Here is a 57,196-nt window from a genome sequence, read left to right on the forward strand (position 1 = left end):
GGCCAAATGGCGACGCGCTTCGACATCGCGCGCCAGATCGGCGGCGTATCTGTCGGCTGGAACAGCCGCGCCGCGCCGCCGCCGATCTGGCGCGCGATGTCGAAGCGCGTCGCCATTTGGCCCGGTGCCGACCAGGCGGCGCTCGACAGGTCGTATCCGTCGGGCGTCTCGTGATCGTACAGCCCTTCGCCCATCTGCCGGATCCAGCCGACCACCGGCTGCGGGTTGGTGACCATCCGGTCGCCATAGGCGAGCCGTACCGCGGACAGCGTATAGCCGACCGGGTCCTTGAACCCGCTGCCCAGCTTGCCTGAAAATTCGCGCGAGCGGATCATGGTCTTCAGCACTTCGGCGATGTCGCCATGGCTGCGGCGGAAGGTCGCGGTCATCCGGTCGACCAGAGCGGACGGCGGATTATCGCCCATGAAATAGGTCGCCAGTTTCAGCGAGACGCGATGCGCCGTCGCCGGACTCTCCGCGATCAGGTCCAGCGCCTGCTCGACCTCATGGAAGCCCGATCCCTGGATGGTGTGCCCCAGGAAGTGCTTGGTGCCGAAATCGTGGCGCGCCGGGTTGAACTCGAACAGCCCGGCGCGAAGATAGAGCGGCTGAAGCTCGGGCTTCAGCTTCGGCGCGTCGGGTTTCTGGTCGACGCCCACCCCGGTCAGGATGCGCGCCAGTTCCTGCACGTCCTGCTGGCTATAGCCCGAGCCGACGCCCATGGAGTGCAGCTCCATGATCTCGCGGGCGTAATTCTCGTTGATCTTGCCCTTGGCGTTCTGGTCATTGTCCAGATAGCGCAGCATCGCCGGGTGGCGCAGCGTCGCCTCCAGCAGGTCGCGGAACCGGCCCAGCGCATGGGCGCGGATCGTCTCTTCATAATCGCCGACCATCGCGCGGATGTCGCGCTTGTTCGCCTGGACGTTGAAATGGTTGAACCAGAACCAGGTCATCCGCTCGCGCAGTTGGTCGGGCGAATAGAGCGCGCGCAGGACGAAGCGCTGCCGTGCCTCGTCCGCCAGGCCGTTGAGCGTCTTCTGATAGGCTTCGCGCGCGACCTTGCGCTGGTCGAGGTTGGGGATCGCCTTCAGGTCGCGCTGCATCGCGTCGGTCTCGACGACCAGCGCGGCGACCGGCTCCTTGGAAATGCGCATCGCATCGATCTGCGCCTGCACCGCCGGGGGCAGGGGATCGGGCTGGTCGTCCAGCTGATGCCGCAGCCAGGCATCGCTGCCCGGCGCCGGGCCGGAGTCGGGTGCGGCCGAAGGGCCCCAGCCGAGCCGCTCGGCCCAGGCCGCATCGCGTGCCGGATCGGCGGCCTGGGCGGGAACCGCCGCGACCACCGCCGTGCCACATAACCAAGAAAAAGCGATCCGCGCCATGCCTCGCCCGTCCAGTGTCGCCACACGCCGAGCGGGCGCAGGCTTCGTGCGAGGCTAATGTGGCGAAACGAGGCTGAACCCCGCCTTGCCCGGACATGAAAAGACCGTCAGTCGGTGGCCATCAATCGGTCCCCGGCAGGGGACAGGGTAGGGTCAGCCGCGTAGTTCCAGGGCACGGGCGAACACCGCCTCGAACATCGCCTGGGTCAGCCGCCCGGTATTCTGGTTGTAGCGCGAGCAATGATAGCTATCGAGCACCACCGGGCCGCCCGGCATCCGGTGTTCGGCCAGATGGGCGAAGCGGGTCTTGGGCAGCTTGCCGCCCAGCGCCTTGACCACCGACTGGTGCGCAATCTGGCCCAGCGCGATCACGACCTTCAGGCGCGGCAGCGCCGCCAGCTCCTGGGTCAGGAAGGGGCGGCAGGTCCGGATCTCGTCGGGGGTCGGCTTGTTCTCCGGCGGCAGGCATTTGACCGCGTTCAGGATCACCGCCCCGGTCAGCGCCACGCCGTCATCGACGCGCGCGTCGAACTGTCCCTCGGCCAGACCGAAGGTGGCGAGCGTGCCGAACAGCAGGGGGCCCGCGCCATCGCCGGTGAAAGGGCGGCCGGTGCGGTGCGCACCATGCTTGCCCGGCGCCAGGCCGACGATCGCCAGCCAGGCGTCGGCGTCGCCGAACGGCGGCACGGGGGCGTTCCACCAGCCGGGATATTCGGCGGCGACCGCGTGGCGCAGCGCGGCCAAGCGGGGACAGAGCGGGCAGTCGTGCGGCGGCTGGATCGGGGCCAGGGCGGCGGGAATGGCGGGAAAGGATGCGTCGGGCATCGCACTCGGGTAGTCGGGGGACATGACGACGACAAGCTATGCCATCGCGCTGGGTTCCAACCGTCGGGGACGGCACGGACATCCGCAGGCCGAGGTCCGCGCGGCGCTGGCAGCGATCGGGGCCGCGATCGGAGAGGTTCGCGCCGTGTCGCCGATCATCACGACCGCGCCCATCGGCCCCTCGATCCGCGCCTTCGCCAATGCCGCCGCACTGGTCGATAGTCCGCTCGATCCGCCGGCGATGCTCAAGCGTCTGAAGGCGATCGAGCGCGATTTCGGGCGGCGGCGGGGACAACGCTGGGGCGCGCGGGTGATCGACCTGGACATCGTCCTGTGGTCGGGCGGGGTGTGGCGGTCGCCCGGCCTGGCCGTACCGCACCCGGCCTATGCGGCACGGGATTTCGTCCTGCATCCGCTGGCGGGCATTGCGGGCGACTGGCGCGATCCGCGCGACGGGCGGCGGGTACGTCATTTGCGACATGGTGTTGACCGCAGGCGTCCGCGCCCCTAGGTCGCTTCCACCCCGATGGCGGGTCCGTAGCTCAGTCGGTAGAGCAAGCGACTTTTAATCGAGAGGTCCCGGGTTCGAGTCCCGGCGGACCCACCACGGGGTTGTTTCAGCCGAAAAGCACAAGCGGCCGAGAGGGATTACAAGCCCGCGGACTCAGCCGGGCTCTCCCTGTTCGTGACGATCCAGAGCGCGAAATCCTGGCACATGACATACCGCGTCGGGGCGGCATAGGTCGGTGGAAATGCGAGCGCCTTGCCCGACCGCTATGCTTTGTTGCGCATATCGCAGAAAATTTCTGGGATAGGGTGCGGATGCTGCCGTTTCGCGTCGTCATGCTCGATAGAACCGATCGCCAACGGTCAGAGAGATCCGAGCCGCCTATGCCAGACGTCATTCGTCCCCCGCGTGCCCAATTCCTACGCAATGACGTCATCCGTGGGGGCATGGATCTCCTGCTATTCGCGCACAAGTCGCACCTGAATCATTCCGACAAGGAACTGGCCAAGCTGGGTCTCGGGCGCGCGCACCATCGCTGCCTCTATTTTGTCGCCAGGCAGCCCGATCTGAGTGTCGCTCAGCTCCTGGCGTTGCTCGGCGTCACCAAGCAATCCCTGGGACGTGTCCTGAGCGTTCTCGTCGAACGGGACCTTATTCGTCAGCGCCAAGGCGACAAGGACCGTCGCCAACGCCTGTTGCGGCTGTCGCCCGCCGGGGAAGCTCTCGAGCAAAGGCTATTCGCCGATCTGCGTGAGAATATGAGCCGGGCCTATGCCGCATCGGGCGAAGAGGCCGTTCTCGGCTATTGGACCATGATGCAGAACCTGATGAGTGCTGAAGCGCAGCAGCAATTCGCGACGTTTCACGCCATCAGCGGTCCCGGTGGGGCGAACTGAACGGCGCCGTCTGCCGATAGGGCGCGCGCGTCGGTAGCGATGCTGCCCGCCTGGTTGCGAGATAGGCCTGTTCGGGTTCCGACAGAGCGACTGCCGAAGACCCGAACAGGCAAAGACCCGTCAGCTCAGAAGGAGGACCAATCCTCTTCTGCGAGTGCCGCATTGCCCTGCGGCACGGCAACCGGCTTTCCAAGGAGGCGGGGTGCAGCGGTCGTCAGTCGCGCTTGAAGGGTGTGCACATTGGCTGGCGGGGCGGCGGTCTGCTGCCCGATCTGGAACCGCGCGATCTGACGCGCAAGGCCGTCGGCTTCGGTCGCCAGACCACGCGCCGCGGCGGTGGCTTCCTCGACCATCGCGGCGTTCTGTTGGGTGACGCTGTCCATTTCGCCGACGGCGGTATTGACCTGCTGGAGCCCGGTCGCCTGTTGTTCGGCGGCGTCGGCAATCTCGCCGACCAGGGTGCTGACCTCGACGATGCGCCCGATAATACCGGTCAGCGCCTGGCCGGTTTCGCCGACCAGCCGCACGCCCTCCGCAACCTGGGCGGACGAGGCGCTGATCCGGTCCTTCACGTCCTTGGCGGCATCGGCCGAACGCTGGGCCAGCGCGCGGACTTCCGAGGCGACAACCGCGAAGCCCTTGCCCGCATCGCCCGCGCGGGCGGCCTCGACCCCGGCGTTCAGGGCCAGCAGATTTGTCTGGAACGCGATGCCGTCGATGACGGCGATGATGTCCGAAATCTCGTTGGATCGACGCTCGATACCGCCCATCGCCTCGACGGCGTTCTGGACGACCCCGCCCGACTGCTCGGCCAGTTCGCGCGCGCTGCGCACGGCGGCATTCGCGCTCGCCGTCCGTTGCGCCGTCGCGCGCATCGTCGCGGTGATCTCCTCCATGGCCGAGGCCGTTTCCTCGAGGCTTGCCGCCTGCTGCTCGGTCCGCATCGACAGATCGTCCGAGGCGGTGCGGATTTCGCCCGCGCCGCCGTTGATGCCGGTGACCGCCGTCGCAACCTGCGCCATCGTATCCTGCAGGGATTCGGCCGCCGCGTTGAAATCGCTTTTCAGTTTGGCGAAGGGGCCGGTCAGATCCGCGTCCACGCGGGTCAGAAGATCGCCCTTCGCGAGACTCGAAAGCGCGCGCCCGATGCTGTCGACGATCAGGGTGGTCTGTTCGGCCTTCGCCCGTTCGGCCGCCATCAACTGATCGCGGAACTTGGTCATGGCGCTGGCCAGATCGCCGACTTCGTCTTGGCGATCGGCATCGGGCACGTGAACTTGCATGTTGCCCGCGGCCAGTTCGCCCATCGCGCTGGTCATGGCGTTCAGGGGCTTGGCGATCTGGCGGATCAGCAGGGTCAAGAGTGCGATGGTCAGCGCGATCGTCGCCAGGATCATCCCTATGGTGATCAGGCGTCCCGTCGCGGCCGTCTCCTGGGCCTCTGCGCGGGCCTTGTCCATGGCGGCCGTATAGGCGTCTTCCGCACGGCCCAGCGCCGCGTTCTGGGCGTCGTAATCCTTGACCTCCTGCAAGGCGCTCGCCTGCGCCGCATCGGTCTCGTCACGGTTCGACAGGGCGATGGTCTGCGGCACATGGTCGGTAAAGCGCTGCCAGATCGGCGCGAATTCCTCCATCGCGGCTTTGGCGACCGGATCCTGCTCCATCGACCGGACCTTGGCAAGCGACTGGTCGATCAAATCGAGTGAGGCGTGCATCGCCTTGTAATGCGCCGCCATCAATTCGGGCGACTTGGTGACGATATGGGTCATCTCCTCGGCGCGGACGTTCGAGGTCTGCGTGTCGATGAAATGGGTCAACTTCTGCAGGCGTGCCAGGCGAGAAGCGATATCCGACGTGCCTGCGCTCAAGGTATTCTGATTGCGGATGGAAAGCCCGCCGACAATCACAAGGGCAATGAGCAAAATGGCAAAACAAGCTATCAGCTTGGAACTGATCCGCAGGTTTCTCACAGCATTCTCCCGGCGCTGGGTAAACGATTACACATGTGCAGGGACGGCCGCACATCGGCCCGGGCATTAGGTAACACGGGTTAATAAAAACCTTTGCATAACGGCTTTTTGGAGCCCGACCTGGTCCTCCTCCTGCTAGCGCCGGGATGCGCAGGTCGGCAATTTCGGGCTGGCGAAGATCGTCGACCGGATCGCCGTCACCGGGCCGCGATCGGCGCGGAAGCGTCGCGGACGGTCGATTCATAGGGGGAGGGGCGACCGTAAAGATAGCCCTGGCCCAGTTGGCACCCCAATTGGCGGAGGAGCTGCGCCTCAATCTCGGTCTGGATGCCCTCGGCCACGACCAGCTTGCCCAGGCCGGTGCCCATGCCGACGATCGCGCTGACGATGGGCAGGGTGCTGCCGTCGGACTGATCCAGCCCGGCGACGAAGGAGCGGTCGATCTTGATCCGGTCGACCGGCAGGCGGCGCAGATGGATGAGCGAGGCATAGCCGGTGCCGAAATCGTCGAGCGCGATGCCCACCCCCGCCGCGTGCAATGTCCGCAGATTGGCCAGGATGCTGTCGGACGCCCGGTCCAGCATCACGCCTTCGGTCACTTCGACGCACAGCCGATCGGGGGCGATGCCGTGATGCGCCAGCCGATCGAGCACGTTGCGCGCGGCGCGGGGGCCGGTGAGCTGGGCGGAGGTGAAATTGACGCTGAGTCCGCTCAGCGGCTCACCCTGGTCGCGCAGCAGCGCCAGGGCCATCTCGAGCACATGATCCTGGATCCGCAACCCGATCCGCTCGGTGACCAGCACGTCGGCGAAGCGGTCCACCGACATCAGGCCGTGCTGGGGGTGGTTCCAGCGCAGCAGCGCTTCATGGCCGACGACGGTTTCGGTTTCGAGCGCGACGATGGGTTGCAGATAGAGGAGGAACTCGCCCCGCTCCAGCGCGCCCTCCGCCTCCTCGGCAAAGGCGACCTGCAAATCGCGCAGGCGGCTTTGCGCCAGATCATAGCGGATGTGACGCCCCCGCCCCCGCCGCTTGGCGGAATACAGCGCCAGATCGGCATTGTGATAGAGCAGGTCCAGCGCCTCGGCATCGTCGGGATAGCGGGCCGAGCCGATGCTGAGCGACACGATGCGTTCGGGGTCCTCGGGAAGCCATTTCTGGCCCTGCACCGTGCCGATCGCCTCGGCCAGTGCGGCGTCGACGGCCAGCGGGCCGGGGCACAGGATCGCGAATTCATCGCCGCCGATCCGCGCGATCCGCACATCGTCCAGCGGCTGAGACGCCGTCGCCAATGCCGATCCGATATGACGGAGCAGCGCGTCGCCGGAGCCATGGCCCAGACGGTCGTTGACGTCCTTCAGAAAATCGACATCGACCAGGAACAGGCTGAACGGGCTTTGGGTGTCGATCAGGGCCTGGGCATGATGCTGATAGGCCGCGCGGTTGCCCAGGCCGGTCAGAAAGTCGGTATGCGCGGCGGCGCGAAGCGTCCGGGTTTCGATCTGGTCGATCTCGCGACGCTGGCGGGCGCTCTCCAACTCGCGCTGGATCCGACGGAACCGGTCGGCGATCGCCAGCGAGAGCACCAGTGCTTCGAAGGCGAGCGCGGCGAAGCCGCCCATGTCGACCGCATCGCTCTGTTCCGCCAGCCCCAGATTGCGGGCCAGTCGCGCCACGAAGATGGCGATGACCGGCGTCCAGCCGATTATGTAGAACCAGACGACGCGGCTGCCGCGCCGCGCCGCGATCAGGCACGACACCGCGATGATCAGGCTGGTCCCGGCGAGCACATAGCTGAGCAGCTGGTCCATGAGGACGGGCGGCAGCACCGTGTCGGCCGATGCCATGATGCCCAGCAGCGCGCTGGCCCCGGCGAGCCAATGCCCGATGGTGCGGCAGGCGGCGGGCAGGATGCCATCCTCGATGACCGCAAAGAAGAACATGTTGCACACGCCGACCATCAGGCCGACCAGGACGAAGTCCATTCGTACCGCGATCGGCCCGACCAGATCGGGCACGACCAGCGCCGCCACATTGGTCCAGATCAGGCCATAGACCAGCGAGATCGAGACCCAGAGCAGATACCAGCGCTGGAAGGGCAGGCGCCGGCCTGTATGGATCACCAGATTGTAGAGCAGGGCCGATAGCAGCGTGCCGGCGAACAGGCCGACCAGCAGCCACCAATGCACGTCCTCGACGGCCACGCCCGCCCCCGGTCGGGCGACGACCTTGCGCATCAGGGACAGGTCGTCGATGTGTCGGAAGCCGAGATACAAGCCGCGTATCTCGCCCCCGGGCGGTGCGATCGCGAATTTCAGCAAGCCGCCCGGTGCCCAGCGCCCGCGTAAGTCGGTGGCGGAATAGGCCTGGCGGGCCGTGCCGTCGCGGGTGACGACCAGAACGGCGATCCGGTCGAACCGCGTCTGGTCGACCAGCAGATCCCAGTTCGCGGGCAGGCTGCGCAGGCGCGATGCGTCGAGCCGCAGCCACAGCCAGTCAGTGCCCCGCGTGGGCGCTTCAGCCCCGCATTGATAGGCGGCCGTAGCGATCTCTGCCCTGCTCGCACGGTCGGGCAAGGTCGCGCTGCACATATGGTCGTACAGGTCGATGGGCGCGGCCGAGGCTGTCCCCGGCACCAGCCACACCAAGAGCAATAACAATCCAAGGGCCGCCGCCCTGATATTCCGTCCCACGCTTACGGCCCCCTAGCCGACGCGTGCCATAGCCCTGCCTGCGAACGGATATCAAGAAACGATCCGGCGATCGAAAATTGCCGCTTTAGTCGAACAGGCTAGGGGATTCGCGAAGCTTACGGCATGGTCCGATCGTCAGCATTGGCGATGTTAATGAATTGATGTCGCAGAATATATTGAGTCTTTATCTTCCGCCTGTCTTCTATTGGCACCCGACATAACCTGTGGCGGAGCATGTCCCGAACGGCGCTTATCACCCGCAAAATACGGCGTTTCTGTTCAGTTCTTGGACTGGGCGATGCCACGATAGCCCTGGCACGCGCCATACATGCGACCCGCCAGCATACCTATGGATGCAGCGGCGTTATATTCCGGCGATGTGGTGGGTGGCTTTTGACTTGGCGACACTGGAGTCGCAGATCCGCGCAAATGGGATACGCGTCATCGAAGCGCAGGCGGGACGGGAGATCGTCCGAAAGGGCCGGGCCGGAAGCGGCCCCGGCCCGAACCCTTTGTCAGAACAGATGCTGGATCAGCTTCGACGCGCCGAACGCGACGCCGCCGACGGCCAGCCAGCTAACGGCCGCACCAAATGTCAGGATCATCAGGCGGTCGAGCGGCGAAATGACATGTTCGTCCATGGTGGGCATTCCTCTCCAACCGGTCGTCTCGCCGGTGTGTGTCAACTATGAGACAAGACGAGTTAAAAAACAAACCCGTTTTTCGAATAAGTGTGATCGGATAGTTGTGGGGGTAAATACCGCGTCTTGGATCAATCACATAGGGCGCCGCAATTCGGCGTGAAGGCCGGACCATGCTTGCCCAGGGCGGACATGCGGGCCACAGACCGGGCATGATGGCAGTGCTTTCATGACAAATCCGCGAATCGGCGCACAGTTGGACGACCAGCCCGAATCGACGATGGCGGAGCGGCCGCATCTGGCGACCATGCCCTTTGCCCTGCGTGGTGTCGCGTTGGGGGCAGTGGCGCTGGCACTGCTGTTGCTCTTCGGACTGGCGGTGGATCATTTTCCCTTCGCCTGGGACCGCGTCATCCTGACGGGTCTGCGCGCCCATGCGCGGTCGGAGGGCTTGCGTGCGGTGGCGGTGGACTTCACCGCCTTGGGCAGCGTGCCGGTGCTCATCCTCATGGTGGCAGGGGCGGCGCTGTTGCTGCTCGCACGCGGATGGTGGCTGACCGCGATCGCGACCGTGGCGGCGGGGATCAGCGGTGGGGCGGTCGTCACGCTGGTAAAGCACACCGTGGCGCGAGCGCGGCCCGATCTGGTGCCGCATTGGGTGGACGTGCACAATGCCAGCTTTCCCAGCGGCCATGCGGCGGGCAGTGCGATGGTCTATATGACGCTGGCGGCGCTCGCGACCCAGGCGACGCGGCATCGGCGACTGCGGCACATGATCGTCGCGCTCGCGGTGTTCCTGGTCGGCGCGATCGGGGTCAGCCGCGTCTATCTGGGCGTGCACTGGCCGTCCGACGTGGCGGCGGGCTGGTGTTTCGGCACGCTTTGGGCGCTCGGCTGGTGGTGGGCGACGGCGGCCGCCCGCGTCTCATGGGCGGCTGCGCGCCAGTAATGCTCGCGCCGCCTTCAGGTGCGGCGCATCGACCATCTTGCCGTCGAGCTGCAATGCGCCGGCACCGGGATGGGCCTCGAACAGGTCGACGATCGCCTGCGCCCGCGTAACGTCCTGGTCGGAGGGGGTGAAGGCGGCGTTGATGACGGGAACCTGCGCCGGGTGGATCGCCATCATGCCGGTAAAGCCGTCGCGATGGCCCCGCGCGGCATAGGCGGCGAGCCCATCGAGATTGCGGAAGTCGGGATAGACCGTCTCGATCGCCGCCACCCCGGCCGAATGGGCGCCGAATAGCGTCAGCGAGCGGGCAAGCTGATAGGGTGCGGTATAGCTGCCATCCGCCTCGCGCGCGGTGGTTGCGCCGATCGCGGCGGGCAGGTCTTCCGCGCCCCAGGTCAGGCCCGCCAGCGGCAAGGCGGACCCGGCATAGTCGCCCAGCCGGAACAGGGCGGCGGGCGTCTCAGTCGCGATCGGCAGGATCGGGATATGCGCGACCCCGCGTGCCGCCAGTGCGTGCAGGCTGACCAGCCCCTCGGCCTTGGGCAGGACGATGCCGTCGGGGCGCGCGGGCAGGATCGCGGCCAGATCGTCCGCCGCCATCGGTCCGTCCACGGGATTGATCCGCACGAACAGCCGCACATCGCCCCGGTCGGCCTCGGCCAGGAACCGCGCCACCGCTTCGCGCGCGCGCGGCTTGGCGTCGGGGGCGACCGCATCCTCCAGGTCGAGGATCAGCGCGTCCGCGCCCACTCCCATCGCCTTGGCCATGCGATCGGGCCGATCACCGGGCACGAAGAGGAGCGAGCGCAGCCGCACCGGCGTTTAGCGCCCCATCTCGGCCAGCTTGCGCTCCCAGGCCAGCGCGTCGCGGACGATGCCTTCCAGATCGTCACGCTCGGGCCGCCAGGGCAGGGTGGCCAGGATCGCGCCATTGTCGGCGACCAGCTCGGCGGGGTCGCCCGCGCGGCGGCCTTCCATCCGGCGCTCGATCTTCAGGTTGGTCACCCGGTCGACCGCGTCCAGCACTTCGAGGACCGAGAAGCCACGGCCATATCCGCAGTTGAGCGTATGGCTTTCGCCCGGCCGCTCGATAAGCAATTCCAGCGCGGCGACATGCGCGGCGGCGAGGTCCGAGACATGGATATAGTCGCGCACGCCGGTGCCGTCGCGCGTGGCGAAGTCGGTGCCATAGACGCCGACCGCCTCCCGCTTGCCGATCGCCGCCTCGACCGCGATCTTGATCAGGTGGGTCGCGCCGACCGTCGACTGGCCCGAGCGGCCCTGCGGGTCGGCACCGGCGACGTTGAAATAGCGCAGCGCGCAATAGTTCATCGGATGCGCGGCCGCGACGTCCTTCAGCATGATCTCGGTCATCAGCTTGGACATGCCGTACGGGTTGATCGGCGCCTTGGGATCGCTTTCCTTGATCGGCACGCGCTCGGGCGTGCCATAGGTGGCGGCGGTCGAGGAGAAGATGAAGTGCGCGACGCCCTCGGCCACTGCGCTTTCCATCAGCGAACGGCTGGCGGCGGTGTTGTTGCGATAATATTTGAGCGGGTCGCTGACCGACTCGGGCACGATGATCGAGCCCGCAAAATGCATGATCGCGCGGACCCGGTGCCCGCGGATCGCGGCGCGGACCGCGTCCTCGTCGGCGACATTGGCGACCACCAGAGAAGCGCGGGGATCGACCGCCCAGTCGAAGCCGGTGACCAGATTGTCGAGCACCACGACTTCATAGCCCGCATCCAGCAGCGCTAGCACCGCATGGCTGCCGATATAGCCGGCGCCGCCCGTCACCATCACCTTGCCGTCGATCGTCGCCATCGTTTTTTGTCCCGAGCCCTTGGATTGCCGTCGCCTAGCGTCTTCCTATCTAAGCACACAAGACTGCAAGGAGATTTCGCGTGACGGACTATGTGACACTGGCGGGCGGTTGTTTCTGGTGCACCGAGGCGGTGTTCAAGGACGTGATCGGGGTCGAATCGGTCGAAAGCGGCTATATCGGCGGCACCGTGCCCAACCCGACCTACAAGCAGGTGTGCGGCGGCGATACCGGCCATGCGGAGGCGATCCGCATCGGTTTCGATCCCGCACAGCTGGCGCTGGACGACCTGCTCGACATCTATTTCGCGACGCATGATCCGACGCAGCTCAACCGGCAGGGCAATGACGTGGGCACGCAATATCGCTCGGCGATGTTCCCGGCCGACGCGGCGCAGGAGGCCGCGATGAACGCGGCGAAAGCGCGCGCCCAGGCGGGATCCGACAAGCCGATCGTCACCACCATCGAGCCGATGGCGGAATGGTATCCGGCCGAGGATTATCACCAGGATTATTGGGAAACCTCGGGCCGGTCGAACCCCTATTGCATGGCGGTGATCCCGCCCAAGCTGCAGAAGCTGCGCAAGAGCTTCGCCGCCCGGTCGAAGGCGGTGACGGCGTAATTTGTGTCGGGGCGGGGTCGGGGCGCACGCTTCGACCTCGCTCGATGATGGCGAGGGGACGGGTATGGAGCCTCATTCCCGGTCGACGCCGAATTCCGTTCAGCCTGAGCGAAGTCGAAGGCCACGCTTCAACCTTGCCCCAAAACCCCCTCTTGGCCTTCGACTTCGCTCAGGCTGAACGGCGGTGGGGCATGGACCTTTGTCGACGTTACGACCCCGAGCCACCTGAACCTTACCGCGTCGCGGCCCGCCGCAACCGGTCGTTGATCGCCTCGCCGATCCCCTCGTTCGGGATCGGGGCGACGGCGAGGCGGGGCCGGTCGCTCGCATCCGCGCGGTGGAGCGCGTCGAACAGCCGGGCCGCCGCCTCCACCGGATCGCCGCTGGCCGACAGCGTGTCCTGCCCCGCCACCGCCCCGAAACCGATCAGCCACTCGTCCGGCTCGGCCGCCGTCACGACGAGCCGCAGGGCTTTGCGCGGCGCATAATGGCTGGCGAGCTGGCCTGGCGCGGTCACGATCGCGGGGGCTTCGGGGCCCTGCTCGACATCGCCCAGCACCGCCGCCAGCATCGCCGCCGTCACCGGGCCGGGGCGCAGGATGGTGCGGCCTGCGACGATGGTCGATTCCAGCCCGGCCTCGGTCGCGCCGTCGTCCAGGATCGGAATGGCGGGGCCCAGGCTGGCGCGGACATGGGCGGCACGGGTCGGGCTGATCCCGCCGCTGGCATTGGCGGACGGCGCGGCGAGAGGGCGGCCGCTCGCCGCGAGCAGGGCTTGCATCGCGCGGTGGCGCGGCACCCGGATCGCGACCGTGTCCAGCCCCGCCGTCACCAGCGCGGCGACGCCCGACCCGGGCTTGATGGGGCGGACCAGCGTCAGCGGGCCGGGCCAGAACGCCTCGGCCAGCGCCAGCGCCTCGGCATCGAACGTGGCCAGCGCCTGCGCCGCCGCGAGATCGGGGACATGGACGATCAGCGGGTTGAAGGACGGCCGCCCCTTGGCCGCATAGATGCGTGCGACCGCCGCGGCATCGGTGGCGTCGGCGGCCAGGCCATAGACCGTCTCGGTCGGCACCGCGACGATGCCGCCGTCCGCGATGACCCGTGCGGCGGCACGGACGGCGGCGTCGGAAAAGGGCAGGGTCGGATCGTCGGCGGGAAAGCTCATCGGGCGCGGCTATATCCGCTCGGGCCGCGCGCGATAAGGGGCGGGATGCTCGCCCCTTCGACAATCGCGATCGGGCATCCTATCTGCGCGGGATGTTCGATCTCGATTCCTATCTCGCCCGTATCGCCCTGCCGTCGCGCGTGACCGTCGATGCCGACGGGTTGGCGCGGCTGCAATGGGCGCATCGCCAGGCCATTCCGTTCGAAAATCTCGATGTCCGGCTCGGCCGTCCCATCGCCATCGACAGCGCAAGCGTCTCCGCCAAGCTGGTGACGGCCAAGCGCGGCGGCTATTGTTTCGAGCAGAACCGGCTGCTCCTCGACGCGCTGGCGGCGCATGGCTTTGCCGCCCGCCCGATCCTAGGCCGCGTCTGGCTGCGCGCCACCGACGTGCCGCCGCTGACGCATACGCTCAGCGTGGTCCATATCGACGGACAGGACTGGGTCGCCGATGCCGGGTTCGGGGGCAGCTATTCGCCGCCCATGCCGCTGGTCGACGGAGCCGAGGCGACCGCGCCCGACGGCGCGCGCTTCCGCCTGGTCCGCGACGTCCAGCACGGATGGATGCTGCTGCGCCACGGCCATCCGGGGCTGACCGACGGTCGCTCGACGGGCGAGGGGTGGGAGCCGCAATACAGCTTCACCATCGACCATGTCTGGGACGCGGATCTGGCGATGGGCAATCATTGGACCTCGACCGCCGAGGAAAGCCGGTTCCGCCAGGCGACGATCGCCAGCATCATCCTGCCGCGCGGCTTCGCCACGTTGACCGATCGTCATTATCGCCGGCGCGTCGCAGAGGACGAAACCGCCGCGACCATTGCCGACCCGCGCGTTTATCGGATGCGCATGAGCCTGATGTTCGGCATCGACCTGACGCCCGAGGAAACCGCGACGCTGTTTGCGGCCTGATCCTGCAGGACGGGTGAGACGCCGGGCGGTCAGCAGCCCGGCGCCGCAAACCCTGTGTCCCCATCGACGCCACTTTGTTCATCCTGTCCGGCACCGCGTGTTGAGCGATGCCCGGCATGGTGGCAGCCGTCAAAAAATGCCCATACGTCATTTTTCATGGGCGAGTGCATTTCTGTAAGTGATTGAAAACCCCTCATTCGACCGCGTCATTGGTCTGACCGATCACGGAAATCGCCATTTCCGTCACTATGGCGATTATATTTAAGCCGGATTTTACCATTCATGGCTAAACCCACAGATGAATGTGGGGGAATGACACATGACTCGAGAAATTCGGTCGTCTGTTCCGGGTGGGGGCAGGACGCGACAACCATCACGGCGATGACGTAATCGGCATTCGCCAGCCGATCCTGACTATTTCCATAATGTGATCCCGTCGCGGGGGATGATCCCGCGCGCTCATTACTTTCATTCAAAGGAAGAAACCATGTCGATCACCACGGTGATGGCAAGCGAGAACCTGTGCCTGCCGAATATCGGCGTGCTTGCCGAAGAATTGTCCGCCGCGATCGCGCCGGGCGCGACGGTTCGTCTCGACCTGTCCGACGTCGCCGCGCCCGATCTCAGCGTGATCCAGCTCGTCCAGTCGGCCCGTGTCAGCGCGGCCGAGGCGCCCTGCGACTTCGCGCTGACGGCGCCCGTCGGCGACGGCTTCCGCACCCTTCTCGAACGGGCGGGCTTCCTGCCCGCCGCAACCCCCGACCACGCCCAATTCTGGTTCCACGGAGACACCGTCCAATGAGCGCTTCCATCCTTACCGTCGACGACAGCGCCTCCTTGCGCATGGCGATCCGCATCGCGCTGACCGGCGCGGGCTATGCGGTGACCGAGGCCGCCGATGGCGTCGAGGGCCTCGCCAAGGCGACCGCGACCCGGTTCGACCTGATCGTCACCGATCTCAACATGCCCAATATGGACGGGTTGCAGATGATCCGCGCGCTGCGCGAACAGCCCGCCCAGGCGGGCGTGCCGATCATCTTCCTGACCACCGAATCCGATGACGCGATGAAGGCGCAGGCCAAGGCGGCCGGCGCCACCGGCTGGCTGGTCAAGCCGTTCCAGCCCGAACAGCTGATCCGCGTCGCGAAGAAGGTCCTGGCGCGATGAGCGGCGAGGATCCGACAGCCGCCTTTCGGATCGAGGCGGGCGAGCTTCTGGAGCAGGTCGAACAGGGGCTGCTCGATCTGGGCCATCGCCTGGACGATATGAGCCTGGTCAACGCGGTGTTCCGCGGCCTTCACACGCTGAAGGGCTCGGGCGCGATGTTCGGCTTCGACAAGCTGGCGGCCTTCACCCATCACTGCGAAAGCGCATTCGACCGTGTCCGCAAGGGCGACGTGCCGGCGACCGCCGACCTGGTGTCGGTGATCCTGTCGGCGGGCGATCACATGCGCGCGCTGGTCGAGGGCGATGCGCCCGAGGCCGAGGGGCAGGCGATCCTGGCGAAGCTGGCGGCGGCGGTCGATGCCGCGGCCGGCGGCTCGGGCGGCGGCGTTCCCGCGCCCGTGAAGGCGCTGGCGAAGCAGGGCTGGACCCTGTCCTTCCGCCTGCCGCCCGATGCCATGGCGCACGGCACCAACCCGCTGGCGTTGCTCGACGAGCTGCGCGAGCTGGGCGAGGCGACCATCATTGCCCGGGTCGACGAGATCCCGGCGCTGGTGGCGCTGAACCCCAGCCATTGCGTCGTCGGCTGGGACTGCACGCTGATCGGCGACATTTCGCGCGAGGCGATCGAGGACGTGTTCCTGTTCGTCATGGACGATATGGAGATCACCATCACCCCGCTGGCGGTCGAAGAGGCCGAGGCGGCGGACATGGTGGTGGACACGCCCGAGGCCGCGCCGGTCGAAGTATCGGCGGCTGCGAACGTCGCCGCGAACGATGCAGCCCCGCGTGCCACGACCGCCAACCGGTCGCAGGGCGAGCATGTCCGCGTGCCCGCCGAGCGGCTGGACGAGCTGATGGACCGGGTCGGCGAACTCGTCATCGCACAGAGCCGCCTGTCGCAGCTGGCGGGCCATGGCCAGGACCTCAGCCTGCGCTCCGTCTCGGAAGAGATCGAGCGGCTGGCGGGCGAGATGCGCGACACGATGATGATCCTGCGCATGGTGCCGGTCTCGACGCTGTTCGGCCGCTTCCGTCGCCTGATCCACGACCTGGCGATCGAAACCGGCAAGACCATCGAACTGGTCACCGAGGGCGAGAGCACCGAGGTCGACAAGACGGTCATCGAGCGCCTGTTCGATCCGCTGGTCCATATCATCCGCAACTCCTGCGACCATGGCCTGGAAAAGCCCGAGGACCGCGTGGCGGCGGGCAAGTCGGCCAGCGGCCTCATTCGCCTCAGCGCGCATCAGGCGGGCGGCGAGGTGCTGATCACCATCACCGACGACGGACGCGGCATCGATGTCGACCGGGTCCGCGCCAAGGCGGAGGCCAATGGCCTGCTCCAGCCGGGCCAGGCGGTCAGCGAAGACGAATTGCTGGGCCTGATCTTCCATCCCGGCTTCTCGACGGCGGCGCAGGTGACGAACCTGTCCGGGCGCGGCGTCGGCATGGATGTGGTCAAGCGCACGATCGAAAGCCTGCGCGGCTCGATCGATGTGAAGAGCACGCCCGGCCAGGGTTCGACCATCACGCTGCGCATCCCGCTGACGCTGGCGATCATCGAGGGGCTGCTCGTCCGGGTGGGCGAGGGGCGCTATGTCATCCCGCTCGCGGCGGTCGAGGAATGCCTGGAGCTGTCGCTGGAGGAGGATCTGCGGTCGCGCGGTCGCAGCATCATCACGCTACGCGAACGACTGGTGCCCTTCCTGCGCCTGCGCGACCTGTTCGCCACCGGGACCAAGCCCGACACCTATCAGAAGATCGTCGTGGTCGGCACCGGGGCGGAACGCGTCGGCCTGGTCGTCGACCAGATCGTCGGCAACCACCAGACGGTGATCAAGGCGATGTCGCCCTTGCACCGCAATGTCGCCGCCTTTGCGGGCGCGACCATCCTGGGCGACGGTTCGGTCGCCCTGATCCTCGACATCGCCCAGCTCATCGCGATGAGCCAGCCCAGGGAGGAGCGGCGTCTCGCCGCTGGATAAGCCCATGCCATATCGCAAGATCGCCAACTGGACGCCCGAAGATGGCCTGGAGGTTCTGACCTTCGGCCTGGGGTCCGAAACCTTCGCCCTGGAAGCGGGCATCGTCCGCGAAATCCTGGACATGATGCCGATCACCATGGTGCCGGGCGCCGACCCGATGGCCGCGTCGGTCATCAACTTCCGGGGGCGTATCGTGCCGCTCGCCGACCTGCGCGGGCCGTTCGGGATGGATGCCCATGCCATCACCGCCGACAGCCGGATCATCGTGATCGAGCTGGACCTGGACGGCACGCCCGTCCTGATCGGCCTGACCGCCGACCGCGTCAACGAGGTGACGGTGCTGGCTGCGCTCGACGCCGAGGAGGCGCCCGTGATCGGCATACGCTGGCCGCGCGATCATGTCCGCTGCCTGGTCCGGCGCGAAGGCGACGTCGTCGTCCTGCCCGACCTGCCCTCGCTGTTCGAGCGTCTGACCGCGCGCGCGGCCGAGCCGGTCAGCCTTCACTGATTTCGACCCAACTCTCATTCTTATTTTTGCGGGGGAATTCAACACATGCGTGCCACCATCAAATTGAAGTTAGGGGCGACCTTCGCGATCGTCGTCGCCCTGATGCTGGTCGTCGTCACCGTTGGCACCATCAAGATGAGTGCCCTCAACGACGCGATCAGCGACGTAATCGCCGGTCCGTCCAAGCGCCTTGAGGTCGCGCTGCGCGTCAACGAGCGCATGAACAAGACGCTGCGTTTCGAAAAGAACATGGCGTTGACCGAGGATGCGGCACTCACCCAGAAGTTCGATGCCGAAGATGTCAAGGCACGGAACGACGCGCGTGACCTGATCGCCACCGGCCTGAGCATCGCGACGGTCGAGGGCAAGCCGCGCTGGATGCAGGTCCAGTCGCTCTTCAACCAGTATATTCCCGTCAATGACGAGGTGCGCCGCCTGGCCGGCATGAATAAGAACGTCGACGCCGGTCGAATTTCGATCACCAAGTCGCGCGAATTCGCCAGCGCCATCACCGAACAGCTCGATCAGATCGTGGCCATCGCACAGGACGGCATGAAGCAGGCCGATGCGGAAACCAACGAGCAATATGCCAATGCACGCAACATCCTGTTCCTGACTGCCGGTCTGGCACTGCTGGTCGCGCTTGCCGGTGCTTTCTGGATTTCGCGTCTGGTTTCGCAGGGCCTGAACAAGGTCTCCGTTGCCCTCGACGCTGTGGCGATCGGCGATCTCAGCCAGGACGTGACGGTCACGTCGAATGACGAGATCAAGGACCTGGTCGACACGGTCAACCGTATGACTGCGAACCTGCGCGAAAGCGCGCAATTGGCCGACACGATCGCCTCGGGCGACCTGACCGTCAACCATGCGCCGCTGTCGGACAAGGACGTGCTGGGCCATGCGCTGGTCGCCATGGTCGAGCGCCTGCGCGGCGTCGTCGGCGATGCCACCCAGGCGGCGCAGAATGTCGCGGCGGGCAGCCAGCAGTTGTCGTCCTCGTCGGAACAGGTGAGCCAGGGCGCGACCGAGCAGGCCGCCGCTGCGGAAGAGGCCTCGGCGTCGATGGAACAGATGGCTGCCAACATCAAACAGAACGCGGACAACGCGACCCAGACCGAGAAGATCGCCCGCCAGTCGTCGCAGGACGCCGAAACCAGCGGTACGGCGGTGCAGAAGGCGGTCATCGCGATGCGCACCATCGCCGAGAAGATCGGCATCGTGCAGGAGATCGCGCGCCAGACCGATCTGCTGGCGCTGAACGCGGCGGTCGAGGCGGCGCGTGCGGGCGAACATGGTCGCGGCTTTGCGGTGGTCGCTGCCGAAGTTCGCAAGCTCGCCGAACGCAGCCAGTCGGCGGCGGCCGAGATCAGCGGCATGTCCTCGGACACGGTGACGGCCGCGACCCAGGCGGGTGAGATGCTGACCAAGCTGGTGCCCGACATCCGCCGCACCGCCGAACTCGTCGCCGAGATCAGCGCAGCATGCCGCGAACAGGATATCGGCGCGGTGCAGATCAACGAGGCGATCCAGCAGCTCGACAAGGTGACGCAGCAGAACGCCAGCGCCTCCGAGCAGATTTCGTCCACCTCGGAAGAACTGGCCAGCCAGGCCGAGGAGCTGCAGGAAAGCATCGCTTACTTCCGCGTGACCAATGGCAACCGCGGTACCGCGATGAAGTCGGCCGTCCGCAAGCCGGCGTCGCGCCCGGCGGTGTCCAAGTCCGCCAAGCCGACCAAGTCGGCGCCGCGCCCCGGCTCGGTCGCCGATCAGCAGGCCCGGGTGCATGGTTTCGCGCTCGACCTGACCAATGGCGGGCCTGACGGCGAAGACGCCGAGTTCGGCCGCGCCGCCTGACGCAGCCATCGCCACCCCGGCGTGAGAGGTTGAACGACCTGTCACGCCGGGGGGCGACCTGGATGCGCCATGGCGCGACCATGAGACGCCCGGACCGGCGGTGTCGACCGCCCGGTGCCTGAATACTTCTCCGATGACCGTCACGACGACACGGCTCCAGCGTGCGCCCCGACGTCACGACGATCCGCGTCACCAGCCGCGCGTGCTGGCGGTCCAATGTCCGCAGGGGGTGCGGGCGTCCGGACTTCGATCTTGTCCTATTGCTTGGAGCCTCAACATGTTGAGCTGGTTCAATCACCTGTCGATTTCAAAGAAACTCGCGCTGTGCCTGGGCGTCGTCATGGCGATCACGGTCGGCGTGGACGGCGTCATCCTGTCGAACGCCGGGCAGGTGAAGTCGACGACCGAGATCAACGAGCACACCTACAAGGTCATCGCGACCGCCGACCAGATCGTGACCAGCATGGTCAATCAGGAAACCGGTTATCGCGGCTATCTCGTATCGGGCAATGATCAGTTCCTGGCCCCGTATCACAAGGGGTGGACCGAGTTTTCGCAGGCCTGGAGCGATGTTCGCGGCCTGACCAGTGACAATCCCGTCCAGCAGGGACGTCTCGACGATATCCGGCGGCTGGCCGAAAGCTGGCACAATGACGTGGCCGAAAAGGCCATCCGCCTGATGGCGCATGTCGAGACGCGCGAACAGGGCCGCGCGCTCGAGAGCAGCGGCGCGGGCAAGCAGGCGATGGACCAGCTGCGCGCCCGGGTGGGCGAGATGATCGCGACCGAAAAGGCGCTGATGGCCCAGCGCCAGCAGGCGCAGCAACAGGCCTTTGCCAATATCAACCTCGCCATCTGGATCGGCATGGCCGCCAGCATCCTGGTCGCGATCGGCATCGGCCTTTTGATGACCTCGACGATCGCACGCCCGATCGCCGCGCTGACCCAGGCCCTGGCCCGTCTGGCCGAGCCGCTGACCACCAACCGTCGCGACGAGATCGGGCGGATGCAGGGCAGCGTCGGCGCGGTCGAAGGCGCGTTCGACCAGATCTCGACGGTGCTGGGCGCGGTGGCGGTCGGCGACACCAGCGTCGGCATGAAGCAGCGTTTCGGCGGGCTGGCGGATCAGCTGGCCGACAATCTGGACGCGCTGCGCACCAGCTTCGAGGGCATGGCCGGCATCGCCAGCGACATTGCGGACGGCGACCTGACCGTCCAGCCCCAGGCCCTGTCGGCAAAGGACAAGCTGGGTCTGGCACTGGTGTCGATGGTCGAGCGCCTGCGCGGCGTCGTCGGCGATGCCACCCAGGCGGCGCAGAATGTCGCGACCGGCAGCCAGCAGCTGTCGTCCTCGTCGGAACAGGTGAGCCAGGGCGCGACCGAGCAGGCCGCCGCTGCCGAGGAAGCGTCTGCCTCGATGGAGCAGATGGCTGCCAACATCAAACAGAATGCCGACAACGCGACCCAGACCGAGAAGATCGCGCGCCAGTCGTCGCAGGACGCCGAAACCAGCGGCCATGCGGTGGAGAAGGCGGTCGTCGCGATGCGCACCATCGCCGAGAAGATCGGCATCGTGCAGGAGATCGCGCGTCAGACCGATCTGCTGGCCCTCAACGCGGCGGTCGAGGCAGCACGGGCGGGCGAACATGGTCGCGGCTTCGCGGTCGTGGCGGCGGAAGTCCGCAAGCTGGCCGAGCGCAGCCAGTCGGCGGCCGCCGAGATCAGCGGCATGTCGTCGGACACGGTGACGGCGGCGACCCAGGCAGGCGAGATGCTGACCAAGCTGGTGCCCGACATCCGCCGCACCGCCGAACTCGTCGCCGAGATCAGCGCAGCATGCCGAGAACAGGATATCGGCGCGGTGCAGATCAACGAGGCGATCCAGCAGCTCGACAAGGTCACACAGCAGAACGCCTCGGCGTCCGAGCAGATTTCCTGCACGTCGGAAGAACTGGCCAGTCAGGCCGAGGAACTGCAGGAAAGCATCGCCTATTTCCGCATCGACGGTGCGAAGCGCGCGACGGTGAAGGCGCCGGTGCGCAAGGCAGCGCCAGCCCCCGCCAAAGCAAAATCCAAGCCCGCACCGCGCGCCGGTTCGATCGCCGACCAGCAGGCTCGCGCCCGCGGTTTCGCGCTCGACCTGAACAATGGCGGGCCTGACGGCGAAGACGCCGATTTCGGAGAAGCGGCATGACCATTACGAACGACATCCAGGTCGTGGTCTTCGGCCTGGGGCAGGAGGAGTTTGCGCTCCCCGTGACCACGGTGCGCGAGATACTGGACCACCGGACCGCCTATCGGGTGCCCCACGCCCCCGACTGGTTCCTGGGGCTGACCGATGTGCGCGGCACCTCGGTGCCGATGGTCGACCTGCGCGTCCGGCTGGGCATGGCCCCGGCCCAGGCGACGCTGACGACGCGGGTGCTGGTCATCGACATGCCCGGCACCGATGGTTCGTCGCTGGCCCTGGGGCTGGTGGTCGACCGGGTGCTCGACGTCGCCACCTTCCCGGCCGATGCGATCGAGGGCTCGCCGGCGCTGGGCGATCGCTGGCGGTCGCAGCAGATCGAGGCGATCCTGCGGCGCGGGGCCGATTTCGTCGCGCTGCTCGATCCCGTCCGGCTCTTCGGGGCCGGTGACCTCGACGCCACCCTGTCCTTCGCGGTTGCCGCCTGACGATTGGGGGCGGGACGGCCGTTGGCCGCGGTCGCCCACTCCCACCAACCTGACGTCCAAAACCAGATTCAGGAGAAAATTCTCATGCGTTTCCATGTGTCGCTCAAGGATACATCGCATGTCGATGGGGCCACCGCAGAGATCACCCGGTTGCAGCGCGCCTTTGCCCAGGGGCGTGTGAACGACCGTGCCGATCTGTCGGCGGTGACCGGCAAGGCGCGGGATGTATTGGTCGCGGTGAACGAGATGATCGAGGCGGCGGCGATGCCGGCTGCCATCTTCTCCCGGCGGCTGGCGCACATGTCGTCCGAGCATGAGCGCGGTGACATCGACGTCGCGCTGCCGGTCGAGGAATTCCAGGGCGACCTGGCGGTGGCCGCCAGGACGGTCAACGACCTCGTCGCCAGCCATATCGCGGTCAAGAAGCTGGCCATGGCCTGCATCAAGTCGCTGGGTGACGGCGATTTCGAGGCACCACTGCAGCAGCTGCCCGGCAAGAAGGCGTTCATCAACGACACGATCGAACAGCTGCGCGGCAACCTGAAGGGCCTGATCGCCGAGATGAACAGGATGTCGGCCGAACACGACAAGGGCGACATCGACGTCTTCGTGCCCGCCGACCGCTTCCAGGGCGATTTCGGCCGCATGGCCGAGGGGATCAACGCGATGGTCGCGGGCCATATCGCGGTCAAGAAAAAGGCCATGGCCTGCATCCAGCAGTTCGGCGAGGGCAATTTCGACGCCGAGCTGGAGCGCTTCCCCGGCAAGAAGGCCTTCATCAACGATACGATCGAGGAACTGCGCCGCAATTTCCGCGCGATCATCGGTGAGATCCAGCGGCTGATCGACGCCTCGACCGCGGGCCGGCTGAGCGAGCGCGGCGAGGCCGAGCGCTTCCCCGGCGACTTTGCCGGGCTGGTCAAGGGCATCAACGGCATGCTCGACGCGATCCTGCTGCCGATCGGCGAGGGCAACCGCGTGCTCGACCTGGTCAGCACCGGCTCGCTGCTCGAGCGGGTCGAGATCGACTGCGAAGGCGATCATCGCCGGATGAAGGATGCGATCAACAATCTGGTCGACAATCTGACCGGCTTCGCGACCAATGTGGCGATCGCGGCCGACCAGGTGGCGGGCGGCAGCCAGGAACTGTCCTCGGCGTCCGAACAAGTGTCGGAAGGTGCGACCGAACAGGCCGCCGCCGCCGAGGAAGCGTCTGCCTCGATGGAGCAGATGGCCGCCAACATCAAACAGAATGCCGATAACGCGACCCAGACCGAGAAGATCGCGCGCCAGTCCTCGCAGGATGCCGAGGTGAGCGGCCATGCGGTTGAGAAGGCGGTCGTCGCGATGCGCACCATCGCCGAGAAGATCGGCATCGTGCAGGAGATCGCCCGTCAGACCGACCTGCTGGCGCTCAACGCGGCGGTCGAGGCGGCCCGTGCGGGCGAACATGGTCGCGGCTTCGCGGTCGTGGCAGCCGAGGTCCGCAAGCTCGCCGAACGCAGCCAGTCGGCGGCGGCCGAGATCAGCGGCATGTCGTCGGACACGGTGACGGCGGCGACCCAGGCAGGCGAGATGCTGACCAAGCTGGTGCCCGACATCCGCCGCACCGCCGAACTGGTCGCCGAGATCAGCGCGGCCTGCCGCGAACAGGATATCGGTGCGGTCCAGATCAACGAGGCGATCCAGCAGCTCGACAAGGTGACGCAGCAGAACGCCTCGGCGTCCGAGCAAATCTCGGGCACGTCGAGCGATCTCGCCAGCCGTGCCGAGGAGTTGCAGGAGAGCATCGCCTTCTTCCGCGTCGCCGAGACGCGTCGCCCCGCAACGGCCAAGCCCGCCGTCCGCAAGCCGGTCGCCCCTGCCAAGGCGAAAGCCAAGGTCAAGGCGTCGCCGCGTGCCGGTTCGATCGCCGATCAGCAGTCGCGCGTGCGCGGCTTCGCGCTCGACATGGCGACGGGTGGGGCCGACGGCGAGGACGAAGAGTTCGGCTGCGTCGCGTGATGCCGGTCCGCCGACAGGGCGTCCGAAGCACTCTGCCGGCGGACATCATGACAGTTCGCTGAACCAATAATTCATCAATTGAAACTATGATTTCACCAGTCAAGGGCAAGTGATTTCCACCAATATGTGAAATACTTGCCGGGTCGGGAGAATTTTATGCGCGCAACTATCAAGATGAAATTGGCCGGTACATTCGGCGTGGTATTGTTGCTGTTGGCGATCGTCGTCGGGGTGGGCGTTGCCAAGGTCAATGCACTCAACGTCATGATCTCGCAGATCATCGACGGGCCGGCGCAGCGCATCAAGTTCTCGCTGACGGCCGATGGCGACATGGGGCGCGCAATCCGTGCCGAAAAGAACATGCTGCTGATCGAGGACCTGGCGCAGAAGCGCGTTCTGGACGGCACCTTTGCCAATTATGATGCGAAGATCCTGGATAGCCTGAACAACGGCCTGAAGATCTCCACCGAACAGGGGCGTCCCGTCTGGACCAAGGCGCTGCAGGAATGGCGCGCTTACAAGGATATCAGCGACCGGGCCCGGGGCCTGGCCATGCAGAACCATAATGTCGAAGGCGCCCAGCTTTCGGGGACCGAGGGCCGCGCGGTTGCGGTGCGCCTGGGCGAGACGCTCGGCCAGCTGGCCGACATCACCCAGGGCCAGATGACGAAGGCGAAGGCCGATTCGGCGGAGCTTTACGCATCGGCGCGGACTACTCTGATCGCCACCGCCGTCGTGGCGCTGCTGATCGCGATCGCCGGCGCCTTGTGGGTCGCGCTGCTGGTGTCGAGCGGTTTGCGCAAGATCGACCAGGCGGTGTCCGCGGTCGCCGATGGCGATCTGAGCAACGAAGTCGCGGTGGCCAGCAATGACGAGATCAAGGATCTGGTCGACACCGTCAACCGCATGACCGTGCGCCTGCGCGAAACGATCGGCCAGACCACCCAGGCGGCACAGAATGTCGCGGCGGGCAGCCAGCAGTTGTCGTCCTCGTCGGAGCAGGTGAGCCAGGGCGCGACCGAGCAGGCCGCCGCAGCCGAGGAAGCGTCTGCCTCGATGGAGCAGATGGCCGCCAACATCAAACAGAATGCCGACAACGCGACCCAGACCGAGAAGATCGCCCGCCAGTCGTCGCAGGACGCCGAAACCAGCGGTACGGCGGTGCAGAAGGCGGTCATCGCGATGCGCACCATCGCCGAGAAGATCGGCATCGTGCAGGAAATCGCGCGTCAGACCGATCTGCTGGCGCTGAACGCCGCGGTCGAGGCGGCGCGTGCGGGCGAACATGGTCGCGGCTTCGCGGTGGTCGCCGCCGAAGTCCGCAAGCTCGCCGAGCGCAGCCAGTCGGCGGCGGCTGAGATCAGCGGCATGTCGTCCGACACGGTGACGGCGGCGACCCAGGCGGGCGAGATGCTGACCAAGCTGGTGCCCGACATCCGCCGCACCGCCGAGCTGGTCGCCGAGATCAGCGCGGCGTGCCGCGAACAGGATATCGGTGCGGTCCAGATCAACGAGGCGATCCAGCAGCTCGACAAGGTCACGCAGCAGAATGCCAGCGCCTCCGAGCAGATCTCGTCCACCTCGGAAGAACTGGCCAGCCAGGCCGAGGAGCTGCAGGAAAGCATCGCTTACTTCCGGGTCGATGCGCACGGCCACGGCGCCTCGGCGCGGCCGGCACCCGTTCGTCGCGCCGCCCCGCGCCCCGCATCCGCCACGACCAGCGGGCGCCCAAAGGCTCGCCCGGCACCCCGCGCCGGTTCGGTCGCCGACCAGCAGGCCCGGGTGCGCGGCTTCGCGCTCGACCTGAGCAATGGCGGGCCTGACGGCGAAGACGCCGCCTTCGGACACGCGGCATGAACGCCGGCGGTGATATCCAGGTCGTGGTCTTCGGCCTGGGGCAGGAGGAGTTTGCGCTGCCCGTGACGACGGTGCGCGAAATCCTGGACCACCGGACCGCCTATCGGGTGCCCCACGCACCCGACTGGTTCCTGGGGCTGACCGATGTGCGCGGCACCTCGGTACCGATGGTCGACCTGCGCGTCCGGCTGGGCATGGCCCCGGCCGAGGCGACGCTGACGACGCGGGTGCTGGTCATCGACATGCCCGGCACCGACGGTGCGCCGCTGGCCCTGGGGCTGGTGGTCGACCGGGTGCTCGACGTCGCCACCTTCCCGGCCGATGCGATCGAGGGCTCGCCGGCGCTGGGCGATCGCTGGCGGTCGCAGCAGATCGAGGCGATCCTGCGGCGCGGCGCCGATTTCGTCGCGCTGCTCGATCCCGTCCGGCTCTTCGGGGCCGACGGCGTGGAAGCGGCCCTGGGCGATCTCGGCCTGGCCGCCTGATCCTTTCCCCGACGGGTCGGTCGCGGTGTCGCGACCGACCGCCTTTTCCCCGATTTTGGCAGGAGCCGTCCCCTTGAGTAATGCAGCCCGCCTGGCGGTTTCCAGCGATGCGCTTCAGCGCCGCGATTTCGATCGCATCTCGGCCTATGTCTACAAGGAGTGCGGCATCCGCCTGCCGCCGGCCAAGATGACGATGATCGAGGGGCGCCTGCGCCGCCGCGTCCGCGCCACCGGCCTGTCCAGCCTGAGCGATTATTGCGGCTGGGTGTTCGAGGGCAATCATCTGGAGGCGGAGCGCGAGCATCTGCTGAACGCGGTCACGACCAACAAGACCGACTTCTTCCGCGAGCCCAAGCATTTCGACTATCTGATGGGCACGGTGATGCCGCGCCTGCGCGACGAGGGGAAAAGGCGGGTGCGGGTATGGAGCGCGGCCTGCTCGACGGGCGCGGAGCCCTATACGCTGGCTATGCTGCTCGACGTCTTCGCCCAGGACAAGGGCGGGCCCGATTTCGGGATCCTGGCGACCGACCTGGACAGCGAGGTGCTGCGCACCGCCAAGCGCGGCGTCTATCCGTCCTCGCTGCTCGATCCCGTGCCGTCCGCCTTGCGCAACCGCTATGCGATGAAGGCCAGCGACCCGAAGCGCACCGAGATGCGCATCGCGCCCGCTTTGCGTTCGGCGATCGGTTTCGCCCAGATGAACCTGATGGACGAGCGCTATCCGGTGGGCGAACCGATGGACATCATCTTCTGCCGCAACGTGCTGATCTATTTCGACAAGCCGACCCAGGAAAAGGTCGTGCGCCGCCTGGCCGACTGCCTGCGCCCCGGTGGCTGGCTGTTCCTGGGCCATTCGGAATCGATCACGGGTTTCGACCTCCCTCTCAAGACGGTGGCCAACACCGTGTTCCAGCGGATCTGAGCGCCATGAAGAAAACCCGCGTCCTCGTGATCGACGACAGCGCCAGCGTCCGCCAGGCGATGACCCAGATCCTGTCCGCCGATCCGCAGATCGCGGTGACCGTCGCCGCCGATCCCTTCGCCGCCGCGCGCCACATCCAGGAGGAAGTGCCAGACGTCATCACCCTGGACGTCGAGATGCCGCGCATGGATGGCATCACCTTCCTGCGCAAGTTGATGTCGCAGCATCCGGTCCCGGTCGTCATGTGCTCCTCGCTGGTCGAGGAAGGCTCGGAGACGTTGCTTCAGGCGCTGGAGGCCGGGGCGGTCGACGTCATCCTGAAGCCGCGGGTCGGCGTCGCGGATCATCTGCTCGAAGCACATTCGATGATCCGCGAGACGGTGAAGGGTGCCGCCCATGCACGGGTCGGTGCGCGTCGTCCTGCCCCGCGTACCACCGCGCCCGCCAAGAAGCTGACCGCCGACGCCGTCCTGCCGCCGCCCACCGGCCGCGCGATGAGCCGCACGACCGAGATGGTGGTCTGCATCGGCGCCTCGACCGGCGGGACCGAAGCGCTGCGCGAGGTGCTGGAGGCGCTGCCCGCCAATTCGCCGGGCATCGTCATCGTCCAGCACATGCCCGAAAGCTTCACCCGCGCCTTCGCCAAGCGGCTGGACGGGCTGTGCCAGGTCGACGTCAAGGAGGCCGAAGACGGCGACACGGTGATGCGCGGCCGGGTGCTGATCGCGCCCGGCGGGCTGCGCCATACCATGCTGGAGCGCCAGGGCGCGCGCTATGTCGTCTCGGTGCGCGAAGGGCCGCTGGTCTCGCGCCATCGCCCCTCGGTCGACGTGCTGTTCCGCTCGGCGGCGCGCAATGCGGGCGCCAATGCGGTCGGCATCATCCTGACCGGCATGGGCGACGACGGCGCGCGCGGCCTCCTCGAAATGAAGCAGGCCGGTGCCCGCACCTTCGCGCAGGACGAGGCGACCTCGATCGTGTTCGGCATGCCCAAGGAGGCGATCGCGCGCGGCGCCCATGACAAGATCATCCCGCTGGGCAGCGTCGCACGCGAACTGCTCCACGCCACGGCTCGTTGAGAAGGAATACCGACATGTTGATGGCACGGATCGACAGCGACACCGCCACGCCGCTGAACACGGGCGCCGACCAGTTCGCGGCCCTGGCGGACCGGTTGCAGAGCCGGATGACCGGGCTGGAGGACGCCTTTCGCGAGACCGGCGAGACGCTGGCCACCGCGATCGGCACGATCGACGGCATGGCCGAGGGGCTGGCATCGATCCGCCAGTCGCTGTCCCCCGATACGGCGGGCGTTGCGGTCGCCAAGCTGCGCGACGTGGCGTACCGGCTGATCACCCTGCCGATGATCCAGCGCCGCCGCGCGATCGAGGTCGAGACGCTGACCGGCCGCACCCGCGAGCTGCGCGGCCTGCTGAACGAGGTCGGCACGATCCTGAAGCTGCTCGGCATCTATGGCATGAACATCAAGATCGCCTCTTCGGGCGAGGCGGCGTTCTTCAACTTCGTGGTCGGCATGGACGAGAAGCTGGCCACCGGGCGGCAGGAACTGCGCCAGATCGAGCGCCAGCTCGACCAGTTCGGCCGGGTGGTCGGCGACGTCCAGCAGGCCGACCGGCTGCTCGCCCTGGAATGCACGCGCGCCGGAATCGCCGTGCCCGCCGAGCTGACCGCCAACGCCAATGCGCTGCAGGATCATGTCGAGTCGGTGATGCGCATGACCGACGAGGTCGGCGGGATCGTCCGCACGATCCAGGGCGAGGTCGCGCGCATCCTGGGGGCGATCCAGATCGGCGACTCGGTGCGCCAGCGCGCCGAACATGCCATCACCATCCTGCGCCGGATCGTGCCGACCGAGGGAGAGGCCGCGTTGCCGGCCGGGGCGACCGCCCATATGGCGCGACTGATCGCCGCACAGCTGAACGTCATGGCGGATGATTTCGGGCGCGAACTGGTCGCCATCGTCCAGTCGCTCGAACGGCTGGGCCCGCTGGCGGATCATCTGCGCGAGCTGATCGGCTCGCAGGGCGGCGGCGATGGCCAGCTGCTGTTCCAACTGGAACATGGCATCGCGACCCTGGGCAATGTGACGGACCAGCTTTGCGACGCGGACGGGCATCTGGCTGAGCTGACCGTCTTTGTCGGCCGTACGCTCGCCGACCTGACCGAGGGGCTGGGCCGCATCCGCAACATCGCGGTCAACGTCCAGGACATCTCGACCAACACCCAGCTGCTGTGCCGCCGTCACGGTGCGCTGGGCCGCGCGGTCGCCGTGATCGCCAAGGAGGTCGCCCCCTGCGCCAGCCGCCTCGACCAGCTGAGCCTGGCGGTCGGACGTCTGATCGGCGTGCTGGGCGCGATCGACCTGGTGCAGGATGGCGACAAGGATGACGAGGGCGATACGCGCAGCGCCCTGGGCGAGGCGCTGTCTGTCGTGCGTCGCGCCTGCGAAAGCTCGTCCAGTGCCATGGCCAGGGGCGGCGGCGATGCGCGGCGCATCCTGTCCTCGCTGGAGGCCAGCGCGGAGGATCTGGGGCGGCAGCGCGACTTCACGCAGGCGCTGACCGATGTGGCCGAGGTGTTGCTGCTCCATGCCGACCAGGTCGCACCCGAGACCCCCGAGGGCGCCGACCTGACCGCGGCGGACGAGGCCGCTTTGGCCGAGCTGCTGCCTTGGGCGGGCGGGCTCTACACCATGGCGGCCGAGCGCGTGATCCATGCGGCCTTCCTGCTGCCCGACATGATCGCCACCGCCCCGGCGCCCATCGCGGTGTCGTTCGACGACGATGACGACGGGCTGTTCTGATCGGGAATGAAAAGAGGCGACGGGCCGACCGCCGGTCTGTCGCCCAACCCCTGTGACGCGGGGGTATTGTCGGGGAATTTGCTGATACCCTCGGCGACCAGCGCATCGACGATCGCGTTCGTGTTGCGCTTGATATTCTGCGCATTGCTCAGGCTCTGGCGGATGCCGGTGACGACGATGTCGACGCTGCCGGGTGTCGCCTGACCGGTCTAGGCGGCGGGGGCGGGCCGCGTCTGCGCCCGGACGGGCGCGGCCAGCACGACCGTCATCGTCGTGGACACCTACGCGAAGAGCGCCCCGACAGGGACTTGTTTCATAATCCCCACCTTTGGGGTTCAGAAACGTTTGCGGTCGGTGGTTGAAAAAAGCCCTGCGGCACCCCGTCTTTACGGGTGCGCCGTCAGGGCATGGGCGTGATGGTGATCCGGTCGATATTGGGCGCGTATCGCGAGCGCAGCAGGATGCCGGGCCAGTTTTGCGAGGCATAGCTGCGTCCGTCCCAATCGGGTTGTTCCTCACCCGCGATACGGATGGTGTTGGCGCCGGCCCTCAGGGTGACGGGCACGGTCGTCTCCCACCAGTTGTTGGCATTGAAGCTGTGCGGTGCGCTGACCAGCATGGGCGCGGCGCCATTGACCGAGATGCGGGCGATCCGGGCGAGCGGGTCTGGATTGTAATGTGTCGCCTTGGCCTGTTCCTCGTTGGAATAGCGGATGGTCAGCGCATAGGTGCCCGCGCGGTCCGCCATGACTTTAGGGAAGGTCAGCGTGTTGCCGTTGCCCGGCGCGCCGCCGATGGCGAAGACCGCATGGCCGCCGCTGGCGAGCGAGGCCGCACCGATGCGGGCGGTCCCGGCGACCTGCGCGTCCTCCGCTTCGTAGCGTTGGGGGGTGGGGCCGGTCTCGGGCACGACCGACAGGCCGTGCAGCGACGACACCCCGGCGGCGGTCAGCACCACCTTGTTGATCCCGCCGAGCATGAAGGCGCGGTCTTTCACTTCGCGGCCATTGACCACCATGCGCACCGACCCGCCGTCCAGCGCAGGGCTCAGGCGCGCCAGGCCGTCCTGCGCGGTATAGACCCAGAAGGTCGCGCTGCTTCCGGGCGACAATGTCACTAGGTCACCGGCCGCGCGAGCCGCTCCCTTCAGCACCGCGTCGGCCACGTCATAGCGGGTGCGGGCGGCGGCGGGATCGACCGAGGTCAAAGTGATGCGGTCGACCATCGCATTGCCCTGCGTTCGTCCCCGGCCGTCCAGGCTGCGGGTGGACAGGGTCAGCATGTGGCGACCGCGCAGGAGGTCGATGACGGTGTCGACATGATCGAGCACGGCGGGCTTGTAGCCCAGCGGCAGGAACAGCTCGCCCGCGGCCTTTCCGTCGATCAGGAGATAGACATTGGTCGGCCCCTGTGCCTCGGCCAGCGGGTCCTTGTTGAAGGTGCTGGCGAGCACGCTCAGGTCATAGCGCCCGTCGCGCGGCACCTCGACCGCGAAGTCCAGCGCGGCGTCGGTGCCGGTCTTGAAACCTTCGACCAGATAGCCGTTCGAGACGTGGAAACGGTCGACATGATCGGGCGAACCCTCAGGGCCCCGCACGCTGAGCCCCTGGCCGCGCCGGGTGGCCTTTTCCGCCTCGTAATCCTGTCGCCAGCGAGCGGGTATGGCGGTGGGCCGGACGCCCTGGCCGGGCGTGAGCAGGAGTTCATAGGCCGCTTCCTCGCGCAGGGCAGGCCAGCCGTCCCGGCCGAAGGGGATGGCGACCTGCCCGTCCTTCACCGCCACGATCCGGTCGCCGACCACGACCGGCGGCGCGCTGTCGCCCAGCTGCCCGGTCCAGCCGATCTCGCGCACCCGCACCCGCACCGTCGGGCCGAAGTCGGCGGGGACATGGGTGAGGGCGACGGTCGCATCCCCCGACGCACCGCCCAACAGCATCCGCATCTGCGCGCGCGCCGGGTCGAGCGTCGCCACGCCCTGCAACGTATAGCTCTGGTCGGGATGCGGCGGGGTGACGGTCAGGGTGTGGCCGCTCATCGTGGAATAGGCGTTGAGCAGCCACCATTGCCCGTTGCCGCGATTGGCCTGCACGGCGGAGTCGCTCAGGTTCCCGTCGATATTCCAATAGGCGATATCGGCATCGACCTTGGAATCCTCGATCGCGGCGACCCACTGCACCATCTGGCCGGGAACGGAGGTGTGGTAGTTATAGGCATATTCGTTGATGTTCACGGGCAGATGGCGGCCCTGCCACTTGGTCCCGGCGAACAGCCGGTCCTCCCATTCGCGATATTGGCGCACGCTGGTGCGCACGGTCGCCGGGTTGCTCAGTTCGTGCCAAGTGATGACATCGGGCATGGTGTCGGCGGCGATGGCGTGCCGCAGGAAGCCCTCCACCTCCGGGAACAGGATGCTGGTATTCGGCCCCGCGATCCGCGCGCCGGGCAGTTCCTGGCGGATCATCCGCACCGCGCGGTCCCAGGCGTCGTTGAACGCGGTCGGGTCCTTCTGCCACCGCACGTTGTTGCAGCTCTTCGGCCCGTCGGCGAACATGTTGCCGTCGGGCTCGTTATAGGGGACGAAGACGATCCGGTCGCGATAGCGCGGGGCCATGCCCTTTACCTGACGAACCTGGGCGCGCAGCTTCTCGATATAGTTCGTCACCGACTGTGCGCAGTCCCCGGTCTTCCAGTCATAGGGGAATTCGCGGTTGATGTCGGTCATGTAGATATAGGTGTCGCCGCCCGACGCATCGGTCAGCAGGGTCGAGACCTCCAGCGCGTCGGCACCGGGATGCTGCGGTCCGTCCTGCGCCTTGGTCGATACGGTGCGAAGCCCGATGCCTTCGACCAGATTGGGATGCGGCAGGCGCGCGTCGTACAGGCCGTAAAGCGTGCCCGACGCCCCGCCGTGAAAGGCACCGGTGTCGCTGGCGAGGTCGACGGTGATCGTCTCCTGCGCGAGCGCGGGCATCGCGACCGAGCCGAGCAGCGCGGCGACCAGAAGGAGGGGGGAACGGCGAAGCGGCTGGGACATGGATCGGGGTTCCGGGATAAGGGTCATGCGCCGCGCTCGGCGGTCAAGCGGGTGATGGTGGCGCGGTTCAGGATCAGGCGCGAGATGGCAAAGGCCAGCGCCAGGTGCATCAGGCCGGGGATGATCGTCGACAGCATGCGGATGCCGGTCAGCGACGTCGGCGTCTGGTTGCCCGCGCCCGCCTTGTAGGAGACGAGGACCAGCACGCCGCTGATCAGCGCACCCGCCACCGCCCAGGCCAGCTTCACGAAGAACTGGTTGAAGGCGAAGCTCATGCCCGACGAGCGCATCCCCAGCTTCCACTCGCCATATTGGTCGGCAAGCTGGATCAGGGTGAAGTGAAGCGGCAATGTGCAGCCCAGCACGATGCAGCATAGGCCGACCAGGACCAGCCACAGGGCCGGATAGTCACCCGGCACGAAGAAGGCGGCGAAGTGCCCGGCGACCAGGATCAGGTTCACCCAGATATAGATGCTGCGCACATCGAAGCGGCGGGTAAAGGCCTGCACCAGGATCGAGCCCAGGAACCCGCCCGCCGTCGCCGTGCCGAAGAACAGCGCCTGATAGGTCGCGTCGCCCTTCAGCACATAGGTGATGAAGTAGAGCGCTGCACCGCCCTTGGTGTTGAAGATGGCGATCAGCAACAGCGTCATCAGGAAGGTCCAGCGCAGCTGGTCGTTCTTCAGCGTGTTGGCGACCGCGACCTTCAACGGCACGTCGGCGGTGTCGGCCGCCACCACCCGTTCGCGCACGAACAGGAAGCAGATCAGGAACATGACGACCGCAGCGGCGCTCAGGATCGCCACGCCGTCGCGGTATCCGCGCGCGATGTCGGCTCCGCCCAGATAGCGGACCAGGATAGGCAGTCCGACCGAGACACAGAAGGACGCGACCGCGACCATCGCGAAACGCACCGACTGGCATGACACACCTTCGCGCTCGCTGTCGGTCATCCGGGTGATCAGCGCGCAATAGGGCACGTTGTTGAGCGAATAGGACAGGGCCAGCAGGAAATAGGTGATCGCGGCATAGGCGACCTTGCCGTCATAGCTGAAGTCGGGCGCCTGGAAGGTCAGGAAACAGCTGAGCCCCACCGGAATCGCGGTCCAGAGCAGATAGGGGCGGAACCGCCCCCAGCGGGTGGCGGTGCGGTCGGCCATGATCCCGATCAGCGGATCGGAAACGGCGTCGAAGACACGCAATGACAGGAATAGGATACCGACGATCCCCGGCGCCAGGCCGAAGACGTCGGTGTAGTAGAAGGTCAGGAAATTGGCGATCAGCCCGGTGACGATCGTCCCGCCTGCATCGCCGAAGCCATAGCAGATCTTCTCGACGAACGGGATTGACGCAGGCGTGATCGGAGCAGGGGCGCCGCGCCGCTGCTCGTGATCCGCTGCTATGGCGTGGTCCGCCATCGATGCCGCCATGACCTTATTGCCTCCTGTGCCGGTCCGTCTTTTGACGGTTCCGTTGATATCCCCGATTTTTGCCGATTATCGCTTCTTGTCGAACGCCGCCGTCACTTCCGCCCCGTCGCGGATGAAGACAGGGATTCGGTGGACCGGCGCGGCATAGGCGATGTCGCCGCCGCCCTCGACCCGCTCGCCGGTCCAGGCGTCGCGCCATATCCCCTGGGGCAGATAGACGCAGCGCTCACCGACGCCCGCCGCCGTCACCGGCGCGACCAGCAGGTCGGGGCCGAACATATATTGGTCGTCCAGCGCCCAGCAGTGCGGATCGTCGGGATAGTCGTAGAACATCGGCCGCATCAGCGGATCGCCATGCTCATGCGCCGCGCGCATCAGCGACGCGACATAGGGGCGCAGCCGTTCGCGCAAGGCGGCATAACAGCGCAGCACCTCGAACACCGGCTCGCCAAAGCTCCACAGTTCGTTGCCCGCGCCCGTATCGCACTGCGCCACGCCGTCGCGGAACGGCTCGGCGGGCGGGGTGATCGGATCGCGGTGGCCGTGCATCCGCAGCACGGGAGTGAAGACCGCCCATTGGAACCAGCGGATCATCAGCTCGTGAAAGGCGGGGTCGCCGACATCGCCGCCATGGAAGCCGCCGATATCGGTTGTCCACCACGGAATGCCCGCCAAGCCCATGTTGAGCCCGGCGCTCAGCTGGTTGCGCATCGCCTCGAACGAGGAATGGATGTCGCCCGACCAGACCAGTGCGCCGTAACGCTGGCTGCCCGCCCAGGCGCAGCGGACGAGGCTGACGATCTCGGTCTCGCCCTCGGCGCTCAGCCCTTCGTGAAAGGCCTGGGTGTAATGCAGCGGATAGGCATTGCCGACCGCCAGGACGTTGCCTGCGTGATAGCGGTAATTGTCGAAATCATAGGCGCTGTATTCGGGTTCGGCCTCGTCCAGCCAGAACAGCCGGACGCCCTGGTCGCGATAATTGCGCTTGGCGGTGTCCCACAGGAACGCCCGCGCGCCGGGATGGGTCACGTCGATGAAGCGGGTATTGCCCAGAAATTCTTGCTGCACGTCCAGCCCGCGTCGACTGCGCACCAGATAGCCCTTCTCGACCAGCGCCGGATAGTTTTCCGAGCGATGATCGACCGTCGGCCAGATCGAGACGAGCAGCTCGGTGCCCATCGCCTTCAGCTCGGCGGTCATCGCTGCGGGATCGGGCCATTCACGCGGGTCGAAGCGCCAGTCGCCCTGCACCGGCCAGTGGAAGAAGTCGGCGACGATCACCGCGAGCGGAATGCCCCGCGCATGATAGTCGCGCGCGACGGCCAGCAACTCGTCTTGCGTCCGGTAGCGCAGCTTGCTCTGCCACAGGCCCAGCGCATAGTCGGGCATCATCGGCACGGTGCCGGTGACGCGGGCATAGTTGTGCAGGATCTCGGCCGGGCTGTCGGCGGCGGTGATCCAATAGTCGATCTCATGCGTCGCCCGCGCGGTCCAGGTCGCGCCATTGGCCGCGAAATGCGCCTCGCCCACGGCTGGCATGTTCCAGAGAAAGCCATAGCCATGGCTCGACACGACAAAGGGCACGCTGGCCTGCGAATTGCGCTGCGCCAGTTCCAGCGAGCATCCGGCCAGGTCGAGATTGGGCTGCTGATACTGGCCCATGCCATAAAGCCGCTCGTTCGTCTTCGCCTCGAACCGCACGGTGATTTGTGCGGCATCGCCGTCGATCATCCGGAATTCGCGCCCCGCCAAGCCCAGCGCGCTGATCGTGCGAACTTCCGTCGTGCCGACGGTCCAGAACGTGCTGATCGTATCGCGCTGCCGCCACTTTTCCTCCAGCAGCACGCGGCCTGTCGCGTCCAGGAAGCGGACGCGGCCCTGCAGATCCACCTCGGCGGTGATCCGGCCATGGGTGATCCGCGCGGTCGCACCGTCGCGGGTGACGATCGGCTCGCCGGTCCCGGCGGCGCCGTCCGCCAGCAACGCACCCGGTGCCGCGCCGCGATCGGGAAAGGGCGACGCGCGCAGGCGCAGGCCATCGGGGCCATGCGCCTCGATGCGCAGCCATTCGCCATTATAGGCCCACGATATCGCGCGTGCTTCCAGAACAAGCGTGTCCAACCGCCCTGATCCTCTCGCTGCCATTCTTCGATGGCCGTAAACGTTTACGGTTTTTCGGCCGAATGTGAGCGTCTGTCAATGGCCCTTGTGTGAAACGCCGCGTGACGCGATCACTGCGCGCATGGACATACGCGAACTCGCCCGTCACCTGGGATTGTCGATCGGCACCGTGTCGCGCGCGTTGAACGACCGTAAGGACGTCAGCCCCGCGACCCGGAAGCGGGTGATCGAGGCGGCGCAACTCCATGGCTATATCCCCAACCAGTCGGGCCGGACGCTGCGCAGCGGCCGGACGGGCACGGTCGGTTTCATGCTGACCCTGGAGCATGACAGTGCGATCCATGGCGACCCGTTCTTCATGGCGCTGCTAGAGGGATTGCAGAACGGTCTGAGCGAATATGACCTCGACCTCGCCGTCCTGCTGGCGCGCAAGGGTGAGGACGGGCTGACCTTCCTGCGGCGGCATGTGTCGCGCCGGACGGTCGATGGCTGGGTGCTGTCGGGTACGCAGCATGACGATCCGCGAATCGTATTCCTGCTCGACCGCTCCATTCCCTTCGTCGCGCTGGGGCGGACCGCGTCGGCGTGCGATTACGCCTGGATCGACCTGGATTTCGAGGGGGTCGTGGCCGATGCCATGGGCCTGCTGATCGAGGCGGGGCATCGCCGGATCGGGCTGGTCGCGCCGCCCGCGACGATCAACAACAGCCATATCGTCGTCGACCGCTATCGCGCCGCGCTGGAGCGGGCGGGCATCGCCTTCGATCCCGTGCTCGTCCATCACGGCGAAACCGACGAGAGCGATGGCGAGACGACCGCGTGCGAGCTGATGGCGCTGCCCGACCGGCCGACCGCGCTGTTGCTGATGGGCGAGACCGCGCCGGTCGGGGCTTACCGCGCGCTGCGCCGCCTGGGGCTGGAGCCGGGGCGCGACGTGGCGGTGATCGGGCTGCGCGACAATCCGGCCTGTCGCGCGCTGTCGCCCGACCTGACCTGTTTCTCGCTGGAACTGGACGATCTGGGGCTGGCGCTGGCGCACGGACTGGTCGCGATGCTGCCCGGGCAGTCCGGTGCAGGACATCCGTCCGTTCAGCGGCTCTGGGGCATGAATTTGCGACTCGGGCAGAGCCATCGCACGCAGGTCGGGGCGGGTGAGGGGGTGGCAACAGTCGGACAAATCACGGTGTGACGGCGGGGCTTGCTCTACGCCCTGTACATCCGCACCGCTCAAAATTCCGCGTTTCCAGACTCTTCGCCTTTGGTTCAGAAAGCCATTGCGCCGATCCGCCAAGCCTGTCACCCAAAAGGAAAATCAGAATAGTCGGAGAAGATCGGTGCATCCATGCTGTCCCGCCCCGTCGCGTCGCGATGTCCTGACCACGGCCGGCAGGGGGGGCAGCATCGGTGCATTGGCGACGGCCTGGGGCGCGGTGATGCCCGCTTCCGCCTGGGCGCAGGCCAAGCCGATGGCACCCGCCTCCGCCGCCCCCGTCGTCCAGCCCTTCGACATGGCCGACGTCACCCTGGCCGACGGCCCCCTCCTCCATGCGCAGACGATGACCGAGGCGTATCTGATGCGCCTGCAGCCCGACCGGATGCTCGCAAATTTCCGCACCAATGCGGGGTTGAAACCCAAGGCGCCGGTCTATGGTGGCTGGGAATCGGAGCCGCAATGGGCGGACATCAACTGCCACGGCCATACGCTGGGCCATTATCTCTCGGCCTGCGCGCTCGCCTATCGCGCGACGAAGGACAAGAGATACCGCCAGCGCATCGACTATATCGCCCAGGAACTGGCGGCGTGCCAGCAGGCGGCGTGCTCAGGCCTGGTCTGCGCCTTCCCCAAGGGGCCGGCGCTGGTCGCGGCGCATCTGCGGGGCGAGCCGATCACCGGCGTGCCGTGGTACACGCTGCACAAGCTGTATGCGGGCCTGCGCGACTCGGCCTTGCTGGCGGACAGCGAGCGTGCGCGCGCGGTGCTGATCCGGCTGGCCGACTGGGGCGTGGTGGCGACCAAGCCGCTCACCGACGACCAGTTCGAGACGATGCTCCAGACCGAATATGGCGGCATGAACGAGGTCTATGCCGATCTGTATTTCATGACCGGCAACCAGGATTACCGGCGGGTGGCCGAGCGTTTCTCGCAAAAGGCGATCATGGATCCCCTGGCCAAGGGGCAGGATCATCTCGACGGGCTGCACGCCAATACGCAGGTGCCCAAGATCATCGGCTTCCAGCGCGTGTTCGAGGCGACCGGCAACGACCGGTATCGCAACGCGGCGGCGTTTTTCTGGCGCACCGTCGCGCATACCCGCTCCTTCGCGACCGGCGGGCATGGCGATGGCGAGCATTTCTTCGCGATGGCCGATTTCGACCGGCACGTCTTCTCGGCCAAGGGGTCGGAGACCTGCTGCCAGCATAATATGCTCAAGCTGACCCGCGCGCTGTTCCTGCACGATCCGCGCGCCGACTATGCCGATTATTACGAGCGCACGCTCTACAACGGCATCCTCGCCTCGCAGGACCCGGACTCGGGCATGGCAACCTATTTCCAGGGTGCGCGGCCGGGTTACATGAAGCTCTATCACACGCCCGAGGACAGCTTCTGGTGCTGCACCGGCACGGGCATGGAAAATCATGTGAAGTATCGCGACTCGATCTACTTCCATGACGACCGCGCGCTCTATGTGAACCTGTTCATCCCTTCGAGCGTGAGCTGGGCCGACAAGGGTGCAGGTCTGACGCAGGTGACGAATTTCCCGGACTCGGCGACGACCCGGTTCCGCTGGAAACTGCGCCAGCCGACCGAACTGACCCTGAAGTTGCGTCATCCGAAATGGAGTCGCACCGCGACCCTGCTGGTCAACGGCGCGGAGGTGGAACGCTCGGACCAGCCCGGCCGCTATGTCGATGTGACCCGGACCTGGAAGACCGGGGATATGGTCGAATGGCGCATGGTGATGGAGCCCGCCACCGAAAGCGCCCCCGCCGCGCCGAAGATCGTCGCCTTCACCTATGGCCCGCTGGTGCTGGCGGGCGCGCTGGGCCGCGAAGGGCTGGCGCCGGGCGCGGACGTCGTCGTGAGCGAGCGCAAATATGGCGAGTATAACGACGGGCCGTTCCAGGCACCGATTCTGTCGGGCGAACCGGACCACCTCATCCGGAAGATCGCCGCGACGGGCAAGCCACTGGAGTTCACCATTCCGGCGGCGGACGGGCGGCCGGTGCGGCTGGTACCCTATCATCGCATCGCGCATGAGCGATATGCGACCTATTGGAAGCTGGCCTGATCGCAGACACTCTGCGCACCACCCCGGCGAAGGCCGGGGTCCAGTTGCCACTCCGTCGCGGGTAAAGGCATAAAGAGATTGTGTTCGCGCGGAGGCGCGGAGAACGCAGAGAGGGTGTCGGATTGGCCGCGGCACGGCTTCATCAACACTGGTGGAGAAAGGTAGGAAGTTGCCACGGGCGAGACACCTCCGCGTTCTCCGCGCCTCCGCGCGAACACAATATCTCTCGACCAGCCACTTTTGCACAGATCGCATGGCATCTGGACCCCGGCCTCCGCCGGGGTGGGGCTATTGGTGATGTCGGGAATGGTGGGCGATGACGGGCTCGAACCGCCGACATTCTCGGTGTAAACGAGACGCTCTACCAACTGAGCTAATCGCCCCCTCTCGGGAAGCTCCGCCTAATGCCGATGCGCCCCGCGTCTGGCAAGCCGCTTTTGCGCGGCGAACCGGAGCGGTTCCTTTGTTGGATACAAAGCCGATCGCCTCCGGCACATAACAGGAACATCGAGGGTGATGCGGTCGACGGGAGCGGCCGGATCGCCCGCGATGCTTCGGGGGGAGCGGGAATGGCCGGAACGGGGGAGGGCGCGGCGTGGACGCTGGCGCGACGACGGCAATTCCTGGCGGCGCTGGCGGTCAGCGCCGATGCGGGGGCGGCGGCACGGGCGGTGGGAGAGACGCTCCGGGCCGCACAGGCCCTGCGGCGGCGCGACCGGGCCTTTGGCGAGGCCTGGGACGCGGCGATCGGCGCGGCGCACGCGCTGGTCGAGGAGGGGCTGCTGCGCCGGATGCTCGCCCTGTTGGCGGCCGGGGATGGGGAGGGCGGAGAGGCCGGTGCGGGGACCACCGGCCTCTCCATCACCCCGCCGCTCCACGCCACCGAGGTGCAACTGTATCTGAAGCTGCTCGCGCGGCGCGATGCGCTGGCCCGGGCGGGTGACGCCGGGAGCGACGCGGCACGGGCAAGTGCGGCGGAGACCGATGCGGCGCTGGAACGCGCGCTCGATGGACTGGCGCGGCGGCGATTGAAGGGGATGGCGTGATGGCGGGGGAGGATGCGGCGACGCGGCTCGCCACGCTGGCGATGTTGGACCCCCGCGCGCGCGAAAAGGCGCTGGCGGCGCTGACCCCGGCGCAGAAGCGCGAGCTGGTCGAGCGATGGGAATTATGGGCGCATGACGGTCAGGTGGCACCACCGGGCGACTGGCGGGTCTGGCTGATCCGCGCGGGGCGCGGCTTCGGCAAGACACGCGCCGGGGCGGAGTGGGTCAGTAGCCTCGCCCGTGACAATCCGGGCGCGCGGATCGCGTTGATGGGCGCGACGCTGCGCGATGTCGAGCGGGTGATGGTGCGCGGTGAAAGCGGACTGTTGGCGGTGGCGCGTAAAGGCGAGACGCCCAAATGGATCGGCAGCCTGGGGCAGGTGCATTTCGCGTCCGGCGCGATCGGCTTCGCCTATTCGGCGGCCGCGCCCGAGGCTCTGCGCGGGCCGCAGCATCATGCGGCCTGGTGCGACGAACTGGGTAAGTGGAAGGGGGAGGCCGGATGGGACAATCTGATGATGACGCTCCGGCTGGGCGAGCGGCCGCGGGTGCTGGTCACGACCACGCCGCGCGCGACGCCCTTGATGCGCAAGGTGATGGCGCTGCCCGACTGCGTCGAGACGATCGGGCGGACCAGCGACAATGCGCATCTGCCCGACAGCTTCCAGGACGCGATGATCGCCCAATATGGCGACACGCGGCTGGGGCGGCAGGAGCTGGACGGCGAGATGGTCGACGACCGCGAGGGGGCCCTGTGGACTCGCGCGCTGCTCGACCGGCAACGGGCCAAGACGGTGCCCGCGCTCGACCGGGTGGTGGTCGGCGTCGATCCGCCCGCGACCAGCAGCGGCGATGCCTGCGGGATCGTTGCGGTCGGGCTGGGGCGCGACGGCCATGGCTATGTGCTGGAGGACGCCAGCGAAGCGGGGCTGTCGCCCGAGGGCTGGGCGGCGCGGGTGGCGGGCTGTGCGCGGCGCAACCGTGCCGACCGGGTGGTGGCCGAGCGCAACCAGGGTGGCGACATGGTGGAAAGCGTGCTGCGACTCGCCGACCCGACCCTGCCGGTGCATCTGGTCTATGCCTCGATCGGCAAGGCGGCACGGGCGGAGCCGGTGTCGTTCCTCTATGCGCAAGGCCGCGTGTGGCATGGGCGGGGGTTTCCCGCGCTGGAGGACGAGCTGTGCGGGCTGGGCGTGGCGGGGGCTTATGACGGGCCCGGCCGCTCGCCGGATCGGGCGGATGCGTTGGTCTGGGCGCTGACCGAGCTGATGCTGTCCGGGCGCGGGCCGCCGGGAATACGGAATTTATAGCCCTTGATCCTCCCCGGAACGGGGAGGGGGACCAGCGCAGCTGGTGGAGGGGGATCGCCGCATGGGGTGACCTTGCGTGGAAGCCCCCCTCCGTCAGCGCTGCGCGCTGCCACCTCCCCGTGCCGGGGAGGAGCTGAAGGAGATTCATCATGAGGATGTTCGGTCGCAAGACCGGGCGGGGGGCCGCGCGTCCTTTGCTCGGGTTGGGTTTCGCCCGGTCAGGGGTGCCTTTGACCGGCGCGGCGCCGTCCTATGAAACGCAGGTGCGCGAGGGCTATCTGCGCAATCCGGTGGCGCAGCGTGCGGTGCGGATGGTGGCGGGCGGGCTGGCGGAGGCACCGCTAGCCGCCTCGCACCCCGAGTTGATCGCGCTGGTGGCGGCGCGCAGCGAGGGGCAGGCGCTGCTGGAGACGGTGGCGACGCATCTGCTGCTGCACGGCAATGCCTATGTGCAGATCCTGCGTGACGGCGAGGGCGAGGTCGCCGAGCTGTTCGCGCTGCGCCCCGAACGGGTGACGATGGAGCTGGACGCGAGCGGCTGGCCCGCCGCCTATCTCTATCGCGCTGGTGGCCGTGTCACGACGCTGCCGGTCGATCCGGTGCGGGCGCAGGTGGTGCATCTAAAAAGCTGCCACCCGCTCGACGATCATTATGGGCTGGGCTGCCTGGGCGCGGCGGCGGGGGCGATCGCGATTCATAACGCGGCCGCCGCCTGGAACCGCGCGCTGCTCGACAATGCGGCGCGGCCGTCGGGGGCGCTGGTCTATGATCCGGGCGATGGCTCGACGCTGACGCCCGACCAATTCGAGCGGCTGCGCACCGAGATGGAGGGTTTTGCGGGCAGCGGCAATGCCGGGCGTCCGCTGCTGCTGGAAGGCGGGCTGAAGTGGCAGGCGATGAGCCTGACGCCCGCCGAACTCGACTTCATCGCAGCCAAGTCGTCGGCGGCGCGCGAGATCGCGCTGGCCTTTGGCGTGCCGCCGATGCTGCTCGGCCTGCCCGGCGACAACACCTATGCCAATTACCGCGAGGCGAACCGCGCCTTGTGGCGGCAGGCGATCCTGCCGCTGGCCGGCGCGATCCTGAGCGGCCTGGCCCAGGGGCTGTCGGGCTGGTTCGAGGGGGCGAGCCTGTCGGTCGACATCAACCGCGTCACCGCATTGGCCGAGGAGCGGCAGATGCTGTGGGCCATGGCGGCAAGCGCCGATTTCCTCGATCCGGCGGAGAAGCGCCAGATGGTCGGCCTGTCATGAGCGGCGACGTTCTGGCGCGGCTGCTGGCGCAGGCGGCGGATAGCGGGGCGGACCTCGTCACGCTGCGCGCGGTGGCGGAGGAAGCGGGCGAGCTGGGCGCGACGCGGGCGCTCACCCGGCTGGGTCTGGCCGATGCCGATGCGGCGGGGGACGTCGCGGAGCTGCGCGAGCTGCTGACCGCCTGGCGCGAGGCCAAGTCGTCGGTGTGGAAAAGCGCGGTCGGCTGGTTGACCCGGCTGCTCGGCGCGCTGCTGCTGGCGGGGATCGCGATGCGGCTGGGGATGGAGGACTGGCTGAAATGAGCCTTTCCTTCACCGGCTATGCCGCGATCTGGGACCGGATGGACCGGGCGGGCGACGTCATGCGGCGCGGCGCCTTTGCGGGCGCGCCGCTGGTCCCCCTGCTCTGGCAGCATCGGGGCGACGCCGTGGGCCGCATCGCCGCGCTGGCCGAGGATGACACCGGCCTGGCGGTCGAGGGCGTGGTCGACGACCCGGCACTCGCCGCGCTGGTCCGCTCGGGCGCGGTCGCCGGGCTGTCGGTCGGATACCGGCCGCGCGTCGTCCATCAGGGCGGCGCCCGCGCGATCCTGTCGGCCGAACTTTTCGAGATCAGCCTGGTGACGGTGCCGATGCAGCCGCTCGCCCGCGTGACTCACATTTTGACCAAGGGGGACTGATATGGACGTGATCGAACGACCCGTGCTGGACGGCGCAGGCGCGAAGACGAACGGCGCGTTCGACGGTTATGTGCGCAGTGGCACCACCGTCGAGCTGAAGGCTTTTACCGGCACCACCGGCGACAGCGGCGGCTTCGCCGTCCCGCGGGAGATCGACGCGGCGATCGCCTCGGTCCTGAAGAATGTCTCGCCGATCCGCGCCATCGCCAATGTCGTGACGGTGGGTTCGGCGGGCTATCGCAAGCTGGTGACGACCGGCGGCACGCCGTCCGGCTGGGCGAGCGAGACGGCGGCGCGGCCCGAGACGGCGACGCCCAGCTTCGTCGAACTCGCGCCCCCGATGGGCGAGCTTTATGCCAATCCGTCGGCCAGCCAGGCGATGCTGGACGATGCGGCGTTCGATGTGGAGGGCTGGCTCGCGGGCGAGATCGCGACCGAGTTCGCCCGTGCCGAGGGCGAGGCCTTCGTCAACGGAACGGGCCTTAACCGGCCCAGGGGGTTCCTGAACAATCCGACCAGCACGGCGAAGGACGGCGCGCGTCCCTTCGGTACGCTGCAACATCTGCCGGGCGGTGCGGCGGCATCGTTCGGGGCCGATTCGGACGAGCGGCTGGTCGATCTGGTCCAGAGCCTGCGGGCGCCCTATCGCCAGGGCGCGTGCTTCGTGATGAACGCCGCGACCTCGGCCCGCATCCGCAAGATGAAGACGGGCGATGGCCAGTTCCTGTGGGCGCCGGGCCTGGTGGCGGGACAACCGGCCACGCTGCTCGGCTATCCGGTGGTCGAGGCGGAGGAGATGCCCGACATCGCGGACGGCATGTACGCCATCGCCTTCGGCAATTTCCAGGCGGGCTATCTGATCACCGAGCGCGCCGAGACCGCGATCCTGCGTGATCCTTACAGCAACAAGCCCTTCGTGACCTTCTACGCCACGCGCCGGGTCGGCGGCTGCGTCAGCGACTCGGATGCGATCAAGCTGATGAAGTTCTCGGCCAGCTGAGCCGGGGGCCGATGAAAAATCGGGGCAGCCGGCGGGGGCTGCCCCGTAGTTCAGGGAGGATGCCGGACCCGGCCGGGGGGCGCGGGGTCGGCATGGCCGGTGCCCAAGGGGGAGGCGGGCAACGGCTGAACGACCCTCTGCGCCCCAAGTGTGACGCCCGTGTGTCGCGCGTGTCGCAACTTGTATCCATGAAGGAGTTTACATGATGAGCGGGACGATCGAGCCCATGCCCGCCGGGGTCGTCGCGGCGGCGGCAGGCGCGGTGCGCGCGCTACTGCGGCTGGACGAGGGCAATGAAGCTGCGTTCGTCGAACGGGTCGCGGGTGTCGCTCTGGGGCTGGGCGAGTCGTTTTGCGGGCAGCTGTTGATCGAACGCGGGGTCGAAGAGGGAGTTGCGGGTCGAACCGCCTGGCAGCCGCTGTCGACCCTGCCCGTGCGCGCGATTCTGTCGGGCGGTGAGGGGGCGATCGACCGCGACGGGCGCGGCTGGGTCCGCACCGGCGAGGCGGCGACGATCCGCTATCGCGCGGGGCTGTCCACAAGCTGGGCCGCCTTACCGCCGGAGATCGCGCATGGCGTGGCGATTATGGGCGCGCATCTGTTCGACAATCGCGACGCGGCCGCCGTGCCGCCCGCCGCGGTAGCAGCGCTGTGGCGGCCGTGGCGGCGGATGCGACTCGACGCGCCGAGGCGGGCATGACCGCGCGGGAGGCCTTGCGCGGCGGGCTGATGACGGCGCTGCGTTCCGCCCTGCAGCCGCTGGCGGTGGCGCTGTTCGATGCGGTGCCGGTCCGGGCCAGCGTGCCGCAAGGCGTGCTGGGCGAGCCGGGCGAAACCGATTGGGGCGCTGCCGGAATCGAGGGGCGCGAGCTGCGCGTGACGGTCACGCTGACCGACGAGGGCGAGCAGCCCCGGCGGCTGCGCGCGGCGATGCAGGCGGTCGAGGCGATCGAACTGCCCCAGTCCCTGGCGGACGGATGGCAGGTCGCGGGGCTGGTCGTGACGGCGACCCGCATGGCGAAGACGAGCGCGCGCTGGACGGCGAGCGTCGAATGGCGCGCCCGATTGTGGCGCGTGGGACAATAGGGGGGGACGGGACATGGCAATCGAAAAGGGAAACGCCTTTCTGCTGAAGATCGGCGACGGGGCCGAGCCGCCGACCTTTGCGACGATGGCGGGGCTGCGCACCACGCAATTGTCGATCAATGGCGAGACGGTGGTGGTAACGAACAAGGATTCGGGCGGCTGGCGCGAATTGCTGTCGGGTGCGGGGGTGCGGCATGTCAGCGTGGCGGGCGCGGGCGTGTTCACCGGGTCGGCGGCCGAGGCGCGGATGCGCGGCCATGCGCTGGCGGGCACGATCGATACTTATCGGCTGAGCTTCGAGAGCGGCGGGTCGATGACCGGGCGCTTCTTGGTGACGCGCCTCGACTATAGCGGCGATTTCGGTGGCGAGCGGACCTACACGCTGGCGCTGGAAAGCTCCGGCGCGGTGGTGGCGGCATGAGCGGGGCGGCGAATCCAGTGCGGGGCGAGGCACCCTTGCGCGTCGGTGGCGCGGAACTGGTCGTGCGGCCGAGCTTCCAGGCGCTGGTCGCGGCGGAGGGCGAGCTGGGCCCGCTGTTCGAGCTGGTCGAACGCGCGGGCGAGGGCAAGCTGTCGCTGGGCGAGGCGGCGGCGCTGATCTGGCATTGCCTGCTCGAGGTGCCCGAGGGGCTCAGCCGCGAGCAGCTGGGCGAGGCGCTGGTCGACCTGGGGCTGGCGGCGCTGGCGCCCGTGCTGCGGCAATTGCTGCGCCAGATACTGGGCGGGAAATGAGTTTTGCCGAGGGGGCGGCGCGGCTGGCGGGGATGGCGGGTGCGGTATTGGGCTGGTCGCCCGACCGCTTCTGGCGCGCCACGCCTGCCGAGCTTCACGCGGTGGTGGCGGCGATGACGGAACCGGGAGGGGCGGCGCCGCCGTCCTCGGCGACATTAGCGCGATTGCGGGAGATGTATCCAGATGGATGAGCAGGACTTCGCACCCCGCATCGACATGCGGGGCTTCGCCGCCGACATGGCCGCGATGCGCGCCGATCTGTCGCGCGGGCTGGGCGATGCGGCGGAACTGGGCGCGCGCACAGTCGAGGGTGCGCTGCTGCGTGCGGCACGGACGGGCAAGTTCGGGTTCGAGGAACTGAAGGCGACCGCGCTTTCCGCCCTGGACCAGATTGCGCGCGCCGCCCTGCGACAGGGTGTCGGCTCGGTCGGCGATGGCGGATTGCTGGGTCTGCTGGGCGGGCTGGTGTCGGGCCTACCCGGCCGCGCGACCGGTGGGCCGGTGTCGCCCGGCCGGCCCTATCTGGTCGGTGAGCGGGGGCCGGAGGTCTTCGTGCCCACCGCCAGCGGGCGGGTCGAGGCGCTGCGCCCCGGTAGCGGTGCGCGCGACGTGCGGGTGGCGATCACGATCAACGCTGCGTCGGGCGAGGCGGCTGGGGTGCTGCAACGCTCCGGCCGACAGGTCGCGCGGGCGGTCAGGGCGGCGCTGGCCGAGGATTGAGGGGCGGGGGTGTGCCCCTCCACCACGCCCTGCGGGCGCGGTCCCCCTCCCCATCCGAGATGGGGAGGATTGAGACGCACCATTCCTCCCAAAGCTCTGCTTGGGGAGGGGGACCGCCGGGCGTCAGCCCGGTGGTGGAGGGGCATTGCCCCACCGGACATTCGGGAGACGAACATGCAATGGTGCCTGCACGGCGAGCGCCGCGACCAGCGGAGCGATACGCTGTCACGCTTCGACCCGCGCTACTGGACGGTCGATTTCCCGCGCCCGATGATGGCGGCGGTGGTGGCGACCGCGCCGGATGCCTTGCGGGTCGATGCGGTCTTCTATCACACCGACGATCTGGCGGGGCTGATCTGGGAGTCGGCCGATCGGCACGACCATCCGCTGCTGCGCTACGACACGGTGCGCGACTATCGCGACTGCCGGTTGCGGTTCCGCTGGCGCTCCGGCGGGATCAAGCCGCTGGATGCGCCGCACGGGCCGACGCTGACGATCGAAGGACGGGACGAGAGCGGCAAGGCTCGCGCTTGGTATGTCCGGCTGTGGAATTATGCGACCGGCACGCCCGAGGATGCCGAGATCGTCCTCGACTTCGCCGATCTGGCGGGCGGGTTCAAATTCCCCGAGGATCGCGATCCGGTCTGGGCGGGCGATATCGACCGCATGTTCGTCTCGCTGGTCGCCCCCGGTTACGATGCAGGTGCTGCGTTCCTAGCCCAGCCGCAGGAGGGGTGGGTTGAATTGACCGACATGGCCTGCACGGGGCCGGGGTCGGTGATCGGGATCGGCGCGGCGGTGCTGCCCGAGCATGGCTTCGGGATCGCGAGCGGTTATGACGACAGTTATCACCTGACGCCGCAGCGTCTGCTGCGCAACATGCTGCACCTCGGCTATCGGGGGAGCATCGTCCATTATGTCGGGATGAGCCATTATTTCCGGCTCGAACGCAGTGGCGAGGGGCTCTACGCCAGCCTGGCCGGCGGTGCGCTGAACGTGGCGAGTGCCGCCTGGCATCGCGGGTTCGCGAGCGAGGCCAAGGCGCTGGGCTACGGCCTGATCTGGTCGCTGTCCTATGAGCTGTTCGATGCGCATTGCTGGGGCGACTGGAAGCAGCGCGCGGCCGATGGCGCGCCCGCGCTGACCGGCTGGGAACCGCCCTCGACGCTGCTCAGCCCGGCGCATTCGGGTGCGATGGCCTATCTCCAGATCGTCACGCAGGCGTTTCTGGCGATCGGCCAGACCGCCGGGCTCACCCCGCAATTCCAGGTTGGCGAGCCCTGGTGGTGGGTACGCCCCTCGGACGGCGCGCCATGCCTTTACGATGCGGCGGCGGTGGCGGCCTTCGCGCCGGTGCCGATGGCGAGCATGGCGGGAGCAAAGAGCCAGGCGGAGCACGACACGCTTGACCGGGCGGGGGCGTGCCTGGCGGCATCGACGGCAGCGCTTTGCGCGGCGGCGAAGGCGGCGGCACCGGGCTGCGTCACCCACCTGCTCACCTATCTGCCGACCGTACTCGATCCCCTGTCGCCCGAGGCGAAGCGCGCCAACATGCCGGTCGGTTGGGCGAGCCCGGCCTTCGATGTGCTGCAACTGGAGGATTACGACTGGGTGACGGCGGGCGACACCGCCGCGACCCGCAAGGGCGTCGCGCTGGCCGAGGCGCGGCTCGGCTATCCGCCGGGGCGGCAGCATTATCTGTCGGGCTTCGTGCTGCGCGCCGACCAGCGTGCGGGGTGGGGCTGGATCGCCGATGCCGCACAAACGGCGCGCGAGCGGGGCGTGGCCGCGACGTACCTGTGGGCGATGCCGCAGGTGATGCGCGACGGTTTCGTCTGTTGGGAAGGGGAGGGTGATATGCAGGCTTTCGACGACGTGCTGTTCCCCCTGGCGCTGGGGCGCGAGGCGGAGGTGACGCCCGGTTTCTCGACCGCGATCCTGACCAGCGCGGGTGGGCGAGAGGCGCGCAATGCCGCCTGGGCCGAGGCGCGGACGACCTATGATGTCGGCCCCGGCATCCGCTCGGCGGAGGATATCGCCGCGCTGCTCGCCTTTTTCCGCGCGCGGATGGGCCCGGCGCGCGGATTTCGCCTGCGCGATCCGTTCGACAGTGTCGGCGTCGATCAGGTGGTCGGAACGGGCGACGGCACGACGCGCCGCTTCGCGCTGGTCCGCCATTATGACGACCAGCTTCGCCGCATCACCCGCCCCGTGGCGGGCAGCGTGTCGGTGAAGGTGGCGGGCGTCGGCGTCACCGGCTTTGCGCTCGAGCCGGGCGGCTGGCTGGTGTTCGACACCGCTCCCGCCCCAGGCGCTGCGATCACCGCCAGCTTCACCTTCGACGTGCCCGTCCGCTTCGCCGAGGACCGGCTGAGCGCGACGCTGGCCGGGTTCCAGGCGGGCGCGGCCCCCTCGGTGCCGCTGGTCGAGGTGCGCGAGGCATGAGCGCCGATACGCTGACGACATGGGTGTTGTGCTGGCGGATCGCGCGGCGCGACGGGGCGACGATCGGGCTGACGGGGCATGACCATGACCTGTGGATCGACGGCCTGCGCTACCGTGCCGCGCCCGGCCTGACGCCGAGTGCGATCCTGCGCGGCGATGGGCTGGACCCCGATCTCATGGACGCCTCGGGCGCGCTGACCAGCGAGGCGATCGGCGAGCGGGACCTGCTGGCAGGCCGCTGGGACGGGGCAAGCGTCGCGGCGATCGCGGTCGACTGGACCGGGGAGGCAGCCCCCGTGGCCCTGGGTCAGGGCGAGATCGGCACGGTGCAACTGGGCGAGGGGGGCTTCACCGCCGAGTTGCGCGGGGTCGGCGCGCTGCTCGACCGGCCGGTGGCGGAGGAAACCTCGCCCGATTGTCGCGCCGCGCTGGGCGACCGACGATGCCGCGTCGCGATGGCGGGGCGGCGGCGGTTCGCGCGGGTCGATACATGGGACGGCCAGGGCGTGCTGACGCTCGACCGCGCAGAGCCGGTCGCCAATGCCTATGGCCAGGGGCGGCTGATCTGGTTCGGCGGCGCCAATGCCGGGCTGGAGTCGGCGATCGCGTGGTCGGAGGGGAACCGGCTATGGCTGTCCGCTGCGCCCGCCTTCGCGGTCGAAGGCACGCCGCTGATCGAACTGGTCGAGGGGTGCGACAAAAGGCTGGAGACCTGCCTGTCGCGCTTCGCCAATGTCGCGAATTTCCGGGGCGAGCCGTTCCTGCCCGGCATCGACCTGCTCACCCGTTATCCCGGCGCATGAGCGGGGTCGAGGCGGTGGCGCGCGCGCTGATCGGCGTGCGGTTCCGGCTGCATGGCCGCGATGCGGACCATGGGCTGGACTGTGTCGGGCTGGTCGCGGCGGCGACGGGGCAGGCCGCGCCGACCGGCTATGGCTGGCGGCGCGGCGATGAAGGCCGGGTAGCGGCGCTGCTCGACGCGGCCTTCCCGCGCGGCGGGGACGCGCCTGGCGCGGTGATGCTGCTGCGGGCCGGGCCGGGGCAGCTGCATCTGGCGATCCGGGTGAGCGACGGGATCGTCCATGCCGATGCGGGGCTGCGCCGGGTGGCCTGGCGACCGGGTGCGCCGCCCTGGCCCGTGCTGGGATATTGGAAGGGGGAGGGGTAATGGCGACCTTGGTCTTGGGCACGGTGGGACGTGCGCTGCTGGGGCCGGTGGGCGGCGCGATCGGCGCGCTGATCGGCAATCGGGTGGATCATGCCGTGCTGGGCTCGCCCCGCCGGCAGGGGCCGCGCCTGACCGAGCTGTCGGTCCAGACATCGACCTATGGCACGCAGATGCCCGCCGTCTTCGGCACGATGCGCGTCGCCGGGCCGGTGATCTGGGCGACCGACCTGGTCGAGGCGCGCGGGCTGACCGGTGGCGGCAAGGGACGGCCCGCCACCGAAAGCTATAGCTATTCGGCCAATTTCGCGGTCGCGCTGTCGGGGCGGGCGATCCGGCGGGTGGGGCGGATCTGGGCCGATGGGCGGCTGCTGCGCGGGAGTGCGGGCGACTTCAAGGTCGCGACCGGCTTTCGCCTGCATAGCGGCACCGAGGACCAGCCGGTCGATCCGCTGATCGCCTCGGTCGAGGGGGCGCGGGCTCCCGCCTTTCGCGGGATCGCCTATGCGGTGTTCGAGGGGCTGGCGCTGGCCGAGTTCGGCAATCGCATCCCCCAGCTGACCTTCGAGGTGGAGGCCGATGCGGCGCCGGTGTCGTGCGGCACGATCGCCCAGGCCCTGTCGCCGCTGATCCAGGCGGGCGATGCGGGCGTGACCGTCTCCGGTTTCGCCGCGAGCGGCGGCAGCGTGCGCGCGGTGCTGGCGATGCTGGCCGATATGAGCGGTGGCCAATGGGTGGCGGACGGGTCCGGCCTGCGGCTGGCGGCGCCCGTATCGGGGGCGGTCGGGTCGATCCGGGACGAGGGGATGGGCGCCGCCGGACCCGGCCGCCGGGGTGTCCGCGCCGTGGCGGCCGAGGTGCTGGTCCCCGCCCGGGTGACCGTGGCGCATTACGACCCTGCGCGCGATTATCAGATCGGGACGCAGCAGGCGCGTCGGCCCGGCGGTATCCGTGACGAGCGGCTGGAGCTGGCGGCGGCGCTGGACGCTACCACTGCGCGGACGCTGGCCGAAACCCGGCTGGCGCGCCGCCTGGCCGAGCGGGTGCGGCGGACGGTGACGCTCGGCCCCGAGGCGCTCGACATCGACCCAGGCGCGGTCGTGACGATCGAGGGCGAGGCGGGGCGCTGGCGCGTGGTCGAGGCGGCGTGGGAGGCGATGGCGGTGCGCTTGACCTGCGTCCCGCTGGCGCAGGATGCACCGGTCCAGCCCGCCTCGCCGGGCCGCATCGCACCCGCGCCGGACCAGCCGATCGGTCAGACCCGGCTGATCGCCTTCGAGATGCCGCCGCTCACCGACGAGCTGTTGACGATGCCGCGCCTGACGGTCGTGGCGGCGGGCGGCCCCGGCTGGCGACAGGCAAGCCTGTCCTGCAGCCTGGACGACGGGGCGAGCTGGATGCCGCTCGGCCCCACGGCGCTGCCCGGGGTGATCGGGGTGGTGACGGCGGTGATGCCGGGTGGTGACGGTCGGTTGATCGACCGGCGCGGCGCGATCGAGGTGCAGGTGGCCGAGGATCTGGCCGATGCCGATGCCGCCGCGATCGAGGCGGGCGCGAACCTGGCCTGGATCGGTGGCGAGCTGATCCAGTTCGCCCGCGCCGCACCCCTGGGACAGGGGCGCTGGCGGCTGACCGAACTGCGGCGCGGGCTGCGCGGTACCGAGGCGATGATCGGGACAGCGGCACCGGGGGCGTCCTTCGTCCGCCTCGATTCCGCCACGGTGCGGACGATCGACGTGCCGGTGACGATGCTGGGCGGGCGGGTGCGCGTTCTGGCGCATGGTGTGGGGGATGGCCCGGACGGCGTCCAGGCCGTGGCCGAGGTGACAGGCCGCTCGATCCTGCCACCCGCGCCCATCGGCTGGCGATGCCGTCGCGGTGCGGATGGCCGCGTCACCATCGGCTGGACCCGGCGCAGCCGGATGGGTTGGCGCTGGCTCGACCGGGTCGACGTACCGCTGGCGGAGGAGCGGGAGCGTTATCGCATCGCGATCGGCGACCAGGTGGAAGAGGTCGATACGCCCGGCTGGACCGGGGCAGCCGAGGACGGCGTGCCGGTGGCGATATGGCAATTGGGGACCTGGGGCGCTTCGTCGCCGCTGGTCGGGATCGTGGGGGAGGGATGAGATGACCGACGAAACGCCGCGCTGGACGCTGCCGCTGCTGGCGGCGGGGCAGGCGCAAAAGGAGATCGCGCACAATGAAGCGCTCGGCCTGCTCGATCTGGTGGTTCAGCCCTGCGTCGAGTCGGTCGGACTCGACACGCCGCCGGGCGCACCCCAGCCGGGACAGGCCTGGATCGTCGGCCCGCAACCGACGGGCGCCTGGTCGGGCAGGGCCCAGGCGCTGGCGGGATGGACCGCGGGCGGGTGGCGATTCCTGGTTCCCCGGGCCGGGCTTGCGGTCTGGAGTCGGACCGATCAGTGTGCGGCGCAATGGGACGGAAATGGCTGGCATAGCGGACGGGTCAGCGGGCGCGAACTGATCCTCGACGGAAAAAAAGTTATTGGGTCGCAACGATCGCCCATTGCCGAAGCAAGCGGTGGTCAAGTCGTTGATATGGAAGCACGTTTGGTCCTGGAAGCGGTGCTGGCCGCGTTGCGTGGCCATGGTTTGATCGCGACGGGCTGACCAAATTTCTGTGATCTTAATGCCACAGTCGGGGGCTTTTGTTCGCTTGCGTGGAAACCAACGCTCCGATAGTGGGTTTGCGCTGTCCGTAGTGACAACCAAGAAAGGGGACTATGATGCGGAAGCTTGCCATTGTTCTGGCACTCGCCTCCACCGCTCTGGCTTCGCCTGCCCTCGCCCGCGACAAGTCGTGGTACGTCGGCATCGAAGGCGGCGGCATGATCGTCGAAGATATCAACTATGATATCACCGGCACGCGCACCGGCACCGGCACCGTCAACCACGATTATGGTTACGACGTTGACGGCGTGATGGGTTACGACTTCGGTGGTTTCCGTCTGGAAACCGAAGTCGGCTATCGCCGCGCGACGGTCGACAGCTACGCCTCGACCGCGATCACCAACACCGGCATCGGCACCGGCACGGTTCCGGCTGGCAGCTATAGCTATGCCGGCGGTTCCACCTCGGCGCTCAGCTTCATGCTGAACGGCTTGCTGGACTTCGGTGCCGACGACGGCATCCAGGGCTTCGTCGGCGGCGGCGTCGGCGTGGCGCGCGTCAAGGCGAACTACGCCCTGAACCGTCGTGCCGACTTCCTGAACGACTCGGACACCGTGTTCGCGTGGCAGGCTCTGGCGGGCATCCGTGCGCCGCTGACCGACCACATCGACGCGACGCTGAAGTATCGCTTCTTCAACGCCGAGAACGTCAAGCTGGTCGACGTCGCGAACAACACCTTCGACGGCCGTTTCCGTTCGCACTCGATCCTGGGTGGCGTGGCGTACAACTTCGGTGAGCCGGCTGCTCCGCCGCCTCAGCCCGAGGCCGTGCCGTGCTCGCCGGGTCCGTTCATCGTGTTCTTCGAGTGGAACAAGTCGGACGTCACCCCGGAAGCAGCGTCGATCCTCGACAACGCGATCACCCAGTACCAGAGCTGCGGCAATGCCCGCGTGATGGTTGCCGGCTTCACCGACACGTCTGGTACGCCGAAGTACAACATGGGTCTGTCGCAGCGTCGTGCCGACGCGGTGAAGGCGTACATGACGTCGCGTTCGATCCCGGATGGCTCGATCACGACCGAAGCGTTCGGCGAAGATCGCGACCACCTGCGCGTTCAGACCGCGGACGGCGTCCGCGAGGTCCAGAACCGTCGCGTGGAAATCACCTACGGTCCCGGCGCTGGCCAGTAAGCCACGCTCAGCCAAGGCTGATTGTCAAAGAGGGAGGTCGGCGAAAGCCGGCCTCCCTTTTTTGTGCCGGTTCATACTTTCTTGGCGACTGTCCAATATGGACAGATTCTTCGAGCGGGAAGGGAGGGACGGTGCCGCGGACGAACGCACATCATAAATGCCGCGAGGCGCGTCGGCAGGTCCTGATTCCCTGCCGTGTAAAGTCCCAGCGCGGCTGGGGGGATGCGTGCATCCATAATATCTCGTCGCGGGGCATGATGATCGCCTGCGACGACGCGCTGGTACCCGGCGAATATGTCGACCTCCGGCGGGGGCGGCAGGTGGTGATCGGCCGGGTGATATGGCGGCGCGACCGGTTTTCCGGCATCCGTACCCAGGACCTGATCAGCGCCGACGTCCTGGTCAACGAGCCCAGGCTGGAGGGACGCCCCGTCCAACAGGCGGGGGACGAGGACCGCCGCGATCCGCGCCAGCGCATGAATAGCGAGATCGAAGCCGCCCGGCGCATGGAACGCAGCCGCGCCATTTCCAGTGCGATGCAGTTCGGCGCGCTCGGCCTGTTCGGTCTGGTCGCCGCCGTGACGATCGCGCTGCAGGTCGGCCATGTGCTTGCCGCACCGGCTCAGCAGATCACCCAGGCGCTGGCGACGCAGGCGAAATAGGCCTCACCCTCTCCGACGACCGCCAGCCGGGACAGGGCAATGGGACGACCGCTATTCCTAGTCCGCCGCGATCGCCGCGACCAGCCATTCGGGCCGCAGCGCGTCGCCCAGCGATTCGACGCGACGATGCTCGACCATCAGCCCCAGCTCGGGATAGGCCGCCCGCGTCCGGTCGCCGACCTCGCCCAGCGGTGCGACGACCAGTCGCCGGTTGACCTTGGACCGGTGATGCATGCGCGCCGTATTTTCCTGCCCGACATAACAGCCCTTGGTGAAGCTGACCCCGTTCAACTCGCGGGCGTTGCACTCCAGCCATAGCGTCTCGCCCGATCCCAGCTCGCCGACGCCCTCGGTCACGCCCAGGCCCAGCCGGTGTGCGGTCCATCCACTCGCCGCTTCACCCGCCGGGGCCAGCCAGCGATGGCCGAGCACGGGCAGGCGCGGGTCCATCGGATGGTCGGAGGCATCCAGGCTCCAATGCACCGCCATCCCCTCGACCGGCGCGATCGTGATCGCGCGCCGCAACCGGTACATGGCCAGTCGCCGGGCCAGCCCTTCCGCCTGCGCGGCTTCCGCGTCGATCAGCACCGCCTCGCCCTCCGCCCACAGGATGAAGTCGAACAGCGCCTTGCCTTGCGGCGTCAGCAGGCCCGCCCAGCGCGGCGCCTCCGGGGTCAGCCCGACGACATCCTGCGTCACCAGACCCTGCAGGAAACCCCGGACATCC

The 57,196-nt window shown here is 67.9% G+C and carries 51 protein-coding genes and 2 tRNA genes (1 of these 53 cut by a window edge); 40 read left to right on the forward strand and 13 right to left on the reverse strand.

The window, feature by feature from the left end; translation table 11 throughout:
- Together QZ546_RS07925 and QZ546_RS07930 are read right to left on the reverse strand one after the other, a co-directional pair.
- A partial coding sequence (locus QZ546_RS07925) for a DUF1800 domain-containing protein (protein ID WP_294236052.1) occupies positions 1 to 1,382 on the reverse strand: 1,382 nt, incomplete at its 3' end.
- A 153-nt stretch (positions 1,383 to 1,535) separates the two neighbouring features.
- Positions 1,536 to 2,207: a uracil-DNA glycosylase gene (locus QZ546_RS07930; protein WP_294236053.1), complete on the reverse strand. Its 672-nt coding sequence runs from the start codon at positions 2,205 to 2,207 to the stop codon at positions 1,536 to 1,538.
- Positions 2,208 to 2,229: 22 nt separating this feature from the next.
- On the opposite strand from QZ546_RS07930, the gene folK reads away from it, so the two are divergent.
- From folK to QZ546_RS07945, 3 genes are all read left to right on the forward strand, one after another.
- Positions 2,230 to 2,718 carry a 2-amino-4-hydroxy-6-hydroxymethyldihydropteridine diphosphokinase gene (gene folK, locus QZ546_RS07935; RefSeq protein ID WP_294236054.1) on the forward strand — a complete coding sequence of 163 codons (489 nt, stop codon included), beginning with the start codon at positions 2,230 to 2,232 and terminating at the stop codon, positions 2,716 to 2,718.
- A gap of 20 nt (positions 2,719 to 2,738) precedes the next feature.
- Positions 2,739 to 2,814: transfer RNA gene (locus QZ546_RS07940), tRNA-Lys, on the forward strand.
- A gap of 347 nt (positions 2,815 to 3,161) precedes the next feature.
- Positions 3,162 to 3,611 carry a MarR family transcriptional regulator gene (locus tag QZ546_RS07945; RefSeq protein WP_294236055.1) on the forward strand — a complete coding sequence of 150 codons (450 nt, stop codon included), beginning with the start codon at positions 3,162 to 3,164 and terminating at the stop codon, positions 3,609 to 3,611.
- Between the two features lie 125 nt (positions 3,612 to 3,736).
- Here the strand turns inward: QZ546_RS07945 and QZ546_RS07950 are convergent, their stop codons facing one another.
- From QZ546_RS07950 to QZ546_RS07960, 3 genes are all read right to left on the reverse strand, one after another.
- On the reverse strand, positions 3,737 to 5,581 hold the full coding sequence (locus QZ546_RS07950; protein ID WP_294236056.1) for a methyl-accepting chemotaxis protein: 1,845 nt from the start codon (positions 5,579 to 5,581) through the stop codon (positions 3,737 to 3,739).
- Between the two features lie 197 nt (positions 5,582 to 5,778).
- Positions 5,779 to 8,241, reverse strand: a complete 2,463-nt coding sequence (locus QZ546_RS07955; RefSeq protein ID WP_294236057.1) for an EAL domain-containing protein — start codon at positions 8,239 to 8,241, stop codon at positions 5,779 to 5,781.
- Between the two features lie 548 nt (positions 8,242 to 8,789).
- Positions 8,790 to 8,915 (reverse strand): hypothetical protein, encoded by a 126-nt coding sequence (locus tag QZ546_RS07960; RefSeq protein ID WP_294236058.1) that lies wholly within the window; start codon positions 8,913 to 8,915, stop codon positions 8,790 to 8,792.
- A 229-nt stretch (positions 8,916 to 9,144) separates the two neighbouring features.
- On the opposite strand from QZ546_RS07960, the gene QZ546_RS07965 reads away from it, so the two are divergent.
- A complete protein-coding gene (locus QZ546_RS07965; protein WP_294236059.1) occupies positions 9,145 to 9,864 on the forward strand; it encodes a phosphatase PAP2 family protein in 720 nt (239 codons plus the stop codon).
- On the opposite strand, the gene QZ546_RS07970 is transcribed toward QZ546_RS07965, so the two are convergent.
- Complete coding sequence (locus QZ546_RS07970) at positions 9,841 to 10,680, reverse strand: CoA ester lyase (protein ID WP_294236060.1); 840 nt, start codon at positions 10,678 to 10,680, stop codon at positions 9,841 to 9,843. The genes QZ546_RS07965 and QZ546_RS07970 overlap by 24 nt on opposite strands.
- A 6-nt stretch (positions 10,681 to 10,686) precedes the next feature.
- Positions 10,687 to 11,691, reverse strand: coding sequence for a UDP-glucose 4-epimerase GalE (gene galE / locus QZ546_RS07975; protein WP_294236061.1), 1,005 nt, complete (start codon positions 11,689 to 11,691; stop codon positions 10,687 to 10,689).
- Between the two features lie 80 nt (positions 11,692 to 11,771).
- Between galE and msrA the strand changes: the two genes are divergently transcribed.
- Complete coding sequence (msrA, locus tag QZ546_RS07980) at positions 11,772 to 12,311, forward strand: peptide-methionine (S)-S-oxide reductase MsrA (protein ID WP_294236062.1); 540 nt, start codon at positions 11,772 to 11,774, stop codon at positions 12,309 to 12,311.
- 232 nt (positions 12,312 to 12,543) lie between these two features.
- On the opposite strand, the gene QZ546_RS07985 is transcribed toward msrA, so the two are convergent.
- Positions 12,544 to 13,479 carry an L-threonylcarbamoyladenylate synthase gene (locus QZ546_RS07985; protein ID WP_294236063.1) on the reverse strand — a complete coding sequence of 312 codons (936 nt, stop codon included), beginning with the start codon at positions 13,477 to 13,479 and terminating at the stop codon, positions 12,544 to 12,546.
- A 92-nt stretch (positions 13,480 to 13,571) separates the two neighbouring features.
- Between QZ546_RS07985 and QZ546_RS07990 the strand changes: the two genes are divergently transcribed.
- The 14 genes from QZ546_RS07990 (at position 13,572) to QZ546_RS08055 (ending at position 30,675) form a co-directional block, all read left to right on the forward strand.
- Positions 13,572 to 14,390, forward strand: a complete 819-nt coding sequence (locus QZ546_RS07990) for an arylamine N-acetyltransferase (protein WP_294236064.1) — start codon at positions 13,572 to 13,574, stop codon at positions 14,388 to 14,390.
- Between the two features lie 487 nt (positions 14,391 to 14,877).
- Positions 14,878 to 15,192 (forward strand): STAS domain-containing protein, encoded by a 315-nt coding sequence (locus tag QZ546_RS07995; RefSeq protein WP_294236065.1) that lies wholly within the window; start codon positions 14,878 to 14,880, stop codon positions 15,190 to 15,192.
- Positions 15,189 to 15,557, forward strand: a complete 369-nt coding sequence (locus tag QZ546_RS08000) for a response regulator (RefSeq protein ID WP_294236066.1) — start codon at positions 15,189 to 15,191, stop codon at positions 15,555 to 15,557. Before QZ546_RS07995 ends, QZ546_RS08000 begins: the two co-directional genes overlap by 4 nt.
- Positions 15,554 to 17,542 carry a chemotaxis protein CheA gene (locus QZ546_RS08005; RefSeq protein WP_294236067.1) on the forward strand — a complete coding sequence of 663 codons (1,989 nt, stop codon included), beginning with the start codon at positions 15,554 to 15,556 and terminating at the stop codon, positions 17,540 to 17,542. The genes QZ546_RS08000 and QZ546_RS08005 overlap by 4 nt, the downstream gene beginning before the upstream one ends.
- A gap of 4 nt (positions 17,543 to 17,546) precedes the next feature.
- Complete coding sequence (locus tag QZ546_RS08010) at positions 17,547 to 18,050, forward strand: chemotaxis protein CheW (protein ID WP_294236068.1); 504 nt, start codon at positions 17,547 to 17,549, stop codon at positions 18,048 to 18,050.
- 45 nt (positions 18,051 to 18,095) lie between these two features.
- Positions 18,096 to 19,904 carry a methyl-accepting chemotaxis protein gene (locus tag QZ546_RS08015; protein WP_294236069.1) on the forward strand — a complete coding sequence of 603 codons (1,809 nt, stop codon included), beginning with the start codon at positions 18,096 to 18,098 and terminating at the stop codon, positions 19,902 to 19,904.
- A 277-nt stretch (positions 19,905 to 20,181) separates the two neighbouring features.
- Positions 20,182 to 22,098, forward strand: a complete 1,917-nt coding sequence (locus QZ546_RS08020) for a CHASE3 domain-containing protein (RefSeq protein ID WP_294236070.1) — start codon at positions 20,182 to 20,184, stop codon at positions 22,096 to 22,098.
- Complete coding sequence (locus QZ546_RS08025; RefSeq protein ID WP_294236071.1) at positions 22,095 to 22,580, forward strand: chemotaxis protein CheW; 486 nt, start codon at positions 22,095 to 22,097, stop codon at positions 22,578 to 22,580. The genes QZ546_RS08020 and QZ546_RS08025 overlap by 4 nt, the downstream gene beginning before the upstream one ends.
- Before the next feature lie 84 nt (positions 22,581 to 22,664).
- Complete coding sequence (locus QZ546_RS08030) at positions 22,665 to 24,584, forward strand: methyl-accepting chemotaxis protein (RefSeq protein WP_294236072.1); 1,920 nt, start codon at positions 22,665 to 22,667, stop codon at positions 24,582 to 24,584.
- Positions 24,585 to 24,740: 156 nt separating this feature from the next.
- Positions 24,741 to 26,441 (forward strand): methyl-accepting chemotaxis protein, encoded by a 1,701-nt coding sequence (locus QZ546_RS08035; protein ID WP_294236073.1) that lies wholly within the window; start codon positions 24,741 to 24,743, stop codon positions 26,439 to 26,441.
- Complete coding sequence (locus tag QZ546_RS08040; RefSeq protein ID WP_294236074.1) at positions 26,438 to 26,926, forward strand: chemotaxis protein CheW; 489 nt, start codon at positions 26,438 to 26,440, stop codon at positions 26,924 to 26,926. The genes QZ546_RS08035 and QZ546_RS08040 overlap by 4 nt, the downstream gene beginning before the upstream one ends.
- 73 nt (positions 26,927 to 26,999) lie before the next feature.
- The gene (locus tag QZ546_RS08045; protein WP_294236075.1) at positions 27,000 to 27,851 is read left to right on the forward strand and encodes a protein-glutamate O-methyltransferase CheR; all 852 of its coding nucleotides are present in this window, start codon (positions 27,000 to 27,002) and stop codon (positions 27,849 to 27,851) included.
- A 5-nt stretch (positions 27,852 to 27,856) separates the two neighbouring features.
- Positions 27,857 to 28,930: a chemotaxis response regulator protein-glutamate methylesterase gene (locus QZ546_RS08050; RefSeq protein ID WP_294236076.1), complete on the forward strand. Its 1,074-nt coding sequence runs from the start codon at positions 27,857 to 27,859 to the stop codon at positions 28,928 to 28,930.
- Between the two features lie 14 nt (positions 28,931 to 28,944).
- Entirely contained in the window at positions 28,945 to 30,675 is a 1,731-nt protein-coding gene (locus QZ546_RS08055; protein ID WP_294236077.1) for a hypothetical protein, read from the forward strand.
- Between the two features lie 400 nt (positions 30,676 to 31,075).
- On the opposite strand, the gene QZ546_RS08060 is transcribed toward QZ546_RS08055, so the two are convergent.
- The 3 genes from QZ546_RS08060 to QZ546_RS08070 form a co-directional block, all read right to left on the reverse strand.
- A complete protein-coding gene (locus tag QZ546_RS08060; protein WP_294236078.1) occupies positions 31,076 to 33,709 on the reverse strand; it encodes a cellulosome protein in 2,634 nt (877 codons plus the stop codon).
- A gap of 23 nt (positions 33,710 to 33,732) precedes the next feature.
- Positions 33,733 to 35,139, reverse strand: coding sequence for an MFS transporter (locus QZ546_RS08065; RefSeq protein WP_294236079.1), 1,407 nt, complete (start codon positions 35,137 to 35,139; stop codon positions 33,733 to 33,735).
- A gap of 66 nt (positions 35,140 to 35,205) precedes the next feature.
- Positions 35,206 to 37,260, reverse strand: a complete 2,055-nt coding sequence (locus QZ546_RS08070; protein ID WP_294236080.1) for a TIM-barrel domain-containing protein — start codon at positions 37,258 to 37,260, stop codon at positions 35,206 to 35,208.
- Positions 37,261 to 37,381: 121 nt separating this feature from the next.
- Between QZ546_RS08070 and QZ546_RS08075 the strand changes: the two genes are divergently transcribed.
- A complete protein-coding gene (locus QZ546_RS08075; protein ID WP_294236081.1) occupies positions 37,382 to 38,449 on the forward strand; it encodes a substrate-binding domain-containing protein in 1,068 nt (355 codons plus the stop codon).
- A 244-nt stretch (positions 38,450 to 38,693) separates the two neighbouring features.
- Entirely contained in the window at positions 38,694 to 40,550 is a 1,857-nt protein-coding gene (locus QZ546_RS08080) for a glycoside hydrolase family 127 protein (protein WP_294236082.1), read from the forward strand.
- 307 nt (positions 40,551 to 40,857) lie between these two features.
- Here the strand turns inward: QZ546_RS08080 and QZ546_RS08085 are convergent.
- Positions 40,858 to 40,933, reverse strand: a tRNA-Val gene (locus tag QZ546_RS08085).
- 186 nt (positions 40,934 to 41,119) lie between these two features.
- On the opposite strand from QZ546_RS08085, the gene QZ546_RS08090 reads away from it, so the two are divergent.
- The 19 genes from QZ546_RS08090 (at position 41,120) to QZ546_RS08180 (ending at position 56,469) form a co-directional block, all read left to right on the forward strand.
- Complete coding sequence (locus tag QZ546_RS08090; RefSeq protein ID WP_294236083.1) at positions 41,120 to 41,596, forward strand: hypothetical protein; 477 nt, start codon at positions 41,120 to 41,122, stop codon at positions 41,594 to 41,596.
- Positions 41,596 to 42,906 carry a terminase family protein gene (locus QZ546_RS08095; RefSeq protein WP_294236084.1) on the forward strand — a complete coding sequence of 437 codons (1,311 nt, stop codon included), beginning with the start codon at positions 41,596 to 41,598 and terminating at the stop codon, positions 42,904 to 42,906. The genes QZ546_RS08090 and QZ546_RS08095 overlap by 1 nt, the downstream gene beginning before the upstream one ends.
- Positions 42,907 to 43,055: 149 nt before the next feature.
- Complete coding sequence (locus QZ546_RS08100; protein WP_294236085.1) at positions 43,056 to 44,159, forward strand: phage portal protein; 1,104 nt, start codon at positions 43,056 to 43,058, stop codon at positions 44,157 to 44,159.
- Positions 44,156 to 44,461 (forward strand): DUF6127 family protein, encoded by a 306-nt coding sequence (locus tag QZ546_RS08105; RefSeq protein WP_058734548.1) that lies wholly within the window; start codon positions 44,156 to 44,158, stop codon positions 44,459 to 44,461. The genes QZ546_RS08100 and QZ546_RS08105 overlap by 4 nt, the downstream gene beginning before the upstream one ends.
- Positions 44,458 to 44,838: an HK97 family phage prohead protease gene (locus QZ546_RS08110; RefSeq protein WP_294236086.1), complete on the forward strand. Its 381-nt coding sequence runs from the start codon at positions 44,458 to 44,460 to the stop codon at positions 44,836 to 44,838. Before QZ546_RS08105 ends, QZ546_RS08110 begins: the two co-directional genes overlap by 4 nt.
- 1 nt (position 44,839) lies before the next feature.
- Positions 44,840 to 45,838 (forward strand): phage major capsid protein, encoded by a 999-nt coding sequence (locus QZ546_RS08115; RefSeq protein WP_294236087.1) that lies wholly within the window; start codon positions 44,840 to 44,842, stop codon positions 45,836 to 45,838.
- A 202-nt stretch (positions 45,839 to 46,040) separates the two neighbouring features.
- The gene (locus QZ546_RS08120; RefSeq protein ID WP_294236088.1) at positions 46,041 to 46,538 is read left to right on the forward strand and encodes a hypothetical protein; all 498 of its coding nucleotides are present in this window, start codon (positions 46,041 to 46,043) and stop codon (positions 46,536 to 46,538) included.
- A complete protein-coding gene (locus QZ546_RS08125) occupies positions 46,535 to 46,924 on the forward strand; it encodes a DUF3168 domain-containing protein (protein WP_294236089.1) in 390 nt (129 codons plus the stop codon). The genes QZ546_RS08120 and QZ546_RS08125 overlap by 4 nt, the downstream gene beginning before the upstream one ends.
- 13 nt (positions 46,925 to 46,937) lie before the next feature.
- A complete protein-coding gene (locus QZ546_RS08130) occupies positions 46,938 to 47,345 on the forward strand; it encodes a phage major tail protein, TP901-1 family (protein ID WP_294236090.1) in 408 nt (135 codons plus the stop codon).
- Positions 47,342 to 47,656: a gene transfer agent family protein gene (locus QZ546_RS08135; protein WP_294236091.1), complete on the forward strand. Its 315-nt coding sequence runs from the start codon at positions 47,342 to 47,344 to the stop codon at positions 47,654 to 47,656. The genes QZ546_RS08130 and QZ546_RS08135 overlap by 4 nt, the downstream gene beginning before the upstream one ends.
- Positions 47,653 to 47,847, forward strand: a complete 195-nt coding sequence (locus QZ546_RS08140; protein WP_294236092.1) for a phage tail assembly chaperone — start codon at positions 47,653 to 47,655, stop codon at positions 47,845 to 47,847. Before QZ546_RS08135 ends, QZ546_RS08140 begins: the two co-directional genes overlap by 4 nt.
- Positions 47,840 to 48,376, forward strand: a complete 537-nt coding sequence (locus QZ546_RS08145; RefSeq protein ID WP_294236093.1) for a tail tape measure protein — start codon at positions 47,840 to 47,842, stop codon at positions 48,374 to 48,376. Before QZ546_RS08140 ends, QZ546_RS08145 begins: the two co-directional genes overlap by 8 nt.
- Before the next feature lie 174 nt (positions 48,377 to 48,550).
- Complete coding sequence (locus QZ546_RS08150) at positions 48,551 to 50,821, forward strand: DUF2460 domain-containing protein (protein ID WP_294236094.1); 2,271 nt, start codon at positions 48,551 to 48,553, stop codon at positions 50,819 to 50,821.
- Positions 50,818 to 51,624, forward strand: a complete 807-nt coding sequence (locus QZ546_RS08155) for a DUF2163 domain-containing protein (RefSeq protein ID WP_294236095.1) — start codon at positions 50,818 to 50,820, stop codon at positions 51,622 to 51,624. Before QZ546_RS08150 ends, QZ546_RS08155 begins: the two co-directional genes overlap by 4 nt.
- Positions 51,621 to 51,989: a peptidoglycan endopeptidase gene (locus QZ546_RS08160; protein ID WP_294236096.1), complete on the forward strand. Its 369-nt coding sequence runs from the start codon at positions 51,621 to 51,623 to the stop codon at positions 51,987 to 51,989. The genes QZ546_RS08155 and QZ546_RS08160 overlap by 4 nt, the downstream gene beginning before the upstream one ends.
- Positions 51,989 to 54,112, forward strand: coding sequence for a phage tail protein (locus QZ546_RS08165; RefSeq protein ID WP_294236097.1), 2,124 nt, complete (start codon positions 51,989 to 51,991; stop codon positions 54,110 to 54,112). Before QZ546_RS08160 ends, QZ546_RS08165 begins: the two co-directional genes overlap by 1 nt.
- A gap of 1 nt (position 54,113) precedes the next feature.
- Positions 54,114 to 54,617: a DUF2793 domain-containing protein gene (locus tag QZ546_RS08170; RefSeq protein ID WP_294236098.1), complete on the forward strand. Its 504-nt coding sequence runs from the start codon at positions 54,114 to 54,116 to the stop codon at positions 54,615 to 54,617.
- A 116-nt stretch (positions 54,618 to 54,733) separates the two neighbouring features.
- Positions 54,734 to 55,807 carry an OmpA family protein gene (locus QZ546_RS08175; RefSeq protein WP_294236099.1) on the forward strand — a complete coding sequence of 358 codons (1,074 nt, stop codon included), beginning with the start codon at positions 54,734 to 54,736 and terminating at the stop codon, positions 55,805 to 55,807.
- A 254-nt stretch (positions 55,808 to 56,061) separates the two neighbouring features.
- A complete protein-coding gene (locus QZ546_RS08180) occupies positions 56,062 to 56,469 on the forward strand; it encodes a hypothetical protein (protein ID WP_294236100.1) in 408 nt (135 codons plus the stop codon).
- A gap of 57 nt (positions 56,470 to 56,526) precedes the next feature.
- Here the strand turns inward: QZ546_RS08180 and QZ546_RS08185 are convergent, their stop codons facing one another.
- A protein-coding gene (locus tag QZ546_RS08185; protein WP_294236101.1) for a folate-binding protein crosses the window boundary here: on the reverse strand, positions 56,527 to 57,196 show its 3' portion. 98 nt of this gene lie beyond the right edge of the window; 670 of the gene's 768 nt are visible here — the last part of the coding sequence; its start codon lies beyond the right edge, outside the window; the stop codon is at positions 56,527 to 56,529.

Origin of the sequence: uncultured Sphingomonas sp., assembly GCF_913062585.1 — a bacterium.
Taxonomy (GTDB): domain Bacteria; phylum Pseudomonadota; class Alphaproteobacteria; order Sphingomonadales; family Sphingomonadaceae; genus Sphingomonas.

Bases quoted from the DNA above. Each gene is read 5' to 3' on its own strand.
- QZ546_RS07930 (WP_294236053.1), bottom strand. From the start codon at position 2,207: ATGCCCGACGCATCCTTTCCCGCCATTCCCGCCGCCCTGGCCCCGATC.
- folK (WP_294236054.1), top strand. From the start codon at position 2,230: ATGACGACGACAAGCTATGCCATCGCGCTGGGTTCCAACCGTCGGGGA.
- QZ546_RS07945 (WP_294236055.1), top strand. From the start codon at position 3,162: ATGGATCTCCTGCTATTCGCGCACAAGTCGCACCTGAATCATTCCGAC.
- QZ546_RS07960 (WP_294236058.1), bottom strand. From the start codon at position 8,915: ATGGACGAACATGTCATTTCGCCGCTCGACCGCCTGATGATCCTGACA.
- QZ546_RS07965 (WP_294236059.1), top strand. From the start codon at position 9,145: ATGACAAATCCGCGAATCGGCGCACAGTTGGACGACCAGCCCGAATCG.
- galE (WP_294236061.1), bottom strand. From the start codon at position 11,691: ATGGCGACGATCGACGGCAAGGTGATGGTGACGGGCGGCGCCGGCTAT.
- QZ546_RS07985 (WP_294236063.1), bottom strand. From the start codon at position 13,479: ATGAGCTTTCCCGCCGACGATCCGACCCTGCCCTTTTCCGACGCCGCC.
- QZ546_RS07990 (WP_294236064.1), top strand. From the start codon at position 13,572: ATGTTCGATCTCGATTCCTATCTCGCCCGTATCGCCCTGCCGTCGCGC.
- QZ546_RS07995 (WP_294236065.1), top strand. From the start codon at position 14,878: ATGTCGATCACCACGGTGATGGCAAGCGAGAACCTGTGCCTGCCGAAT.
- QZ546_RS08000 (WP_294236066.1), top strand. From the start codon at position 15,189: ATGAGCGCTTCCATCCTTACCGTCGACGACAGCGCCTCCTTGCGCATG.
- QZ546_RS08005 (WP_294236067.1), top strand. From the start codon at position 15,554: ATGAGCGGCGAGGATCCGACAGCCGCCTTTCGGATCGAGGCGGGCGAG.
- QZ546_RS08010 (WP_294236068.1), top strand. From the start codon at position 17,547: ATGCCATATCGCAAGATCGCCAACTGGACGCCCGAAGATGGCCTGGAG.
- QZ546_RS08015 (WP_294236069.1), top strand. From the start codon at position 18,096: ATGCGTGCCACCATCAAATTGAAGTTAGGGGCGACCTTCGCGATCGTC.
- QZ546_RS08020 (WP_294236070.1), top strand. From the start codon at position 20,182: ATGTTGAGCTGGTTCAATCACCTGTCGATTTCAAAGAAACTCGCGCTG.
- QZ546_RS08025 (WP_294236071.1), top strand. From the start codon at position 22,095: ATGACCATTACGAACGACATCCAGGTCGTGGTCTTCGGCCTGGGGCAG.
- QZ546_RS08030 (WP_294236072.1), top strand. From the start codon at position 22,665: ATGCGTTTCCATGTGTCGCTCAAGGATACATCGCATGTCGATGGGGCC.
- QZ546_RS08035 (WP_294236073.1), top strand. From the start codon at position 24,741: ATGCGCGCAACTATCAAGATGAAATTGGCCGGTACATTCGGCGTGGTA.
- QZ546_RS08040 (WP_294236074.1), top strand. From the start codon at position 26,438: ATGAACGCCGGCGGTGATATCCAGGTCGTGGTCTTCGGCCTGGGGCAG.
- QZ546_RS08050 (WP_294236076.1), top strand. From the start codon at position 27,857: ATGAAGAAAACCCGCGTCCTCGTGATCGACGACAGCGCCAGCGTCCGC.
- QZ546_RS08055 (WP_294236077.1), top strand. From the start codon at position 28,945: ATGTTGATGGCACGGATCGACAGCGACACCGCCACGCCGCTGAACACG.
- QZ546_RS08060 (WP_294236078.1), bottom strand. From the start codon at position 33,709: ATGTCCCAGCCGCTTCGCCGTTCCCCCCTCCTTCTGGTCGCCGCGCTG.
- QZ546_RS08065 (WP_294236079.1), bottom strand. From the start codon at position 35,139: ATGGCGGCATCGATGGCGGACCACGCCATAGCAGCGGATCACGAGCAG.
- QZ546_RS08075 (WP_294236081.1), top strand. From the start codon at position 37,382: ATGGACATACGCGAACTCGCCCGTCACCTGGGATTGTCGATCGGCACC.
- QZ546_RS08080 (WP_294236082.1), top strand. From the start codon at position 38,694: ATGCCCGCTTCCGCCTGGGCGCAGGCCAAGCCGATGGCACCCGCCTCC.
- QZ546_RS08090 (WP_294236083.1), top strand. From the start codon at position 41,120: ATGGCCGGAACGGGGGAGGGCGCGGCGTGGACGCTGGCGCGACGACGG.
- QZ546_RS08095 (WP_294236084.1), top strand. From the start codon at position 41,596: ATGGCGGGGGAGGATGCGGCGACGCGGCTCGCCACGCTGGCGATGTTG.
- QZ546_RS08100 (WP_294236085.1), top strand. From the start codon at position 43,056: ATGAGGATGTTCGGTCGCAAGACCGGGCGGGGGGCCGCGCGTCCTTTG.
- QZ546_RS08105 (WP_058734548.1), top strand. From the start codon at position 44,156: ATGAGCGGCGACGTTCTGGCGCGGCTGCTGGCGCAGGCGGCGGATAGC.
- QZ546_RS08110 (WP_294236086.1), top strand. From the start codon at position 44,458: ATGAGCCTTTCCTTCACCGGCTATGCCGCGATCTGGGACCGGATGGAC.
- QZ546_RS08115 (WP_294236087.1), top strand. From the start codon at position 44,840: ATGGACGTGATCGAACGACCCGTGCTGGACGGCGCAGGCGCGAAGACG.
- QZ546_RS08120 (WP_294236088.1), top strand. From the start codon at position 46,041: ATGATGAGCGGGACGATCGAGCCCATGCCCGCCGGGGTCGTCGCGGCG.
- QZ546_RS08125 (WP_294236089.1), top strand. From the start codon at position 46,535: ATGACCGCGCGGGAGGCCTTGCGCGGCGGGCTGATGACGGCGCTGCGT.
- QZ546_RS08130 (WP_294236090.1), top strand. From the start codon at position 46,938: ATGGCAATCGAAAAGGGAAACGCCTTTCTGCTGAAGATCGGCGACGGG.
- QZ546_RS08135 (WP_294236091.1), top strand. From the start codon at position 47,342: ATGAGCGGGGCGGCGAATCCAGTGCGGGGCGAGGCACCCTTGCGCGTC.
- QZ546_RS08140 (WP_294236092.1), top strand. From the start codon at position 47,653: ATGAGTTTTGCCGAGGGGGCGGCGCGGCTGGCGGGGATGGCGGGTGCG.
- QZ546_RS08145 (WP_294236093.1), top strand. From the start codon at position 47,840: ATGGATGAGCAGGACTTCGCACCCCGCATCGACATGCGGGGCTTCGCC.
- QZ546_RS08150 (WP_294236094.1), top strand. From the start codon at position 48,551: ATGCAATGGTGCCTGCACGGCGAGCGCCGCGACCAGCGGAGCGATACG.
- QZ546_RS08155 (WP_294236095.1), top strand. From the start codon at position 50,818: ATGAGCGCCGATACGCTGACGACATGGGTGTTGTGCTGGCGGATCGCG.
- QZ546_RS08160 (WP_294236096.1), top strand. From the start codon at position 51,621: ATGAGCGGGGTCGAGGCGGTGGCGCGCGCGCTGATCGGCGTGCGGTTC.
- QZ546_RS08165 (WP_294236097.1), top strand. From the start codon at position 51,989: ATGGCGACCTTGGTCTTGGGCACGGTGGGACGTGCGCTGCTGGGGCCG.
- QZ546_RS08170 (WP_294236098.1), top strand. From the start codon at position 54,114: ATGACCGACGAAACGCCGCGCTGGACGCTGCCGCTGCTGGCGGCGGGG.
- QZ546_RS08175 (WP_294236099.1), top strand. From the start codon at position 54,734: ATGCGGAAGCTTGCCATTGTTCTGGCACTCGCCTCCACCGCTCTGGCT.
- QZ546_RS08180 (WP_294236100.1), top strand. From the start codon at position 56,062: ATGATGATCGCCTGCGACGACGCGCTGGTACCCGGCGAATATGTCGAC.